Origin of the sequence: Falsihalocynthiibacter sp. BN13B15 (assembly GCF_041205415.1) — a bacterium.
Classification (GTDB): Bacteria; Pseudomonadota; Alphaproteobacteria; order Rhodobacterales; family Rhodobacteraceae; genus Falsihalocynthiibacter; species Falsihalocynthiibacter arcticus.
Genome location: NZ_JBGFCE010000015.1, coordinates 1 through 56,112 on the forward strand (window position 1 = coordinate 1; position 56,112 = coordinate 56,112).

Annotated in this window: 57 protein-coding genes and 4 pseudogenes (1 of these 61 only partly in view); 39 read left to right on the forward strand and 22 right to left on the reverse strand. The window is 52.4% G+C overall.

Annotated features, from left to right (window positions below; all coding sequences use genetic code 11):
- Nucleotides 1-12: 12 nt before the first annotated feature.
- Both AB9F26_RS18885 and AB9F26_RS18890 read left to right on the forward strand, forming a co-directional pair.
- A pseudogene (locus AB9F26_RS18885) lies at nt 13-210 on the forward strand (IS6 family transposase); the annotation flags it as partial.
- Nucleotides 211-291: 81 nt separating this feature from the next.
- A pseudogene (locus AB9F26_RS18890) lies at nt 292-999 on the forward strand (IS6 family transposase).
- 114 nt (nt 1,000-1,113) lie between these two features.
- On the opposite strand, the gene AB9F26_RS18895 reads toward AB9F26_RS18890, so the two are convergent.
- Genes AB9F26_RS18895 through AB9F26_RS18905 form a run of 3 tightly spaced genes read right to left on the reverse strand, consistent with a single transcriptional unit; the run spans nt 1,114 to nt 3,265 of the window.
- Entirely contained in the window at nt 1,114-1,722 is a 609-nt protein-coding gene (locus AB9F26_RS18895) for a pyridoxamine 5'-phosphate oxidase family protein (protein ID WP_369756721.1), read from the reverse strand.
- A 27-nt stretch (nt 1,723-1,749) separates the two neighbouring features.
- Nucleotides 1,750-2,217, reverse strand: coding sequence for a DUF1348 family protein (locus tag AB9F26_RS18900; RefSeq protein WP_369768733.1), 468 nt, complete (start codon nt 2,215-2,217; stop codon nt 1,750-1,752).
- A gap of 58 nt (nt 2,218-2,275) precedes the next feature.
- The gene (locus AB9F26_RS18905) at nt 2,276-3,265 is read right to left on the reverse strand and encodes an alpha/beta fold hydrolase (RefSeq protein WP_369768735.1); all 990 of its coding nucleotides are present in this window, start codon (nt 3,263-3,265) and stop codon (nt 2,276-2,278) included.
- A gap of 127 nt (nt 3,266-3,392) precedes the next feature.
- Here AB9F26_RS18905 and AB9F26_RS18910 point away from each other — a divergent pair, with 127 nt between their 5' ends.
- On the forward strand, nt 3,393-4,310 hold the full coding sequence (locus AB9F26_RS18910) for a LysR family transcriptional regulator (protein WP_369768737.1): 918 nt from the start codon (nt 3,393-3,395) through the stop codon (nt 4,308-4,310).
- Between the two features lie 391 nt (nt 4,311-4,701).
- On the opposite strand, the gene AB9F26_RS18915 is transcribed toward AB9F26_RS18910, so the two are convergent.
- On the reverse strand, nt 4,702-5,733 hold the full coding sequence (locus AB9F26_RS18915) for an IS110 family transposase (protein ID WP_369768738.1): 1,032 nt from the start codon (nt 5,731-5,733) through the stop codon (nt 4,702-4,704).
- Between the two features lie 252 nt (nt 5,734-5,985).
- On the opposite strand from AB9F26_RS18915, the gene AB9F26_RS18920 reads away from it, so the two are divergent.
- The 5 genes and pseudogenes from AB9F26_RS18920 (at nt 5,986) to AB9F26_RS18940 (ending at nt 10,495) form a co-directional block, all read left to right on the forward strand.
- A complete protein-coding gene (locus AB9F26_RS18920) occupies nt 5,986-6,693 on the forward strand; it encodes an IS6 family transposase (protein ID WP_369768740.1) in 708 nt (235 codons plus the stop codon).
- Nucleotides 6,694-6,781: 88 nt separating this feature from the next.
- A pseudogene (locus tag AB9F26_RS18925) lies at nt 6,782-7,117 on the forward strand (tripartite tricarboxylate transporter TctB family protein); the annotation flags it as partial.
- Nucleotides 7,118-7,119: 2 nt separating this feature from the next.
- On the forward strand, nt 7,120-8,613 hold the full coding sequence (locus tag AB9F26_RS18930) for a tripartite tricarboxylate transporter permease (protein ID WP_369768741.1): 1,494 nt from the start codon (nt 7,120-7,122) through the stop codon (nt 8,611-8,613).
- 110 nt (nt 8,614-8,723) lie between these two features.
- Nucleotides 8,724-9,431 (forward strand): IS6 family transposase, encoded by a 708-nt coding sequence (locus AB9F26_RS18935; RefSeq protein WP_369768742.1) that lies wholly within the window; start codon nt 8,724-8,726, stop codon nt 9,429-9,431.
- 356 nt (nt 9,432-9,787) lie between these two features.
- Nucleotides 9,788-10,495, forward strand: coding sequence for an IS6 family transposase (locus AB9F26_RS18940; RefSeq protein WP_369768744.1), 708 nt, complete (start codon nt 9,788-9,790; stop codon nt 10,493-10,495).
- Nucleotides 10,496-10,661: 166 nt separating this feature from the next.
- On the opposite strand, the gene AB9F26_RS18945 is transcribed toward AB9F26_RS18940, so the two are convergent.
- Nucleotides 10,662-11,351 (reverse strand): cyclic nucleotide-binding domain-containing protein, encoded by a 690-nt coding sequence (locus AB9F26_RS18945; RefSeq protein WP_369768745.1) that lies wholly within the window; start codon nt 11,349-11,351, stop codon nt 10,662-10,664.
- Between the two features lie 220 nt (nt 11,352-11,571).
- Here AB9F26_RS18945 and AB9F26_RS18950 point away from each other — a divergent pair, with 220 nt between their 5' ends.
- The gene (locus tag AB9F26_RS18950; protein WP_335586746.1) at nt 11,572-12,222 is read left to right on the forward strand and encodes a cyclic nucleotide-binding domain-containing protein; all 651 of its coding nucleotides are present in this window, start codon (nt 11,572-11,574) and stop codon (nt 12,220-12,222) included.
- A gap of 53 nt (nt 12,223-12,275) precedes the next feature.
- Entirely contained in the window at nt 12,276-12,923 is a 648-nt protein-coding gene (locus AB9F26_RS18955; protein WP_369757983.1) for a cyclic nucleotide-binding domain-containing protein, read from the forward strand.
- A 40-nt stretch (nt 12,924-12,963) separates the two neighbouring features.
- Here AB9F26_RS18955 and AB9F26_RS18960 read toward each other — a convergent pair whose 3' ends face one another.
- The 4 genes from AB9F26_RS18960 to AB9F26_RS18975 are packed head-to-tail and all read right to left on the reverse strand — an operon-like array spanning nt 12,964 to nt 19,168.
- Nucleotides 12,964-13,782 carry an adenylate/guanylate cyclase domain-containing protein gene (locus tag AB9F26_RS18960; RefSeq protein ID WP_335586748.1) on the reverse strand — a complete coding sequence of 273 codons (819 nt, stop codon included), beginning with the start codon at nt 13,780-13,782 and terminating at the stop codon, nt 12,964-12,966.
- On the reverse strand, nt 13,779-14,660 hold the full coding sequence (locus AB9F26_RS18965; protein WP_369768746.1) for a hypothetical protein: 882 nt from the start codon (nt 14,658-14,660) through the stop codon (nt 13,779-13,781). Before AB9F26_RS18965 ends, AB9F26_RS18960 begins: the two co-directional genes overlap by 4 nt.
- Nucleotides 14,661-14,698: 38 nt before the next feature.
- On the reverse strand, nt 14,699-17,038 hold the full coding sequence (locus AB9F26_RS18970) for an aspartate aminotransferase family protein (RefSeq protein WP_369768747.1): 2,340 nt from the start codon (nt 17,036-17,038) through the stop codon (nt 14,699-14,701).
- A gap of 57 nt (nt 17,039-17,095) precedes the next feature.
- A complete protein-coding gene (locus tag AB9F26_RS18975) occupies nt 17,096-19,168 on the reverse strand; it encodes a prolyl oligopeptidase family serine peptidase (RefSeq protein ID WP_369768748.1) in 2,073 nt (690 codons plus the stop codon).
- 143 nt (nt 19,169-19,311) lie between these two features.
- Between AB9F26_RS18975 and AB9F26_RS18980 the strand changes: the two are divergent.
- The 3 genes and pseudogenes from AB9F26_RS18980 to AB9F26_RS18990 form a co-directional block, all read left to right on the forward strand.
- A pseudogene (locus tag AB9F26_RS18980) lies at nt 19,312-19,407 on the forward strand (IS6 family transposase); the annotation flags it as partial.
- Nucleotides 19,408-19,500: 93 nt separating this feature from the next.
- Entirely contained in the window at nt 19,501-20,208 is a 708-nt protein-coding gene (locus AB9F26_RS18985) for an IS6 family transposase (RefSeq protein ID WP_335586752.1), read from the forward strand.
- 55 nt (nt 20,209-20,263) lie between these two features.
- Complete coding sequence (locus AB9F26_RS18990) at nt 20,264-20,587, forward strand: amidohydrolase family protein (RefSeq protein WP_369768786.1); 324 nt, start codon at nt 20,264-20,266, stop codon at nt 20,585-20,587.
- 79 nt (nt 20,588-20,666) lie between these two features.
- Here AB9F26_RS18990 and AB9F26_RS18995 read toward each other — a convergent pair whose 3' ends face one another.
- Nucleotides 20,667-21,374 carry a GntR family transcriptional regulator gene (locus tag AB9F26_RS18995; RefSeq protein ID WP_335586754.1) on the reverse strand — a complete coding sequence of 236 codons (708 nt, stop codon included), beginning with the start codon at nt 21,372-21,374 and terminating at the stop codon, nt 20,667-20,669.
- A 246-nt stretch (nt 21,375-21,620) separates the two neighbouring features.
- Between AB9F26_RS18995 and AB9F26_RS19000 the strand changes: the two genes are divergently transcribed.
- From AB9F26_RS19000 to AB9F26_RS19030, 7 genes are all read left to right on the forward strand, one after another.
- Nucleotides 21,621-22,607, forward strand: a complete 987-nt coding sequence (locus tag AB9F26_RS19000) for an ABC transporter ATP-binding protein (protein ID WP_369768750.1) — start codon at nt 21,621-21,623, stop codon at nt 22,605-22,607.
- A gap of 30 nt (nt 22,608-22,637) precedes the next feature.
- On the forward strand, nt 22,638-23,924 hold the full coding sequence (locus AB9F26_RS19005; RefSeq protein ID WP_335586756.1) for a PotD/PotF family extracellular solute-binding protein: 1,287 nt from the start codon (nt 22,638-22,640) through the stop codon (nt 23,922-23,924).
- Between the two features lie 60 nt (nt 23,925-23,984).
- On the forward strand, nt 23,985-24,848 hold the full coding sequence (locus AB9F26_RS19010) for an ABC transporter permease (RefSeq protein WP_335586757.1): 864 nt from the start codon (nt 23,985-23,987) through the stop codon (nt 24,846-24,848).
- Entirely contained in the window at nt 24,849-25,688 is an 840-nt protein-coding gene (locus tag AB9F26_RS19015) for an ABC transporter permease (protein ID WP_335586758.1), read from the forward strand. It abuts the gene before it with no gap.
- On the forward strand, nt 25,685-26,323 hold the full coding sequence (locus AB9F26_RS19020; RefSeq protein WP_335586759.1) for an aspartate/glutamate racemase family protein: 639 nt from the start codon (nt 25,685-25,687) through the stop codon (nt 26,321-26,323). The genes AB9F26_RS19015 and AB9F26_RS19020 overlap by 4 nt, the downstream gene beginning before the upstream one ends.
- Before the next feature lie 103 nt (nt 26,324-26,426).
- The gene (locus tag AB9F26_RS19025) at nt 26,427-26,852 is read left to right on the forward strand and encodes a nuclear transport factor 2 family protein (protein ID WP_335586760.1); all 426 of its coding nucleotides are present in this window, start codon (nt 26,427-26,429) and stop codon (nt 26,850-26,852) included.
- A gap of 3 nt (nt 26,853-26,855) precedes the next feature.
- Nucleotides 26,856-27,740 carry a polysaccharide deacetylase family protein gene (locus tag AB9F26_RS19030; protein WP_369768751.1) on the forward strand — a complete coding sequence of 295 codons (885 nt, stop codon included), beginning with the start codon at nt 26,856-26,858 and terminating at the stop codon, nt 27,738-27,740.
- A 226-nt stretch (nt 27,741-27,966) separates the two neighbouring features.
- On the opposite strand, the gene AB9F26_RS19035 is transcribed toward AB9F26_RS19030, so the two are convergent.
- On the reverse strand, nt 27,967-28,989 hold the full coding sequence (locus tag AB9F26_RS19035) for a LacI family DNA-binding transcriptional regulator (protein ID WP_369757980.1): 1,023 nt from the start codon (nt 28,987-28,989) through the stop codon (nt 27,967-27,969).
- A gap of 183 nt (nt 28,990-29,172) precedes the next feature.
- Between AB9F26_RS19035 and AB9F26_RS19040 the strand changes: the two genes are divergently transcribed.
- The 12 genes from AB9F26_RS19040 to AB9F26_RS19095 all read left to right on the forward strand — a co-directional run bounded on the left by AB9F26_RS19040 (nt 29,173) and on the right by AB9F26_RS19095 (nt 39,752).
- Complete coding sequence (locus tag AB9F26_RS19040) at nt 29,173-30,492, forward strand: ABC transporter substrate-binding protein (protein WP_369757979.1); 1,320 nt, start codon at nt 29,173-29,175, stop codon at nt 30,490-30,492.
- Between the two features lie 163 nt (nt 30,493-30,655).
- Nucleotides 30,656-31,603: a carbohydrate ABC transporter permease gene (locus AB9F26_RS19045; RefSeq protein ID WP_369757978.1), complete on the forward strand. Its 948-nt coding sequence runs from the start codon at nt 30,656-30,658 to the stop codon at nt 31,601-31,603.
- Nucleotides 31,600-32,538, forward strand: a complete 939-nt coding sequence (locus AB9F26_RS19050) for a carbohydrate ABC transporter permease (protein WP_369768753.1) — start codon at nt 31,600-31,602, stop codon at nt 32,536-32,538. The genes AB9F26_RS19045 and AB9F26_RS19050 overlap by 4 nt, the downstream gene beginning before the upstream one ends.
- Complete coding sequence (locus AB9F26_RS19055) at nt 32,535-32,723, forward strand: hypothetical protein (RefSeq protein WP_369756706.1); 189 nt, start codon at nt 32,535-32,537, stop codon at nt 32,721-32,723. The genes AB9F26_RS19050 and AB9F26_RS19055 overlap by 4 nt, the downstream gene beginning before the upstream one ends.
- A gap of 3 nt (nt 32,724-32,726) precedes the next feature.
- Nucleotides 32,727-33,824: an ABC transporter ATP-binding protein gene (locus AB9F26_RS19060; protein ID WP_369768755.1), complete on the forward strand. Its 1,098-nt coding sequence runs from the start codon at nt 32,727-32,729 to the stop codon at nt 33,822-33,824.
- Nucleotides 33,817-34,812 carry an ABC transporter ATP-binding protein gene (locus AB9F26_RS19065; RefSeq protein ID WP_369756704.1) on the forward strand — a complete coding sequence of 332 codons (996 nt, stop codon included), beginning with the start codon at nt 33,817-33,819 and terminating at the stop codon, nt 34,810-34,812. Before AB9F26_RS19060 ends, AB9F26_RS19065 begins: the two co-directional genes overlap by 8 nt.
- Nucleotides 34,813-34,823: 11 nt before the next feature.
- A complete protein-coding gene (locus AB9F26_RS19070; protein ID WP_369768756.1) occupies nt 34,824-36,446 on the forward strand; it encodes a dihydroxyacetone kinase subunit DhaK in 1,623 nt (540 codons plus the stop codon).
- Between the two features lie 59 nt (nt 36,447-36,505).
- Nucleotides 36,506-37,222 carry an IS6 family transposase gene (locus tag AB9F26_RS19075; protein WP_369757976.1) on the forward strand — a complete coding sequence of 239 codons (717 nt, stop codon included), beginning with the start codon at nt 36,506-36,508 and terminating at the stop codon, nt 37,220-37,222.
- Nucleotides 37,223-37,756: 534 nt separating this feature from the next.
- Complete coding sequence (locus AB9F26_RS19080) at nt 37,757-38,002, forward strand: DUF1127 domain-containing protein (RefSeq protein WP_369756701.1); 246 nt, start codon at nt 37,757-37,759, stop codon at nt 38,000-38,002.
- Nucleotides 38,003-38,061: 59 nt separating this feature from the next.
- Nucleotides 38,062-38,328: a DUF1127 domain-containing protein gene (locus tag AB9F26_RS19085; protein ID WP_369768758.1), complete on the forward strand. Its 267-nt coding sequence runs from the start codon at nt 38,062-38,064 to the stop codon at nt 38,326-38,328.
- A gap of 71 nt (nt 38,329-38,399) precedes the next feature.
- On the forward strand, nt 38,400-39,044 hold the full coding sequence (locus AB9F26_RS19090; RefSeq protein ID WP_369768759.1) for an IS6 family transposase: 645 nt from the start codon (nt 38,400-38,402) through the stop codon (nt 39,042-39,044).
- A 9-nt stretch (nt 39,045-39,053) separates the two neighbouring features.
- Nucleotides 39,054-39,752 carry an IS6 family transposase gene (locus AB9F26_RS19095; RefSeq protein ID WP_369768760.1) on the forward strand — a complete coding sequence of 233 codons (699 nt, stop codon included), beginning with the start codon at nt 39,054-39,056 and terminating at the stop codon, nt 39,750-39,752.
- A gap of 31 nt (nt 39,753-39,783) precedes the next feature.
- On the opposite strand, the gene AB9F26_RS19100 is transcribed toward AB9F26_RS19095, so the two are convergent.
- Together AB9F26_RS19100 and AB9F26_RS19105 are read right to left on the reverse strand one after the other, a co-directional pair.
- Nucleotides 39,784-39,942 carry a hypothetical protein gene (locus AB9F26_RS19100; protein ID WP_335586453.1) on the reverse strand — a complete coding sequence of 53 codons (159 nt, stop codon included), beginning with the start codon at nt 39,940-39,942 and terminating at the stop codon, nt 39,784-39,786.
- Between the two features lie 520 nt (nt 39,943-40,462).
- Nucleotides 40,463-41,137 (reverse strand): GntR family transcriptional regulator, encoded by a 675-nt coding sequence (locus tag AB9F26_RS19105; RefSeq protein ID WP_335586454.1) that lies wholly within the window; start codon nt 41,135-41,137, stop codon nt 40,463-40,465.
- 346 nt (nt 41,138-41,483) lie between these two features.
- On the opposite strand from AB9F26_RS19105, the gene AB9F26_RS19110 reads away from it, so the two are divergent.
- The 4 genes from AB9F26_RS19110 to AB9F26_RS19125 are packed head-to-tail and all read left to right on the forward strand — an operon-like array spanning nt 41,484 to nt 45,354.
- Complete coding sequence (locus tag AB9F26_RS19110) at nt 41,484-42,224, forward strand: aspartate/glutamate racemase family protein (protein ID WP_335586455.1); 741 nt, start codon at nt 41,484-41,486, stop codon at nt 42,222-42,224.
- Nucleotides 42,221-43,732, forward strand: coding sequence for an amidohydrolase family protein (locus AB9F26_RS19115; RefSeq protein ID WP_369768761.1), 1,512 nt, complete (start codon nt 42,221-42,223; stop codon nt 43,730-43,732). The genes AB9F26_RS19110 and AB9F26_RS19115 overlap by 4 nt, the downstream gene beginning before the upstream one ends.
- Complete coding sequence (locus tag AB9F26_RS19120) at nt 43,729-44,604, forward strand: polysaccharide deacetylase family protein (RefSeq protein ID WP_369768762.1); 876 nt, start codon at nt 43,729-43,731, stop codon at nt 44,602-44,604. Before AB9F26_RS19115 ends, AB9F26_RS19120 begins: the two co-directional genes overlap by 4 nt.
- 3 nt (nt 44,605-44,607) lie before the next feature.
- Nucleotides 44,608-45,354: an aspartate/glutamate racemase family protein gene (locus AB9F26_RS19125; RefSeq protein WP_369768763.1), complete on the forward strand. Its 747-nt coding sequence runs from the start codon at nt 44,608-44,610 to the stop codon at nt 45,352-45,354.
- An 87-nt stretch (nt 45,355-45,441) separates the two neighbouring features.
- On the opposite strand, the gene AB9F26_RS19130 is transcribed toward AB9F26_RS19125, so the two are convergent.
- The 4 genes from AB9F26_RS19130 to uraD are packed head-to-tail and all read right to left on the reverse strand — an operon-like array spanning nt 45,442 to nt 48,768.
- Nucleotides 45,442-46,722 (reverse strand): TRAP transporter large permease, encoded by a 1,281-nt coding sequence (locus AB9F26_RS19130; RefSeq protein WP_369768764.1) that lies wholly within the window; start codon nt 46,720-46,722, stop codon nt 45,442-45,444.
- Complete coding sequence (locus tag AB9F26_RS19135) at nt 46,719-47,201, reverse strand: TRAP transporter small permease (RefSeq protein WP_335586460.1); 483 nt, start codon at nt 47,199-47,201, stop codon at nt 46,719-46,721. The genes AB9F26_RS19130 and AB9F26_RS19135 overlap by 4 nt, the downstream gene beginning before the upstream one ends.
- Nucleotides 47,202-47,205: 4 nt before the next feature.
- Complete coding sequence (locus AB9F26_RS19140; protein WP_335586461.1) at nt 47,206-48,195, reverse strand: TRAP transporter substrate-binding protein; 990 nt, start codon at nt 48,193-48,195, stop codon at nt 47,206-47,208.
- A gap of 27 nt (nt 48,196-48,222) precedes the next feature.
- Nucleotides 48,223-48,768 carry a 2-oxo-4-hydroxy-4-carboxy-5-ureidoimidazoline decarboxylase gene (uraD, locus tag AB9F26_RS19145; protein WP_335586462.1) on the reverse strand — a complete coding sequence of 182 codons (546 nt, stop codon included), beginning with the start codon at nt 48,766-48,768 and terminating at the stop codon, nt 48,223-48,225.
- Between the two features lie 103 nt (nt 48,769-48,871).
- Here uraD and AB9F26_RS19150 point away from each other — a divergent pair, with 103 nt between their 5' ends.
- The 3 genes from AB9F26_RS19150 to AB9F26_RS19160 all read left to right on the forward strand — a co-directional run bounded on the left by AB9F26_RS19150 (nt 48,872) and on the right by AB9F26_RS19160 (nt 51,371).
- The gene (locus tag AB9F26_RS19150; protein ID WP_335586463.1) at nt 48,872-49,849 is read left to right on the forward strand and encodes a LysR family transcriptional regulator; all 978 of its coding nucleotides are present in this window, start codon (nt 48,872-48,874) and stop codon (nt 49,847-49,849) included.
- Between the two features lie 138 nt (nt 49,850-49,987).
- Complete coding sequence (locus AB9F26_RS19155) at nt 49,988-50,641, forward strand: aspartate/glutamate racemase family protein (RefSeq protein WP_369768765.1); 654 nt, start codon at nt 49,988-49,990, stop codon at nt 50,639-50,641.
- A 1-nt stretch (nt 50,642) separates the two neighbouring features.
- Nucleotides 50,643-51,371, forward strand: coding sequence for a hydratase (locus AB9F26_RS19160; RefSeq protein WP_335586465.1), 729 nt, complete (start codon nt 50,643-50,645; stop codon nt 51,369-51,371).
- Here AB9F26_RS19160 and AB9F26_RS19165 read toward each other — a convergent pair.
- The 5 genes in view from AB9F26_RS19165 to AB9F26_RS19185 are tightly spaced (at most 55 nt apart) and all read right to left on the reverse strand, a layout consistent with a single transcriptional unit that may run on beyond the window.
- Nucleotides 51,358-52,710: an amidase gene (locus AB9F26_RS19165; protein WP_369768767.1), complete on the reverse strand. Its 1,353-nt coding sequence runs from the start codon at nt 52,708-52,710 to the stop codon at nt 51,358-51,360. The genes AB9F26_RS19160 and AB9F26_RS19165 overlap by 14 nt on opposite strands.
- Nucleotides 52,707-54,008 (reverse strand): TRAP transporter large permease, encoded by a 1,302-nt coding sequence (locus AB9F26_RS19170; RefSeq protein ID WP_369768769.1) that lies wholly within the window; start codon nt 54,006-54,008, stop codon nt 52,707-52,709. The genes AB9F26_RS19165 and AB9F26_RS19170 overlap by 4 nt, the downstream gene beginning before the upstream one ends.
- Before the next feature lies 1 nt (nt 54,009).
- Nucleotides 54,010-54,573 carry a TRAP transporter small permease gene (locus AB9F26_RS19175; protein WP_335586468.1) on the reverse strand — a complete coding sequence of 188 codons (564 nt, stop codon included), beginning with the start codon at nt 54,571-54,573 and terminating at the stop codon, nt 54,010-54,012.
- Between the two features lie 55 nt (nt 54,574-54,628).
- A complete protein-coding gene (locus AB9F26_RS19180) occupies nt 54,629-55,657 on the reverse strand; it encodes a TRAP transporter substrate-binding protein (protein WP_369768770.1) in 1,029 nt (342 codons plus the stop codon).
- A 17-nt stretch (nt 55,658-55,674) separates the two neighbouring features.
- Nucleotides 55,675-56,112 carry the 3' portion of an aspartate/glutamate racemase family protein gene (locus AB9F26_RS19185; RefSeq protein WP_369768771.1) on the reverse strand. The gene runs 327 nt beyond the window's last position, so 438 of the gene's 765 nt are visible here — the last part of the coding sequence; its start codon lies off the right edge, out of view — the gene reads right to left on this strand; its stop codon occupies nt 55,675-55,677.

Genomic DNA, 56,112 nt, shown 5'->3' on the forward strand with positions numbered 1-56,112 from the left:
TAACGTTGTGTCATGAAAAAACGCGCTCCTTTTCGCTATTTCAAGACGTCTCCTGAAATCATCCGTCTTGCGGTGATGTTGTACGTCAGATTCCCACTCTCACTTCGAAACGTGGAAGATTAACACCAAGAACGAGGGATCGACGTGAGCCACGAAACGGTTCGGTTTTGGTGGAACCGATTTGGCCCAATGTTTGCAGCTGAGATCCGTAGACGGCGGGTCAGTCGGATGCAAGGTGTTGTCAGAGAGAATTGGCTTGAGACGGGCAGGGCGGTTTTGCAGCCTCTGCTCATGACCAAAAGTGATCCCTTTAAGTGCTTTCACAGCAGCCCGGAGATCATTCGCCTGGCGGTGATGATGTATGTTCGCTTTCCACTATCTCTCCGAAACGTCGGGGACCTGCTGCACGAGCGCGGCATCGACATCAGCCACGAAACGGTTCGGTACTGGTGGAATAGATTTGGCCCGATGTTCGCCGCTGAAATCCGCCGGAAACGTGTCCAACAGATGCGGTCGTATTCAAACTGGCGATGGCATTTGGACGAGGTTTTCGTAAAGATCAACGACGAGCAGCACTATCTTTGTAGGGCGGTTGATCACGAGGGTGAAGTGCCGGAATCCTTCGTCACAAAGCGCTGAGATCGCAAAGCGGCATTGAAATTTCTTAAGAAAACAATGAAGCGCCACGGACGTCCCCATGTCTTGGTGACAGACAAACTCCGATCCTACGGCGCTGCGATGAAAGATATCGGCAATGCCGACAAGCGGGAAACTGGCCGCTGGATGAACAATCAGGCGGAGAACTCGCACCTGCCATTTCGACGACGAGAACGAGCCATGCAGCGGTTCCGCAGCATGCGAAGTTTGTAGAAATTCGTCACCGTTCATGCCTCCGTCTACAACCATTTCAACCAGCAGCGGGCTTTCTACAGCAGAGATAATTTCAAGCTCAACTGTGCCGCCGCTCTTGCCGAGTGGCGCCAACTCTGTTCAGCATAAGTTCCGGCAATCAGGGTCATACTGAGACTGGTTCGAATTGGTCTGACACCACCACCTGAACGCTTGCAAAGTAGCATCTTTCTCTGAGAAATTAGAATTCAGTAGCCTTCAATCCTACGGGCTTTGAGCCGCAAGTTTACCCTCAAGTTCCGCAATTGTGGATTGAAGTGACATGATGTGTTTTTCCACCTCGGCCTGCGTAAAGCGGGGGGTTATATACTGAGGGCAGTTCCAATCAAATGCTTCGAGCGAAATCAAAAAACCACGTTCCGTTCTCGCCTGATGCCTATCGTCCAGCGATAGTTTTTGCAGGGTGCCCCGCTCAGAAGCCTCGAGTGTGCGAACTCTGCCCAACAGTTTGAGGCGGGTTTTGTTCGGGTAGTCCATAAAAAACAAAGACACGCGGTCGTTTTGCCGGAGGTTCCCGGCGCTCACATATTGCCGGTTGCCTCTAAAGTCAGCAAACCCCAGAGTCTTGCCGTCAATGATCTTCACGAAACCAGTTGGACCACCGCGGTGTTGCACATATGGCCAGCCCGTTTCGCTGACGGTTGCCATGTAAAAGCTGTCGCGGGTGGCAATAAACTGGGCCTCGTTTGGCCCAAGAACATCGTTGTAGTCGTCACCGACTTCCATTCGGGCGTACGACGGACGTGATCCTTGCTCGGACTGGAAGTTTTTCACAGTCTTCGTGAAAGCGAGTTCGGCGAATTTATGTCCCATTTTGTGGATCCTTTCAATTTGAGGCTTCTACAGGCCGAGGTCTGACAACCCGGGATGACCGATTGGGCGAGCGCCTTGCGGCCACAAGAATTTTCGCGCACTTTCTGCAATTGGCAGATCATTGATACTGGCGAAGCGAGTTTGCATTAACCCGTTGGCATCAAACTCCCAGTTTTCGTTTCCGAAAGACCGAAACCACGCGCCATCATTTCCTTGCCATTCATAAGCAAAACGAACGGAAATTCGGTTATCGGTAAAGGCCCAAAGCTCTTTGATCAGACGGTATTGATGTTCTCGCGACCATTTTTCGGTCAGAAAGCTTTGGATTTCGCGGCGACCTTTCGGAAAGGCTACGCGATTTTGCCATGTGCTATCGATTGTGTAAGCAAGTGATACTTTTTCAGGGTCTCCGGAATTCCATGCATCCTCGGCAAGACGAATTTTCTGGATCGCGGTTTCTTTTGTAAATGGGGGCAAAGGTGGGCGTTTGGACATGTTGACCTCCGGTGTGCAGGACAGGCGGCGCAGGCAACAGAACCTGCACCGCGATTGTTTAGTTGGACAGATTTTCGGACAGGAAGGTTCGGATCGCTGCGGCAACTTCTGGCCCATGGGATTCAAGAATGAAGTGGCCCGCGTCAATCAGATGAAGTTCTGCATCAGGCAAGTCGCGCAGGTAAGGTGTCGCGCCTTCGGTCGGAAAGATTTGGTCGTTTTCACCCCAAACAATCAACGTCGGCGGTTGGAATGTCCGGAAGAATTCCTGAAAGTCGGGATACAGGTCGACATTCGTGCGGTAATCGTAAAACAGGTCCAGCTGGATTTCCTGATTTCCCGGGCGATCAAGATACGCTTGATCAAGCATCCAAGCATCAGGGCTAACGCGATTGAGATGGGTTTCGGGCACACCGTGCGTGTATTGCCATTCTGTCGCGCCAACATTTAGGAACCCTCTCAAGGGTTCACGGTTTTCATCAGAGGCATCATTCCAGTAAGTTCGAAATACGTCCCAGAATCCAAGCAAACCTTCTTCGTAAGCGTTGCCATTTTGAATGATCATTGCTTCGATAGCGTTGGGCTCGCGCAACGCCAGACGATACCCGACAGGTGCACCATAATCCATTAAGTACATGCTGTAGGATGTGAGATCCAAAGCGTCTGTAAACCCGTCCATCAGGTCCGCATATTTGGCAAAACTGTACTCAAACTCACTCGGATCAGGCATAGAGCTGCGACCGAACCCAGGATAGTCGGGCGCGATCACGCGGTAGTTGTCTGCCAATTCGGGAATGAGATCACGATACTGTTGGGACGACGTCGGAAAACCATGCAACAAGAGCAAGACAGGCGCATCCGCATTCCCGGCTTCCCGATAAAAAATGTCCTGCCCGTCAATGGTCACAGTGTTGTGACGAACGGCAGTATTGCCAGCGTCATTGAACGCGGACGTTTCTTCTGCTGAGGTCGTGGTAACGAATGGCACTGACAGCGCCAAAGTGATGAGGCCGGACAGTAAGCTCGGCTTGATTGTATTTAGTTTCATATCTGTGTCCTCTGGTCTAGGCCGCCAACAGGAAGGGTTCCAGCGGCGTCTGAACAACAGATAGCGCTTCTTGATATCTGGAATAATTCTGATAATTGTAAATTCATTATTGCAAAAAGAGGAATAAATGGATCGTGTCCTTCAAATGGAAGTTTTTGCCGCAATCAACGATAGTGGTAGTTTCGTGCAAGCGGCCGACCGGCTTCGTATGTCGCCACCTGCCATCACGCGCACGATGAATGCGCTAGAAGAAAGGTTGGGTGTTCAGTTGCTGACACGGTCGACACGCCAATTGACGCTTACCGACGCGGGCACTCGCTTCCTCATTGCAACGCGTCAGCTCTTGTCCGAGATTGAGGCCGCAGAAAAAATGGCGGTTGGCGAAGCGGGTGTCGCGCAGGGTCATTTGACTGTATCTGCCTCGATGACATTCAGTCGGATGATCGCAGCCCCTGTCGTTCGTGCCTTTCTGGCCTCCCATCCGAGGCTTTCAGTGTCTTTGATCGCGGTCGACCGCGTGACTAACCTTGTCGAAGAGGGGATTGATGTCGCGATCAGAATTGGCGATTTGCCAGACTCCAGTCTCATGGCAAAGCGTTTGGGAATGGTTCGACGGTGTTTCGTTGCCAGCCCTGAATATCTGAATCGCAGAGGCACTCCCAGCGACCCATCTGATTTGAAACTGCATTCCATCATCGGGTTCACTGGGATCATGTCCAGCCATGACTGGCACTATAAACACGGCAAAACACGGGGGCATGTTCACCTAAGTCCCCGATTGGAAGTGAATGACGCTGCAACGGGTCTGGCAGCGGCAGAAGCCGGAGAGGGAATTATTATGGCGTTATCGTATATGGTTGCTGAACAGTTGCGCTCAGGCCAACTTGTGCCACTGCTCATAGAATTCATGCCTCCTGCAGAACCTATCCATCTTGTTTATCCCCAGAGCAAAATCGTCGCTCCAAAAGTGCGGGCCTTTTTGGACTTTGCAACCGATCAATTGAGCGAATCTATTGGGGAATCTGATCTAGCAGTGCGTACGTGAAACTTCACTTGGGACAACTGGTAGCGGATTTTGGAATTAAGCCAATACTTTTGAAAGTAGCGGTTTGAAACCCTAACCGCAGACGTCCGTTTTGTCCTGTGTGGATGTATATGGACCCCGCCTTTTTGCAACGCCTTAGTTAGAGCTGGATAGGTTTCACGGTTGCTGACGTATATCCGGCTTCTGAATGCGGCCCGAAGTATCGTCGCCGCGAGCCCCGATGGATTTCCGCTCGCTTCTTCCTCATTGGCTCCAAGGCATCGGCTTTCGCCTTGCCGGTCCACACATCAGGTTTAAGAAGATTCGGAACGTGTCGTCTCACCATCCCTTGCCAAGTTGCTGCAATTCTGTCGGGAGTGTCCTCCTTTATTCGTTTTGTTCTGAGCTTTTCTCAGGCGGCTTGTGGCGTTTCGGGTCCGCGGTAGTCCTCGTTCTTGGACAAGATAGACCACACAATTCGGGCATTTTTGTTGGCAAGGGCCACTGCAACTACATTTGGGTGTCGCCGCTCACGCATCCGGTTGATCCAGACGCTTCTCGCATCCTGTTTTCCGCCAGCTTTGCCAAGAACAGCTCGGGCTCCGTGGATCAAAAGTGTACGCAAGTACCGATCACCGCGCTTGCTGATCCCAAACAATCGAGACTTCCCCCCACTTGATCTTTGTTTGGGAACCAGCCCCAGCCATGCCGCAAACTGGCGCCCATTCTTAAAGCAGGACTGGTCTCCGACGGCCGCGACCAGCGCTGTGGCGGTGATCGGGCCAATACCCTCGATCTTCCCGATGCGCTGACACATCTCGTTTGTTCGGAAAAGGTTCCGGATCCTGCGGTCGTAGGAAGAGATGCGTTCGTCGAGAGCGGCTAATTCCTGATGAATGTCAGACGCCAATTCCTGGATCAAATCGCCAAGATCGCGATCCGCTCCCTCCACGATTTGCGTTAACGCTCGGCGAAGTCGCGAGATGTCTCGGCCAATGACAACGCCATGTTCCGCCAGCAGGCCGCGTATCTGGTTCACAAGCCGGGTGCGGCTAGACACCAAACGTTGGCGAATACGGTGGACCGCCTGTATCTCAAGTTGTTCAGAAGATTTCGGCGGCACAAAGCGCATTGATGGTCGACTAATTGCCTCACAGATTGCCTCAGCGTCGTTCCTATCATTCTTGTTCGACTTCACATACGGCGTCACAAACTGCGGGGCGATCAACCGAACCTGATGACCAAGCTCAGTGAGCACCTTCGCCCAATAATGCGAGCTACTGCAGGCTTCCATGCCGATTAGACAAGGCGGCAATTCCGCAAAAAACTGCGGAACCGCATCGCGCCGCAGGGTCTTTCTCAAAACAACGTGATCTCGCATATCAACGCCGCACACTTCAAAAACGCTCTTCGCTAAATCCAAACCAATTCGGACGATCTCCATGGTATTCCTCCTTCGCTTCAATTGACCTTCATAAGATCACCGTATGAGGGTAGCGGGGTCCATACCATTGGCTCCTGCTTTGCAAGCCCTTTTAGGTGATTGATACATTTTCAGATGCAGTCTTGTGTCCGGCCTGTTAGCGCGGCACATTTGACCGCTGGCCCTGATGGTTTCCACGAACCAAGCCCCATTCCGGGCACTGTCAGAGGAAAATCGCTTGGGGCGGGCAGGACCAGCGACTAGCGTTCGTCCATGACAAAACCCTCCCCTTTTCGCTACTTCAAAACGAGTCCTGAAATCATCCGTCTAGCAGTGATGCTCTACGTTCGATTTCCACTTTCGCTTCGAAATGTGGAAGATCTTTTGCATGAACGAGGCATCGATGTCAGCCACGAAACCATCCGTTTCTGGTGGAACCGATTTGGCCCAATGTTTGCAGCTGAGATCCGTAGAAAGGGGGTCAGCCGGATGCGATGTTACTCGAATTGGCAGTGGCACCTCGATGAGGTTTTTGTGAAGATAAACGGCGAACTGCACTATCTATGGCGGGCTGTTGACCATGAAGGAGAAGTGCTGGAAAGCTATGTCACCAAGCGTCGGGATCATAAGGCCGCGTTGAAATTCCTCAAGAAAACCATGAAACGTCATGGCAGAGCCGAGGTGCTAGTTACTGACAAACTTCGCTCATATGGCGCCGCGATGAAGGTAATTGGTAACGCGGCGAAACAGGAAACGGGTCGTTGGAAAAACAATCGCGCCGAGAACTCGCACTTGCCGTTTCGACGACGGGAGCGGGCAATGATCCGCTTCAGGCGCATGCGAACCTTGCAGAAATTCGTTGCTGTCCACGCTTCCATCCACAACCATTTTAACCAGGACCGATGCCTCTCCCAAAGAGATCATTTCAAGATGAACCGCACCGCTGCTCTGGCTGAGTGGCGCGGTCTTTGCGCAGCATAAAGGGCAGGGCTACTGGCTTAGCTGAGACGAGTTCGAATTCGTCTGACACCACCTATCTCGCGCATATGGTGACGGGACCGGACATGGCGGAAATCTGGTGCCGATAATCTCTGGCGGCCTTGTCGCAACCCTTTCGATATTAGCGTTGTTTAGGCCCCTGCCAAGCGAGCCTGCGGACCTTGAAGCGTCGCCAATGCGGCCATGGGCTGTACTGGCGTCAACGGTTGCGTTTTTGGCGCTAATGCCCGTCCTTGGGTATCCCATCGTTACACCCGTGTGGGTCGCAGGCATCATGGCCATCCTCGGCATGCGCAATTTGCCTGTCATGGCGGGCACGTCGATAGGGCTGTCGTTCATTGCCTATATACTTTTGGCCAAACTGGCCTTCGTTTCGCCCCCCATGGGCCCATTTGGAGGTTATTAGTTTTGGACTTACAAATTTTTGCGGGTTTCGCCGCCCTTTATGCCGACCCCAGTGTGCTGCTGTTTATATTTGCAGGTGTTGTCGCCGGTGTATTTGTTGGCGCTTTGCCGGGATTGACCGCAACGACGGGGTGCGCACTGTTGCTGCCCTTTACCTTTGGGCACGACCCGTTGCAGGGCATCTTGATGCTAGTGGGTGTTTTTTGCGGTGGCATTTACGGGGGTTCGCTCTCGGCAATATTGCTGCGCACGCCAGGCACACCTGCCGCAGCCGCGACCATGATCGATGGTTTCCCCATGGCCGAACGCGGCGAGGCGAGGCGTGCCATCGGGCTCGCGACTGTGGCGTCGTTTGTCGGGGGAACGGTCGGAGCCCTGATCATGACGGCTTTGGCACCGCTGCTAGCACGTGCCGGCCTTGCATTCGGGCCACCAGAATTCTTCGCACTTACACTTTTTGGCTTGACGATGATCGTTGCTGTTGCTGGCAAAAACCTCCTGCGTGGTGCTTTGGCCGCTGCCGCTGGGGTCTTGGTCACGACCATCGGGTTTGATCCAATTTCCGCGCAGGCGCGTTTTACGTTTGGATCGCGCGAGCTCTTGGGCGGGGTCGAGTTGATCCCCGTCCTGATTGGTCTGTTTGGCGTGGCACAAGTCCTCGCTCGTGCCGAACGTTTACTCGTATTCCCCGAAGATATCACAGCCGGGCATCTCTTTCCGCGCCTTGCAGACCTTATTGTGACACGATGGACCATGGTAAAATCCGCGGTTATCGGGGTTTTTGTGGGCGCAGTCCCTGGGGCGGGTTGTGATATTGCCGCCTTTGCCGCCTATGCTGAAGCGCGCCGCTCTGCACCAGATCCATCAACATTCGGCAAGGGTGATTTACAGGGCGTTGCGGCTCCGGAGGCCGCGAATAACGCGGCAACAGCGGGCGCATTGATCCCGATGTTGTCGTTAGGTGTGCCTGGTGACGCAGTGACGGCGGTGCTTTTGGGCGCCTTGACAATCCATGGATTTGAGCCAGGCCCCGTCTTTTTTGCGGACAATTTGGTGCTGGTTAATTCAATCTTTGCGGGGGTTATTGTGACACAAGCCATCCTGTTGATCGTTGGGTTGTCGTTGGCTGGCATGTTTGCCCGCTTGATCCGTATCGATCAAAGAATTATGGTTCCGGCTATCCTGTTCCTATGCATGTTTGGTGCATACTCAGTGCGCTATAGCCTCTTCGATATGTGGCTAACTTTGGCGATAGGCGTTATCGGCTACCTGCTTGAAAAAGTGCGCGTCCCCCTGTCGCCGATGCTCCTAGGGATCGTGCTTGGGACATTGGCCGAACAGAATTTGCGTCGGTCGCTTATTATTTCTCATGACGACCCGCTTATCTTTTTCCAGCGCCCCGTGTCCGGTTTACTGCTTTTGATGGCGACGCTCGCGTTGGTCGCCATGTGGCGTGCGAATAATAGGTCTGTTTCTGGAAGTGTGAACTCAAGTTAGGTTGCGATATTTTTTCTATACAGGTTTCGTACTTGTGTGGTTGCCGCCTGTGAGGCACTGTCAGAGGAAATTCTCTTGAGGCTGGCAGGGCAAGCAACTAGCGTTCGCCCATGACAAAACGCTCCCCTTTCCGCTACTTCAAAACGAGTCCTGAAATCATCCGTCTTGCAGTGATGCTCTACGTTCGGTTCCCATTGTCGCTTAGGAATGTTGAAGATCTTCTGCATGAACGAGGCATCGATGTCAGCCACGAAACCGTCCGTTTCTGGTGGAACCGATTTGGCCCAATGTTTGCAGCTGAGATCCGTAGAACGCGGGTTAGTCGGATACGATGTTACTCGAATTGGCAATGGCACCTTGACGAAGTTTTTGTGAAGATAAACGGCGAACTGCACTATCTATGGCGTGTCGTGGATCACGAGGGTGAAGTGTTGGAATCCTACGTTAAGAAGCGCCGGGATCGCAAGGCCGCATTGAAATTTCTTAAGAAAACAATGAAACGTCATGGTAAAGCCGAGGTATTAGTTACCGACAAACTTCGCTCATACGGCGCCGCGATGAAGGTAGTTGGTAACGTGGCGAAACAGGAAACGGGTCGTTGGAAAAACAATCGCGCTGAAAATTCGCACTTGCCGTTTCGACGACGAGAGAGTGCCATGATCCGCTTTAGGCGCATGCGAACCTTGCAGAAATTTGTTTCCGTCCATGCATCCGTTTTCAACCACTTCAATCAGGAGCGCAGCCTTTCCCAAAGAGGTCATTTCAAGATGAACCGCACTGCTGCTCTGGCTGAGTGGCGCGGTCTTTGCGCGGCATAAAGGGCAGTCTCACTGGCCTAGCTGAGACGAGTTCGAATTCGTCTGACACCACCCCAGAAAGCCATCTCGTTTGAAAGAATGGGCAACAAAGTTAGCCGAGCGTAAAGGGCATAAGAAAGCAGCCGTAGCCGCCTCTCGGAAAATTGCCGTCATCCTACATTGCCTCTGGCGAAACGAAACCACGTTTGAGCTTGGAATGGAGGGTGCCAGCTGAGAGATTGAGATTTTGAATACCTGCCCGAGAGACAAGGGGTAGGTTCGACGTCCTCCGGGACGGAGGCAGATCGAGCCAGCAAAGCGGCACTGTCAGAAGAAAACCGGTTGAGGCGGGCAGGGTGAACGCCTAGCGTCGCAGGATGACAAAACGCGACCCATTCAAGTACTTCAAGACGAGCCCGCAGATCATCCGCCTGGCAGTGATGCTTTACGTTCGGTACCCTCTGTCACTCCGGAATGTGGAGGATTTGTTGCATGAGCACGGCATCGCCATCAGCCACGAGTCAGTCCGTTTCTGGTGGAACCGCTTTGGCCCAGTGTTTGCTGCGGAAATCCGTAGGAGACGGGTGGACCGAATGCGTTCGGGGACACATTGGCAATGGCACATGGATGAAGTGTTCGTGAAAATAAATGGGGAGCAGCACTACCTTTGGCGCGCGGTCGATCACGAAGGGGAAGTTCTCGAAAGCTTCGTTACAAAGCGCCGCGATCGCAAAGCTGCATTGAAATTCCTCAGGAAAACGATGAAACGGCATGGGAACCCGCATATCTTCGTGACCGACAAACTGCGACCCTACGGTGCGGCGATGAAGGTCATCGGCAGCGCCGACAAACAGGAAACTGGCCGCTGGCTCAACAATCGTGCCGAGAATTCACATCAGCCATTCCGACGAAGAGAACGGGCAATGATCCGCTTCAGGCGCATGCGAACCTTGCAGAAATTCGTTGCTGTCCACGCTTCCATTCACAACCATTTCAATCAAGACCGAAGCCTCTCCCAACGCGATCACTTCAAGGCCAACCGCACTGCCGCACTCGCCGAGTGGCGCGGCCTTTGTGCGGCATAAAAGGGCAGGGGTACTGGCCTAGCTGAGACGAGTTCGATTAAGTCTGACACCACCGTTTTCAACCATTTCAATCAGGAGCGCAGCCTTTCCCAAAGAGATCATTTCAAGAACAACCGCACTGCTGCTCTGGCTGAGTGGCGCGGTCTTTGCGCGGCATAAAGGGCAGTCACACTGGCCTAGCTGAGACGAGTTCGAATTTGTCAGACAGCACCGATTGTGATACTTTTCTTGCAAGATCCAAAGAAATCAATGCATCTAGCGCAAGCCTGAAACGTGGATCACGCGCGGCATGGCGCTTCAGTACATTCACATTCCACTCCAGCACAGTGCTCTCTCGGGACAATACTGCAGTGCCCGAGGCCGAGTTTCCTGTCAAAAAAGAAACTTCCCCGATGAATGAGTTTTGCGGAATCGAAAAACTTCCGTTTCTTTTTTCGATATGAGCCTCACCATCAAGGATGTAGTAAAGCGTGGCGACCTTTGTGCCAGCAGTGGTTAGCTTGAATCCAGCCGGCCTAACGACCCGGCTTGTCGCACGCATCAGTTTTCTGAAATCTCCAGGGGGCAGATTGTTGAAGTGGAGATAAATGTCTCGGAATTCCTTGGGGATTGCCCTAGCAGAGCGTCTGTACATCAAACCCAGCAGCCCCAAAGTATTTGCAGTCCCTGTCGCGACACTTGCCCAGATTGCAGGCCAAAGCGGCGTGCTATCGACGATTGCATAATACCAAATGTAGAGGACAGTTCCGATAAGTAGCATCGTCCGCAAGACCACCTGATTGATGACCAAATATCCAAAGACGAACATTCCAGCCGCTGCAAAGACCAGATAGTCAGTTAAGAGCAAGTCTTCCATTATACATCCGCAACTGTTGATTTTTCATTACATCATTAGCCAGATGAAAGGCATATCTCAATGCAAACACTCAAAAAACCTCGCGGGATGAACTTTCTGAATACGAAATTTCAGTATAGTTGGCGCTTTTCCCTTTATCTTCAATCCCTTTAACCCTCATAGTTCAAGCCTGAAAAAAAAGCAGAGGACTGGTCTCGCCCAACTGTGCAGAAAGGAAACTATGGATCAATTCGCACATCTGAACTGGATAGAAGCAGTCGGTTGGTTGGCATCGTTTCTTACTGTGGCTAGTTACTCTGTCGGTACAATGTTGCCGCTACGCATACTGGCGATTTCCTCATCAATTTGCTTCGCGCTGTATTCATTTTCGCTTCAGCTATGGCCACTTTTGGCAATGGAGTTGATCTTGCTTCCGATCAATATTTATCGGTTCTGGCAGGTTCTTTCGTTACGTGTGAAGGTGAACTACAAAAGCGAAAAGAGCCAGTTCGATTTCTCTGTTATTAAGGCATATGGAAAGCAGCTGCACTTTACCAAAGGGGAGACTGTGTTCAGGAAAGGTGATGGAACCGATTACCTCTACTTCATTGAAACGGGGAGGATTTCCATTGTGGAGTTAGGAGTAGAAATGGTGGCAGGTGATATTTTCGGAGAGATAGCATTCTTCACGGATGCAGCCACACGAACCGCAACTGCAAGCTGTATCGAACAAGCTGAGGTTTACGCTTTAACTGAAAAGCAGCTTATGCGGTTGCAGTTCGAAGACCCGCGCTTTGGCATGGCGGTCATGCGGACCATTACGCAGCGTTTACTAAATTCCGCCCGCAAATTGCCCATTAAATCGGAATATTCCGACCAAGCAGTTTCTTAGTTGCATAACTGCCACTGAAAAGAGTTCCCCAATCCTAATGTGAGTATCGAACGATGTCATTTCAAACTGTCGAACTCATCGGTTTTGCGGCCTCGGCGCTAGTATTCTTGACATTCTGTATGCAGACCCTCCTATCACTTCGGTTGATTGCCGCAGCTTCAAACGTCCTTTTTATAATCTATGCTGGAGTCGCAGGGTTGACCCCCATTCTTGTTTTGCACGGATTACTATTTCCGATAAACATTTGGCGCCTACAGCAGCAGTTAATGCTACGGCGCAGGATAGCCAGTACGTTCAGCCATCCCCCCGAAATAAACATACTGATGCCGTTCATGACGTTTGAGAAATTTGAGGCCGGGTCCCAAATATTCAGCAAAGGCGATCTAGCGGACCGACTTTATGTCATAATCGACGGCGAAGTCAGAGTTGAAGGCGTTGAGCAAACGATCAAAACAGGCGAGATATTCGGCGAAATCGGCCTATTTTCGGGCGAAGGACTTCGCACTGGAACTGTGAGCGCAGTCGGGCAAGTTGAAACATCATGGATCAACCGGACGACAGTCATGAAGGTTTTTGAAGACCACCCAGACTTTGCGTTGGCGCTCACCATGCTTATTACGTCGCGCCTAATTGAAAATCAGACAACTCTACACAACCAGCTAAAATTGAATGACAACATAAAAATTCCATCTGTCTCATGAGGGCGCGGGCAAGACATCTGTAATACCTGTCCCCTCAAATTTATTGCTTTATCAGGTGACCTGCCTGAACCGTCATTTCAACGCCCTTGAGATCGAAACTTTGCAGGTCAACGGCTTCGTTCTGTCGGCCAGCCGCATTGAGCGCCGCTTCGCTGATCAAAACCTCGCCAGCCTGTGCGGCATCGGAAAGTCGTGCGGCAACGTTCACATCATAGCCGAACGCGCTAATTTCTTGCAGGTCATTGCCAACCGATGCAACAGTGCCCAGATAGGCGCGTCCTGAGTGCAAGGCGATCCCCACGGGCACGCTCTCGCCCTTAAAGGTCGCATTCTTCAATGTCTCGGTCATTTTAAAAGCGCCTTCGACTGCCTTCTTCACATAATCCTCACCGCTAAAACCAGGAGGCCAAACGCCAATTATTGAATCGCCTTGAAACTGCAGTACAAATCCCTCTGAACGCCAAAGAACCGGAATGATTGTTTCGCGCATAAAAACGATCAATTCTTTAAATTCTTTGGGGGACATGCGAGAGGAAATCTCGACCGAGCCGCGCAAATCACAGAACATGATCGCCAGATCAACCTCTGCACCGCCCGGGAACGCCTTCAAAAATCCATCGCATGCGTTACAGAATAGCGGATTTCGCGACGATGCCTCTAGGCCCATTCGTTTGGTAATCCAGCCACCAAAACCGTTCAATGGCGCGTAACACATCTTGCATCGCGTTCGGCCCGGCAACATGGAATAGCGCCTTTGCTTTTTCGCTAGGACCGGATGTCCGATTTGAAAAACTTGATGCCAAAGCTCTTCGTTTCCTTCTTCACGGGCGAATTCGTCCAACTGTGGAATTGTGCTCATTTTTTAGGATCCTTTGGTGATGCACTCATAATGAGCGACGGTTCTTCAAGCACTCCTGGGCTGTTACAGACTGCGGTCGCAGCCAAGAATGTAGGTCCGGCTTTGACTTTTCGAACTGGCCCCATGCCGCGGTAAAGTACCGAGATTGCCTCCCCTTCCTTAAAGGGCACGTCTTTAGGAATTGTTCGATTTCCGGTTTTTGGATCGCAAAGACGTAGATCAGGGGCCGACACCACAATACCCGCCTCAAGAAGCGGCTTGTCCAACCATAGCGGCGCTTCTGCCAAGCTCATAATGTGATCATAGTCTGGGCCAAACATTGGCACCTCAAACTTGCCAGAGCTCAACGATGCGGTTTGCAAGTTGGTCATATGTGCTTCATCCCCTTCTCCCCAGAGTAGGTAGGTCGCATAGTCGGGTTGCTTAAGATGATGGGAAAACGGGCGATAAGTCACAATGCGCTCAACACGCACATCAATGTCCGCGATAATTGGTTTTAAGCGTTTTTTGTCCCATGGGAAAAAGTGCGGGTCTGCTTCTTCTTCGTCTGTGAAGGCTGGAAGCCCCTGAAAGATGTTCGCCTTGAATGTCGGGCGGCGGCCGGATGGAATCTCCGGGATCATAAACTGGGCAGAATCCGCGTCATCGTTGCAAAGGACAAATGTATCAAGCGGATACATCTCGCGCGCCTCATCGTATGTTGATTTGGCCTCGGGCGGCAGTTCGAGTTTGATAACGAGCTGATACTTGTGCTCTTCGTGATGATATTGGGTCATATGAACCCCAAAAACGTCCTTATCGCCAACCAAAATCAAAGCATGTTGATGAGGGTGGTTTGTGACGAAATTTGATGGCCTCTTTGTAGTCATATTATCCATGTGCGGCATCCTTTCAGAGCATATTTGGGGTGAAAGCGCTAGACTGGGTCCGACAGGCCGTACTTGCGCCGTAAATCTGCTGCTAATTTTTTGGCTTTGTCCTTCAGGGTCTTGGCAAGCATAGGAGTGAGATCACCGTCAGCGGTTGATGTCATGAAGGGGTTTTGCTGGGTCGACGTCAGAAATTTGACATCCATTCCGGGAACCGGATCAACGCCACAACGCGTCGCAAAGTGATCTACGAAATCTTGCCCGTAGGTGCTTGGTCCAAACTGGGAGGATGTCACAAACAGCGGTGCTTTGGGAACGTTATCCCCCCCGAACTCTTGCACCGACAACTCGTTGAAAAGCGCAGCATTTAGCTCGTTCATCAAACCAAGGTCGCGGTTGATACCCTCGCCGGTTTTGAAATTGATAGTATACGCGCAAATTGTCTGATCCGAACCGAGGCGGGTGAACAATTCCATCATCTCCGAGTCGTGGAAAAGCTTCTCAATTAGGGCATCATTTTTCAATGGGACAATTTGCCGAGCAATATAGTCGCATTGTTGCGCAATCTCGTAACTGTTGCCGCCATCGCGCTCTGCTGGAAGCCTTTGAAATGGCGTCAGCGTAACATCGTCATCCGAGGCGAATTCAGCCAAAAGCGCACAATAGAAACGCTTTGAATTGAACATACATTTTGCCAGTAATCGTCCATAGCCTGATCTATCAGCTGGAATGACAGCATGTGAAAGATAGACAGCGGCGGCGACTGCACCTGGTTTTGAACCTTCAATTCCATAGACGCCGACGCTTGGAACTGTGCCGCCGTGAAATACAACGGGGGCGGTAAAGGCGACAACGTCGCGCATCGCGCCATTTCGATAAACGAGTGACCCCACAGCATAGGGGATGAAACCGGCCTTATGCGGATCGACTGTGATCGTATCGCATCGCGCGAAGGCTTCATATTGTTTGGTTACATAGCCTCCCATCATCATCCCGGGCGACATCCCAAGGTCGTGGGCAAAAAATGTATCGTCTAATTCAGGTCGCTCCTGCGCACCGCGATGCCCTTCCTGAACGCCTAGGTGCCGCGACATAAGTCGCGCCTCCTCATCGCTGCCTTCGAGGTCTCGAGACGCGATATCAATCTCAAGTTTGGAAGGGCGCAACATGGATGCAAAGTAGCCACCCCAAGCCGCATCTGCATGAAGCGAGAACTCAAGTCCCAATTGCCGGTATTCGTCACGAATATCAGCAATATCAGCGAGTGGATCCACCGCGCTTTCTTCAGTTGTTCCCATGACTGCAACAACTTGAAGAACGGGCCGTTTCTCAGCAAGGCAACGGTCAAGGTGGCGCCGCAAATCGACCGTGTCCATCCGACCATCAAGATCCACACGAACAGGCAGCACGCTGGCCCGACCAAGCCCAACAAGCGATGCGCCCTTAGGCCACGAATAATGCGCCGTTGCTGGCGCAAAAATAACCGGAGCAGGTACGTCGGGTAAATAGCGGCGCGAAAAATCAATCATACCGAGATCAGCGATTGTCCGCCCCACCAAGCTGTCTGCAAGCGCATCGGCATCTATACCGGTCGAAACTGTCACACGCACCAACAAGCCAATTGCTTCATCAATCGGCAGGTTCAGAAGCTCCCAACTCGTCAAATCAATCAAAGTTTTGCGTTTGCCGTCGAGCGTCAGAACCGTGACGTTACGCCCGTCCGAAAGCGCAGGATCGTGTCGGATAGCATCAACCAACGCCAGAGGCAAATATTTGAGGTTGCGCACGGCCCAGATTGATTCCGAATTAGCGACCGAACCGTCGCAGGTCAGATGCCCCCAAGGTCGCGGCAAATCGCTCTCGGTTTCAGGGTCTCGGTAGCCCAACATGCGGCAAATATCGTCACAGACGGCCATCTCAAGCAGCGTTGTGACCGGAGAGGCCTCCGTCGCGACGTTGTTCTGATTATAGAGCAATCCTGCCATATATCCAACGAGCGACGGAAGCGTGGTGTCCCAGTACATGTGGGACTGATTGCGATAGCTGGAAAGCGGAATGGAGGATCGCAGATGTGCCAAAACTTCGGAAAGTCTCTCCTCCATTAAGTCTGTCGATCGCCGGTAAGCAGGGTTTTCATCACTGAAAACGGCAAGGGGCGCCATATGTGGGTCTTCGGGTTGATACGTTCGGCGCGCCTCGAGATTAGCTTTGATTGCCTGGTCTAACAATTTGCGAAATACCGCTTCGTTTTCGCCTTTCGGGCCCAAGAACCAAGCTGCCGGGGTGCCGACTGATACTGGCTTGTTTAGGCTGAGCTTGTCGGGATGACGCCGACGAAAGGCATCTATTGACTGGTGCAAGTTTTTGCTACGATGTTGGTTCGTCAAATGTGCATCTCCTTGGGCATGTGTTATTTTGTCAAATATTGCTCTGGGTAAATACGATCACCTTGTTGCGTCGGAGTCATAATTATGAATCCGCGGCTCGCGTAAGGGTTCAGCAGGCACAAACCCAAGAAATGTTCCGTAGAAAGACAGCTCCTTTTCAACCGAGTCGACAATCGAAGATGCCCGACCGAACCCGTGCCCCTCACCATCATAAAACTCAAATGCGTGCGGCAACTTTCGTGCGTTCAACTCGTCAATCAGAACATGTGCCTGTTGCGGTGGAACAACCGGATCTTCGGTGCCTTGGAAAAGAATAATGGGGCAATCGATCTGTCCCACGTGGAATAGCGGCGAGCGCGCGCGGAAAAGCTTTGAGGCCATAGGGTAGGGGCCCAGTAATAATTCTGCGTAGCGCGCCTCAAGTTTGTCTGTGACCTTTGCGATCATCTCAAGATTTGAAATACCATAATAGCTGGCTGCCGCTCCCAGTTGATCCGTAAATGTCGCGAGTGCCAGAGTGGTAAAACCGCCAGATGATCCTCCGCGCGACACAACCCTGTAAGGATCAACATGGCCGCCCTGAACAAGGGCTTTCACCGCGCCTACACAGTCCTCGACGTCGACCTTCCCCCAAGCGCCATACATAGCCCGTCTAAAGGCTCTGCCAAATCCTGTGCTTCCCCGATAATTAACATCCACTACTGCGAACCCGCGCGAAGTGAAGAATGGGATTGTCATGTCAAGCCCAGCACTTGCAGGCGCTGTGGGCCCTCCGTGAATAAGGATCATCAGCGGAGGCTTTTCTCCTTCGGGGGCTTTGAAATTGGGGTTCTTGGGCGCATAGTAAAAGGCATGGGCCTGCGCTTCGCCATCTGGACCGCTGGGAAATGTGATCGTCTGCGGTTCTGCGATACAGGCGCGCACTTCGTCTTTTATCGGCGGCGCTGTGGGTCGGATTAGCTCGATTGCGTTGGTCTCGAGATCCATCCGATAGATCGCGGAGGGCTTGGTAAATGACCCTGCAAGAAATACGGCATATCCATTGGACACATACAAATGCTGGATCGAAGAAAACTCAGTTTCGATCGCGTTTACAGCGCCGGATGCCACGTCCACGCTGACAAGCGACCAAGTACCGTTTCGTGTGACACATGCGATAATTCTGTCCGGTGACGCGAACCCAAACGAGGTCCCTCCCAACCTCCATGCAGGCGCCGCAAATTCTCCTGTTTCGCGGGTTACAGGTTTAAGGGTATCCCCTTCGACTTTACAAATGTTTGCCCAATAATCCCCGTCAATTTTCACACGGTCTGATATGACATATAGATGTCCATCGAGCGACCAAACCGGATTTACGATCGCTTCGTCAGAAAAACGCATAAGATCGGCAAGGACGGGGTTTGACAGTTGGTCGATATGTTCTGCTGGCGCACCAGCAATCATGCGGGGATCGCGGGGGGCTCCAGATGGATCAATTTGAGTGACCCAAAGTTGCGTTCCCTCCCATGGCATGGAAGGGTAATTCCAAGTGATCCAGCAAAGCTGCGTACCATCAGGTGAAAGTCTGGGGCTGGAATAAAAGTCGCCCCCTTGCGCGATAATCCTCGGCGGCCGCTCCCCTGCTAGATCCAATGCAACGAGTGATTGCGTGGGCTGCCCGTTTGTAATTACGCTTGTCTCTTCCATTACAGCGTAGACTACGCCATGCGCAGGATCGAGTTCGAAGTCCGCGTATGTTGCTGCGACAGGGGGTGTAATAGGTTTGGGAAGCTTGCCCCCAACGCACAGATGAACCCGTTGATCACGTGTTTTGGGAAAAGCATCGGCCTGATATTGAGTGAAGGCCAACACCCCGTCCTTTACACCAAGCGCCCCACCTCCATATGAGTTGACAGTCGTACGGGCGCTAAACCAACGCGAGGTTGCGTCCTCAACACCTGTGGTGGGCGTCCAGCGCATTATGGCACTACGGCCCGCTTCGTCTGGCCTGCTCTCGACCCAAAAGATCGCATCACCGTCTAGGCAAATCTTTTCAACTTTCCGGGTGCCCTCAGCAAGTGATGCAGGGGCGAGCGGCGACAACCACTCTCCATATCCGCGTATCTCAACTTGTTCTATAAAATCCGCCATTTAGCCCCCTGATGACAACATACTAGAGTGGAAGATGAACCCACGGCAACTTTTTTGTCGGCTCTTAGGGAAAGAAGCAGCAATGAGGCACTGTCAGAAGAAACTGACTTGAACATGGTAGGACGGTTTCGTAGCGTTTGCGGATGACAAAATCTTCGCCATTTCGCTACTTCAAGACGTCTCCTGAAATCATCCGCCTGGCAGTTATGATGTATGCTCGGGTCCCGCTGTCGCTCCGCAATGTGGAGGATTGGCGGTGTCAGAGGAAACAAGGGGGTAGTGTCAGATTAAATTCGCTTGAGACGGGCAGGGCGCTGATCTAGCATCTACGGATGGCAAAACGCTCCCCATTTCGCTATTTCAAGACCAGCCCAGAAATCATTCGCCTGGCGGTGATGATGTACGTCCGGTTTCCTCTTTCACTGCGCAATGTAGAGGATCTTTTGCACGAGAGAGGCGTCGATGTTAGCTACGAAACTGTCCGGTTTTGGTGGAACCGCTTTGGCCCAATCTTCGCTTCGGAAATCCGTCGTAAACGGATTCAACAACTGCGGGCGTATTCGAACTGGCAATGGCATCTGGATGAAATGTTCGTAAAAATCAACGGTGAACGTCACTATTTATGGCGCGCGGTTGATCACGAAGGTGAGGTGCTTGAAAGCTATGTCACTAAGCGCCGTGATCGCAAAGCGGCATTGAAATTCCTCAGAAAAGTGATGAAGCGCTTTGGTCCACCACATGTCATCGTGACCGATCGCCTTCGGTCTTACGGCGCGGCGATGAAAGAAATTGGCAATGCGCAGAGACAGGATTTCGGGCGCTGGAAAAACAATCGAGCGGAGAATTCTCATCTACCGTTTCGACGACGAGAACGCGCCATGCACCGCTTTCGCCGAATGGGAAGTTTACAGAAATTTGTCTCCGTCCACGCATCTGTTTTCAACCACTTGAATCAGGATCGCAGCCTTTCCCAAAGAGTTCATTTTAAGCGCTCACGAACCGCCGCTCTTGCCGAGTGGCGCGGCCTTTGCGCGGCATAAAGGACAGCACTACTGGCCTAGTAGAGACGAGTTCGAATTAGTCTGACACCACCCGCTGGAGCGCTTTGTTGCGCTGACCTCAACGAACCCTGCCAAACTCTGTGGTCTCTATCCTCAGAAAGGCGCACTTGTCATCGGTGCAGACGCCGACATCACTCTTTGGGATCCGACCAAAACAGCTGTTATTTCGCAGGACAATCTGCATCACGGTTGCGACTACGCACCTTATGAGGGGATGCGTATTACGGGATGGCCCACACGCACAATTCTGCGGGGAGAGACCATCGTACTGAACGGCGGTATCGTCGCGAAGATGGGGGTTGGCACCTATCAAACCCGTGGCACAAGCGCAGCATTGGATATACTTGGCGGCGACTGATTTGAGGCGGGTTCGCGCAATTAAGGGCGGTGATAATGGCCTAGCAGAGATGCGTTCGGCCTTCGCCTGACTGAACATCTCATGGTGTTAGAACATCCCGCAATTTTTTCATTTGTTTGGGGCTTTCGCGCAGGTCGAGCGCAGAATGAAGATCAACTAAATGGCTTCGCATTAGCTCTTCGGCCCGCGTGGCTTCATGATCTTGGATCGATTGAACCAAGGCATTGTGAGCGTGGCTCTCGCACAACGCACTTTGTCGCCGCCAATAAAGCGCAATGATGAGCGACGATCTTGCAATCAGAGTTTCAACGAAATCGGCAATGGTCGCCTGACCAGCAATCCGTGCAATTTCAATATGGAATTGGCCAGATAGGTAAAGTGCGCGGCCAATGTCTCCGGCATCCAGGGCTGCATGCTCCTCTGTGATGTGCTTTTTTAATTTTGCGACATCTGCTCGAGTTGCGTTCAGGGCGGCAGAACTCGCGGTCCGAGGCTCTAACAATTCCCGCGCTTCAAATATTTCGCGGGCTTCTCGCAAGCTCGGCTTTGCAACATGTGCACCACGGTTACGTTGAATTTCAACAAGCTGGATATGCGCTAAATATTGTAATGCTGAGCGCACCACAGTCCGAGAAACGTTGTAAATCTCCCCAATCTCATCTTCCCCAAGTTTTGTTCCTGGAGCGAGACGGTGCTCATGAATTGCGAGGGCAAGCGCCTTTGCAACGCGATCACTAGAACTTCTTTTTTCTGGAGCCGCTGAGGTTGTCTTTGAGGTCGGTAGCATAGTTTGTTTCCTTCAATTCAACTCATGGCAGACCTCCAGGCTGTAGACAAGAGAATCACACATTGAATGCGAAGTGGATTGTTATTGTATACAAAATTAATTCAAGTTGTGTTCATAAAATGGGCGCATATCAGATAAACTGACCAAATATCGGGCAAAGTGGACCGCCTCGGTCTTTTGGCGTGCGGGTACGTTTGATTTCACCTGCGACTCAGTCTTCAAATAAGTCAACGCAACGGGGGAATTATGAATAAGCCTGTCCTAGATCTCGAGTTGATATCGGTTACCAAACGTTACGGTCCAACTGTGGCTGTTGATGCGATCAGCCATCATTTTAAACCTTCCAGTTACACATGCCTTCTTGGTCCGTCCGGTTGTGGGAAATCCTCGACTCTTCGTATGATCGCTGGACATGAGAGTATAAGTGAAGGCTCAATTTTGCTTGCAGGGCGCGATATTTCGCGCTTGCCGCCAGCCAAACGCGGCACAGCTATGATGTTCCAGAGCTACGCTCTTTTTCCTCATTTGAGTGTCGTGGATAATGTCGCTTTTAGTCTAAAAATGAAGGGCGTCGACCTTAAGGAACGTCGCACAAAAGCCGGTGAGATGCTTGAGTTAGTTGATCTCAGTGTGCTTAGTGATCGACTTCCTGATCAGCTTTCTGGTGGCCAGCAACAGCGCGTCGCCCTAGCGCGGGCTTTGATCACTCGGCCTCAGGCTTTGCTCCTAGACGAGCCATTGTCGGCACTAGACCCCTTCCTGCGAGTTCGAATGCGCACTGAGTTAAAAAGGCTCCAAAAAGAACTTGGTATTAGCTTTGTTCATGTCACCCACGGCCAAGATGAAGCACTGGCGTTGGCGGATGAAATCGTCGTGATGAATAACGCCGTTATCGAGCAGGCCGGACCCGCGCGTGAAGTATTTAAAGCCCCAAAAACCAGTTTTGTTGCGCAGTTTATCGGCGGACACAACGTTATCGCACTTCCCGAAGGCCGCTATTCAATTCGCACAGATGAAGTTGCGGTAACAACGGCCGAAAAGGGGACTCTATCTGCCAATGTGATGGCGGTTGAGTATCAAGGTACCCACGTGTCTATCATGGCAAAAATTGCTGGAGATCAAGAAGTTACAGCTCTTGTGGCCGAGGGTGATTTCTTTGAGCACCCGCAAAACCCCGGTGATCAAATTGGTCTGACTTGGGACAAAAACAACCTACATAAATTGACAGCTTAACACAGTATTTTTATTGACTAGGAGAGCAAGATGACAAACTTCACGAAACGATCCGGCCTTAGCCGCCGTACCCTTCTAAAGGGCGCCGCCTCAACAGCAATTGCCGCAGGTGCCGCAACAATGGGCGCACCTATGGTTTGGGCTCAAAACATCAAAGACGTCACAATACGTCAGTTTGGTACAGGGGTTTCCAACCTCAATGAAGTGGCCACAAAGGTCAAAGAAGACCTCGGCTTCACTCTTGAAATGACAGCTCTTGATACGGACAGCGTAACTCAACGCGCCGCGACGCAGCCCAACAGCTTTGACATTGCAGATATCGAGTATTTCATCTGTAAAAAGGTCTGGGCTGCCGGCAATTTGCAGGCCATGGACACGTCAAAACTTGCGAATTACGACAAGATCGTTGGCACGTTCCGCTCGGGTAAGTTGACACCCGAAAGCGTGATCGCCCAAGGAACCGCGCCGCATACCGTTGGCTTTACCTCCGGCCAAAACGGTACCGATTTTGTGCAAGAAGAATCCGGTTGGATGACTTTGATCCCTACTATTTACAATGCCGACACACTTGGCATCCGCCCAGATTTGATCAATCGTCCAATCAATAATTGGTCTGAGTTGCTCAACCCTGAATTCAAGGGCAAGGCGTCCATCCTCGACATCTCCTCCATCGGTATTATGGATATGGCGATGGTTGTGGAATCCATGGGTGAATATACATACCCCGACAAAGGCAACATGACCAAAGAAGAGATCGACCTTACTTTCGCTATCTTCACGGAAGCCAAGAAAAACGGCCAGTTCCGCGCCTTTTGGAAATCGTTTGACGAGAGTGTAAATCTAATGGCGTCTGGCGAGGTCGTTATTCAATCCATGTGGTCTCCGGCGATCACAGCCGTAAAATCCAAGGGCATTGATTGCGTTTATCAACCGCTCGAAGAAGGCTACCGCAGCTGGGGCGGTGGTTTGGGGATTTCTGCAGCACTTTCTGGCTTGGAGTTGGAAGCAGCTTACGAATACATCAACTGGTACCTCTCTGGTTGGGTTGGCGGCTTCTTGATGCGCCAAGGTTACTACTCCGCTGTTCCTGAAACCTCCAAGCAATTTATGTCTGAAAATGAGTGGGGCTATTGGTTCGAAGGTAAAAAATCTACCGACATCATTACATCGCCATTCGGAGACACATTGGCTGATGCAGGCGCCACACGTGATGGCGGATCGTTCACAGAACGGATGGGTGCCGTGGCTTGTTGGAACTCCGTAATGGACGAAAACCAATACATGGTGCGCAAATGGAATGAGTTCATCGCGGCCTAGAATAACTGGGTTGCGCGGTAATTTCGTTGCGCAACCCATCTCTGCGAAATTTGGAAAATTATGTTAAAATTACGCGAAAGCAAGGCCTTAACGGGATGGCTCATGGTGTCTCCCTTGGTGCTCATCTTGCTGGTATTTCTTGTGGCTCCGATTATCATGATCGCCATCGTTAGCTTTTGGCGCGCAACCGAATTCTCAATTATTCCAGCTTTTGACTTCGAAAATTATGAGTTCCTATTTGGATCGTCCGTCACATATCGCGTATTCTTCAACACCTTTAAATACGCGCTGATTACCTGGATTTTCACATTCAGTATTGGATTTACAGTCGCCTACTATCTGGCTTTCCACATTCGAACGCTTACGTGGCAAATCGCCTTGTTTTTAATATGCACAATTCCATTCTGGACCAGCAATATTATTCGGATGATAAGTTGGATTCCATTTCTCGGGCGAAATGGAATCGCAAACTCGGCACTCATGTCTTGGGGTGTGATTGATGAGCCAGTCGATTGGTTATTGTTTAGCGACTTTGCCGTGATCCTCGCCTTTATCCACCTCTATACCCTGTTCATGGTCGTGCCAATTTTCAATACGATGATGCGCATAGATAAGTCTTTGATCGAGGCGGCGAGGGACGGAGGCGCAAATGGTGCGCAGATCCTTTGGAACGTCATCCTCCCTCTGACCAAGCCTGGTATTATGATCGGCACGATCTTCGTTGTGACCCTAGTCATGGGAGATTTCATCACAGTCCGGTTTATGTCCGGTAGCCAGTCGGCCAACGTCGGCCGTCTGATTTCAAACGATATTTCGCTTCTGCAATATCCATCCGCATCGGCAACCGCAATTGTTCTGCTGCTCACCGTTCTCATAGTGATTGGCATAATGTTGCGCTTTGTCGACATCAGAAAGGAGCTCTAAATGGAACCGCGTTCCCGCTCTTTCTACGTGTTGACCGCGTTTTTTATACTGTTTCTCGCGTTCCTTTACGGCCCAACAATGACCATAGGAATTTTGTCCTTTCAGGGTAAAGGCGGTGGTCTCACTTTTCCAATGCGCGGGGTTTCACTTTATTGGTTTCGAGATCTTTTTGAGCAACAATCCGTCGGTGATATCTGGGGTAGTTTTCGCCGCAGTATAGCCCTTGGGATGATGGTTATGGTGACAACTGTGGTTGTTTCGGTGATGGGAGGACTGGCGTTTCGCAAGCGCTTCCCCGGGTCGTCTATTCTCTTCTACCTCATCATTACATCCCTCGTGATCCCGTCTATCCTTATTTCGCTTGGGGTCGGGTTGCTGTTTTCTCAATCCGGCTTAACGGTGCATTGGGCGACGTCTGGATTTGGATCGCAGCTCACGTGGACCTTGCCGTTTGGACTGCTGATCATGTTCGCAGTCTTCAATCGCTTTGATAAGAGTTATGAGGAAGCCGCGCGCGATCTGGGCGCAACCCCGTGGCAAACGATCCAACACGTGGTGCTACCGATTATCGCGCCGTCTTTGATCGGCGTGGCTCTCTTTGGCTTCACGCTAAGTTATGATGAGTTCGCGCGGACTTTGCTTACCGCAGGGAGCTACAACACTTTGCCGTTGGAAATTTACGGGATGACAACGAATGTCACCTCCCCAGTTCTCTATGCGCTTGGCACGTTAACAACCGTGTTTTCGCTCGCCATCATTGGAGTGTTCCTTGGTCTTGCGCTCCTTGGTAAGCGGAGGCGCGCAAAAGTAGGAACCGACGCGGGTAAGGGAATGGTATGATCGTTATTATCAACCCAAACAGCACTGAAACCATGACCGACGCGATGGTGGATATAGCGCGTTCCGCAACTCCAGACGTGGCAATTGAAGGCTGGACGTCGCATGACGGACCTCCCGCTATTCAAGGCCCGAAAGACGGGGAAGACAGCATTCCTCCCTTGTTAAAACTCGTGCGTTTGGCAGCGGCAAAGGGCGCGCAAGCAATTATCATCGGTTGTTTTGATGATACCGGCCTCTCTCAAGCGCGCAAAATTGCTGCCTGTCCGGTCATTGGCATTGGTCAAGCCGCGTATCACCTTGCCGCCCTTGCGGGGGAGCGGTTTTCTGTTGTCACAACTCTAGATGTGTCGGTGCCGGTGCTTGAAAGCAATATACAAAGTTATGGCCTCACGGGGCACCTTGCAAAAGTGCGCGCCAGTGGTGTTCCTGTGCTCGATTTGGAAACCGACCCTGAGACGGCCAACCCAAAGGTTATTGCCGAAATTAACCGCGCCGTGAGCGAAGACCGTGTTCAAAGCGTGGTTCTTGGATGTGCGGGAATGGTGGGAATCCCTGCGATTTTTGGTGAAGATAGCCCAGTCCGATTGGTGGATGGAGTCGTCGCTGCAACAAAAATAGCGCGTATACTCATTTAGTCGAGAAGACGATTTACCCGAATAGAGGCATATTCAAATTTATCCGGCAGCACCGTTGCGGGGGTAAAGCCCTTGGTGCCCTAAATTTCAAAAGGAGGACGACATGGATATTAAAGTTGATGTAATAGCTGCTGCCAAAACCATCGTGGAAAACTACCTTGAGCGCTCGATGATACCCGATCCCAAGGGGGCGGCGGCCTATGTCAGCGATGACTTTCATTTGGTTTTCACGGGAGGGCGTAATTTTTCTGGGCCAGTTGAAAGCACTGCTTTTAATGCCAAACGGTACGCATGGGTTAAAAAGCGGTTCTTGCGTACTGATGCAGCGTTAGATGCGGAGACGGGAGACGTCCACGTCTACAACACGGGGTATCTTTTTGGTGAATGGAAAGACGGAATATCGTTTGAGAACAATCGGTACATGGACAAGTTTGTTGTTCGCGACGGAAAAATTGTGAGCACGAATGTTTGGAATGACAGCGCCGAAATATTGCTGCACAAAGCTGGCCTCGCGGAAGCGGAACTTTAAATAATGTTGAAAGATCACGGGCGCTACTCTTACTCCCCAATTCCCAAACGCGCGGACTATAGCTGGCGAGATGGTAAACGGCTTGCTGTTTATATTGGGCTTAACCTTGAACATTTTGCTTTCGGAGAGGGTCTTGGTGCCGAACTGGCGCCCGGTGGTCCTCAGCCTGCCGTCCTGAATTACGCGTGGCGTGATTACGGAAACCGCGTCGGTGCTTGGCGGATACTTGACATGTTCAATGCGTTGGACTTGCCTGCCACCGTGATTGCGAACAGCGCTATGTATGGGTACGCGCCTGATCTCATGACGGCGTTTCGCGAGCGTGGAGATGAGGTCGTCGGGCATGGGCGCACGAATTCTGAACGTCAAAATACTCTTGGTCACAAGGGTGAGGCCGCGCTAATTTCAGAGGCCACTGCGATACTGAAAAAGGGCGAAGGTACATGTCCTAAAGGTTGGCTGTCACCTTGGATCTCCGAAAGTCACGATACGCCGGAGCTGTTGGTGGAGGCGGGGTATAGATACACGCTCAACTGGTCCATGGATGATCAGCCGGTCTGGATGCAAACCTCGAACGGACGCCTTTTGTCGATTCCATACCCGCAAGAAATCAACGACATCCCGTCCATTGTGGCGCGTAAAGATAGTGCGTCCGATTTCGCCGATATGATCATTGATAACTTTGATGAGATGTTAGAACAGTCAACACATCAGCCCCTTGTCATGGGTATTGCTCTACATCCATACCTCGTAGGCCAGCCGTTTCGGTTGCGACATTTGCGACGGGCACTTCTCCATGTTGCGTCCCAACGAGATCAAATTTGGCTGACTAAAAGCGGAGAGATCCATGACTATTGTCGCCAGCAGATACCAACGCTCATCGCTTGATCCAGTCGTTGGCAGGCTCTTTAGGGGAACCACACAACTTTTAGCGGCAGTTATCACAGCCCAATCTATAACCACTTCAACCACCAAAGGCATCTCGAAAGCAGGCAATCCATCAACCAAAACGCGCAACTGCTCTCACGGAGTGGTTCAATTTCTGTGCCGCATGATGATTGACTTGATGTGCCTTTTGGGGCGTGCTCAAGTTTGTCTGACAACACCGCTTCACCTAAAGATTGTCGGCCAAGAGAATTTCAATTCTGATTTTCTCTTGTGATGCGAGGGTTGTTCGGTTTTCGCAGTTCGCACGCAGGATGCGTACCGCGCTCCGTACCAGATGTCCCGGATCCTGCGTAACCACAGCATCCAATGTACCGTTCATTAAGGCGTTTACTGTCGACGGGGTCCGTTCGTGTGCAATCTGAAGATGCCCTTTTCCCCGTCCATATATCTGAGCAGCTTCGAGCACTTCTCTGGCTTCTGAGCCCATGATGTATAGGCCGACGAGATCGGAATGCGCGGTGAAAATTGTTTCGATAACATTATGAATGCGGGCTGGATCACTGTGCGTTTCTAATGAAGGAAGAACTTTGAACGACGCGTAATCTCGGTTGATCACAGCATCAAAGCCCAGGCGACGCTCTAGGCTATCACGCGACTGCATGGTGTCAGTGACAACAGCGATTGCTCCGCTTTTTCCCGATAAAAAGCGCCCCATTAGACGACCAGCCGTCGCACCGGCTGCTCGGTTATCAATGCCAACAAAGTCCCCTTTTTCTTCGTTATTCTGGTTCGATATGAATGGAATCGTTTGAATTTTACGCTCTCGCATGCGTCGTATAGCATCGCGAATTTGGGGGAATTCAGGGGCCATAACTGCAACACCGTCGTAGTCTTCAGGTTTTAACCGAGACAGGGACCTAGCCGTTTTATGCGGATCTTTTTCATCCACCCGAAGCACCTTAACCTCGATCATTTCCGCTCGGAAGGCTTCGTTGATTTCTGTTATTCGGTCCACAATTTCTTTGAGGAATTCATCACCGTCTTTTGGTAATACGAAACCAAACCTGTATCCGCGTTTTCTGGCAAGTGTCGCGGCCAACTGGTTTCGCTCAAACCCTATACGCTTGATCGCTTCGTTGACGGCGTCGATGGTCTTTTTTCTAACACCCGACCTCGCATTCAATACTCGATCAACCGTTGCAAGGCTGACACCCGCTTCAGCGGCAAGATCTTTGGTTGTTGGTCGCATGAAGAACTTGCTCCGTATTTCAGTATTCTTTGCAGATATACGCGTGGTGTTACCCTATAATCAAGCTTTTTGAGGTGCGGACCTCAAAAATGTCTTTACTTGAGGTGCGCACCTCATTATGGATTGTGGACGTTGAGTCGTGACGAGGGGGTTGCGACCACACTAATGGGAGGAAATTCAAAAATGAGAAAGCAATTCACCACTACGGCTGTATCCGCAATCATCGCTGGTACAATGTCGTCAGCAGCGTTTGCCGAGGATCTGACCCTTTGTTGGGCTGCATGGGATCCAGCAAACTCTTTGATCGAGCTTAGTAAAGATTTTGAGAAGGCTTCCGGCCACGAAATGAATTTTGAATTTGTGCCTTGGCCAAATTTCGCTGACCGCATGCTCAATGAGCTGAACTCTGGCGGAAAGCTTTGCGATCTCATGATCGGAGACAGCCAATGGATCGGCGGCGGTGCCGAGAACGGGCACTACATCAAGCTGAACGACTTTTTTGATGCAAACGGCATCACGATGGATGATTTTATTCCCGCAACCGTGACGGGCTACTCTGAGTGGCCAAAAGGCACGCCAAACTATTACGCTCTGCCAGCATTTGGTGACGTTGTTGGGTGGTCCTACCGCAAAGATTGGTTTGAACGTCCAGAGCTTCAGGCCGAATTTATGGAGAAATATGGCTACAAGCTTGACGCTCCAGCCACTCTTGAGCAGTTAAAAGATATTGCTGAATTTTTTCAGGGGCGCGATATTGACGGCACCACAGTTTATGGAGCCGCGCTTTACACAGAACGTGGGTCTGAAGGCATCACAATGGGTGCGACTAACGCGCTTTACAATTATGGTTTCCAATACGAGAATCCAGAGTCCCCTTATGAGCTTGAAGGTTTTGTGAACTCTGCAGGTGCCGTTGAAGGGCTGGAATTCTACAAAGAGCTATACGACGTGGGAACACCTCCAGGCGCCTCAAACTGGTATATGGGTGAAAACATTGATGCTTATCGTTCGGGTCAGGTTGCAATGTCTATGGGTTTTGCCTTCGTTTGGCCCGGTGTAGAAGCTGATCCCAATGTTGGTGGCGGCCGGTCCGGTTATTTCCCGAATCCAGCTGGTCCCGCAGGTCAATTCGCTCAGCTGGGCGGCCAAGGGATTTCGGTTGTAGCGTATTCTGATAGGCAAGACGCAGCCCTTGAGTACATTCAATGGTTCGCCCAGCCTGAAGTTCAGGCGAAATGGTGGGAGCTCGGTGGCTACTCTGCTTTGAAGGCAGTTGTTGAAGATCCAGGTTTTGCGGATAGTCAGCCCTACGCGCAGACGTTCCTAGACTCGATGGCTATCGTGAAGGACTTCTGGGCTGAACCAGCATATGCTGAATTGTTGCTGGCTATGCAGGCGCGCTTGCACAACTACGTCATCGCTGGCGAAGGTTCAGCACAAGAAGCACTTGATGGTCTTGTCAAAGACTGGACCGAAACCTTCGAAGACGAAGGTAAGCTCTAGGTTAACTCCCTGTCGGGCCTTCTGGCCTGACGCTTCCCTAGCCATAGATCCGTCTTTGGGCCATTGACAGGTCCTTGGCTAGGGAAACATTACTTAAAACCACACATCGGCGGTAGAACTGAATGAAACGGCTCTGAAAGCCGCGATGAAGGATGATATTCAAATGACACACTCACCGATCGAAAGAGCGGCACAGGTCACGCCTGATACGGTTGCGAGAAAGATAAGAGGCTTATCTGATCGCACTATTGCCTGGATTTTTGTCGCTCCCACAATCTTCCTCCTTCTAGCGGTCAATATTTTCCCGCTCATTTGGACGATCCGTCTCAGCTTCACAAACTTTCGCGTGAACCGTCCTAACAATGACGTTGAATGGGTCGGGTTGCGCAATTACCAGCGCATTCTCAGTGACAGCGACATCTGGAACACGATGCAAGCTACGGCCCACTTCTTGCTTTGGACAATCGCTCTACAGGTCCTGATTGGCTTCTTCTTAGCCTTCTTGATCAACAAAAAGTTCAGGGGCAACGATATGTGGACGACGATCATTGTTTTTCCCATGATGTTGTCACCCGCTGTCGTCGGTAACTTCTGGACGTTTTTATACCAACCTCAAATTGGACTGTTCAACTATGTTGTCACTTTCTTCACTGGTGGTGACCCCGCGAGTTTCTCAATGATCGGAGACGTGCATCTTGCCCCTTGGTCTATCATCATAGCGGATACTTGGATGTGGACGCCTTTTGTTATGCTGATTTGTTTGGCCGGACTGCGATCCATCCCAGATAGCATCTATGAGGCGGCTGAATGTGATCGCGCCAGCAAATGGCGCCAGTTCTGGACGATCACCATTCCAATGGTGCTGCCGTTCCTCATGTTGGCCGTCTTGTTCCGAGGGATCGAAAACTTCAAAATGTTCGACCTTGTGGTGCAGCTCACAGGCGGTGGTCCAGGTAATGTCACGACGCTGACGTCCATCGACCTCAAACGAGAGGCCTTTGAAAAATGGCGCACCGGCTATTCCTCGGCTTATGCCGTCATCCTGTTTGTCACCGTGTTCGGCCTCGCTTCGATCTACGTGAAAGCGCTCAATAAGGTAAAAGACAGATGAGTTTTTCTGTAACAGAACCGTCCTCGAGGACGAAATGGTTCGCGGGCGCATTGGTCGTTGGCTATGCCATTATCACTCTCATGCCGCTGCTTTGGATCATTGCAACAGGCTTTAAGTCACCGGCGGATTCAATTTCTTATCCACCAAAGGTTTTCTTTGAACCAACGCTGGAAGGGTATGTGAATTTATTCACCGAACGTACGCGTGCTACGGCAGGTATGTTGGAAGAGGCCGGTGAACCGAAAAACTGGTACGAGCAAATTGCGCGTGATCGGGGGGCAGTAATCTCTGGACCGTCGCGTTATGGACAGCGGTTTATGAATTCGGTCATTATTGGGTTTGGGTCTACCGCCCTATGTATGATCCTCGGAACGGCTGCAGCCTATGCATTCAGCCGCTTTAGGGTCCCGTTCAAGGATGATTTGCTGTTCTTCATCCTATCAACACGGATGATGCCGCCAATCGCCGTCGCTATTCCGATCTTTCTGATGTTCCGTAATCTTGGCTTAAATGACACGCACCTTGGAATGATCCTGCTCTATACGGCAGTGAACCTGTCGCTCTCTGTTTGGCTTCTCAAGGGGTTTATCGATGAGATTCCGATCGAATATGAGGAAGCTGCGCTGATTGACGGATACACTCGGTTTCAAGCTTTTTACAAAGTGGTTCTTCCACAAGCGGCAACGGGCATTGCATCGACAGCGATCTTTTGCCTGATCTTCGCATGGAACGAATACGCTTTTGCGGTCTTGTTAACGTCCGGTACCGCCCAAACGGCACCGCCCTTTATCCCAACTATTATCGGGGTGAGTGGTAAAGACTGGCCTGCTGTCGCCGCTGGCGCCACCGTGTTCCTGATCCCCGTGATGATTTTCACAATCCTTCTGCGTAAGCACTTGTTGCGTGGCATTACATTCGGAGCAGTTCGCAAATGAGCAACTTCATCAAAGGACTTATGGGGTTCCGTCGGGGACCTTGGGAGATGCTCGCATCTATCTTAATCGCGGTAGGGGTCGTGATGTTGATGCAGCCGGTTTACCTCTGGCTCTTCACGTACTCCTTCATTGTCACGCTTATCGGCACGGTGATGTTCATCGTCGTCAGTCATTTTCCGGAGTAACCCATGGCACAAATACGTATTGAACACGTGCGCAAAGACTTCGGGTCGTTTAACGCCGTGAAATCCTCAACCTTCACCATCGAAGACGGTGAGTTCTTCATGCTGCTTGGCCCGTCTGGTTGCGGCAAGACGACAACGCTCCGTATGATGGCTGGTCTTGAACTTCCTACATCTGGCGAGATCTATATCGACGGTGAAGAGGTGGGCATGAAACCCGCCAGCCAACGAGATATCGCCTTTGTGTTCCAGATGTTTGCTTTGTATCCGCACATGAATGTCGGCAAGAACATAAGCTACCCGCTGTTATCGCAAGGCATGCCAAAAGCGGCCGTTAAAAAGAAAGTTGGAGAGGTCGCAGAAATCCTCGGCATTACCGACATCCTAAAGCGTCCGGTGGGCGGCTTGTCTGGCGGAGACCGTCAGCGGGTTGCTCTTGGACGGGCGATTGTTCGCGATCCAAAAGCATTCTTCATGGACGAGCCTCTGGGCGCTCTGGACGCTGAGTTTCGGGAACATATGTCAGAGGAGTTGCGCGCGCTGCATGATCGCATGAATGCGACGACTGTGTATGTGACCCACGACCAATTGGAAGCCATGCAAATGGGTGATAAAATCGTTGTTATGAATCACGGAGTCGTGGAACAATTTGGCGTGCCCCAGCAAATCTACGATTGGCCCGCTACCAAATTTGTCGCGCAATTCCTCGGATCACCGTCAATGAATTTTCTCGATTTTAGCGGTATGGTTGGCTCAAATGCCAATCAAGTCTCTCTGGGCGACACACTATTTCAAATACCCAAGCAAATTGATGGTGCCGTGGGGAACCTGACACTGGGCGTGCGTCCAGAGCATGTAAAATTGAATGACAACGCTGAGTACAGAGGCCGCGTTGTGGCCACCGAATATTTGGGGACCACACAAATTGTGAGTCTCGCTACAGCCAATGGTATGGTGAAAGCGCGTGTTGCCAGCACTGAAAAAATCTCAGTTGGTCAAACCACCGGCCTGAATTTTGATGCGCGCACAATCACAATTTTTGATGCTGAAACAGGCCGTGCCCTCAAATCACAGGCAAATGAAAAGGTGCTGAATCATGGCTGAAGTTCAACTCACGAATGTATCAAAGAGTTTCGGGGATGATGTCGCATTAGACAACGTCGATATGACGGTTCCAGATGGATCGTTCGTCGTTTTACTGGGGCCAACGGGTGCAGGAAAAACGACGACACTTCGTATGGTTTCAGGGCTTGATGCGCCAGACAGTGGATTCATCAGTATTGGAGGCCATTCGATGACTGGCTTGACGCCCGCGCAACGCGATGTGGCAATGGTCTTTCAACAATACTCGTTGTATCCTCATCTTACCGTCAAACAGAACTTGGCGTTTCCTCTGAAGTCGCCTCTCATGAACCTCACGGCCGAGGAGATTGACCGCAAGGTCGGAGAAGTGGCGGAAGTTTTGCAGATTTCTCACAAGCTAGACAACAAAGCAACGGCCTTGTCCGGCGGAGAGATGCAGCGGGTTTCGATTGGCCGCGCTCTTGTCCGAAATCCTTCGGTCTACTTGATGGATGAACCACTCAGTTCGTTGGATGCAAAGTTAAGGTCAGATTTACGTATTGAGTTGAAGAGCATTCAGGCAAATTCTGGAGCGACTTTTTTATATGTGACACATGACCAAATCGAAGCGATGACCATGGCCACCCATGTTGGCGTATTGGATGCGGGAAAGTTGGTGCAGTTCGGATCACCAAGAGAAATTTACGAGAACCCAGTGAGCGTATATGCGGCCAGTCGTTTGGGCCAGCCTCGGATCAATGTGTTGCCAGCCGATGTCTTCGGTGGCGCTCCGGAAAATGCAGTGACGATTGGCTTGCGCCCAGAGCAGATCACGCAAGGCGATGGCGAAGAAAGCTTCGTTCAGCGGGTTGAACACTTAGGTGATCAGACGCGATTGCATCTGGCATTCAAGAACCACGCGCTGATCACGGTAACCGATGCTCACACAGACTTAAAGAATGGCGATATTGTAAAAATTAGCCCTAACAAACCATTTTACTTCGACGCCAATGGCGCTCGGGTTGCTTGAGGGAGAAAACCATGGCTCAATTTATCAACCAAAGGGAAAACGCGGTCACGGATGCGATCGACGGTGTGATCCGGAGTTCTGGCGGTGCTTTAGCACGGTTGGATGGGTATCCACATATTCGGGTTGTTATTCGGAACGACTGGGGAAAATCAAAGGTCGCATTGGTTTCGGGGGGCGGCTCAGGGCATGAACCAGCGCATGCAGGATTTGTAGGACGGGGGATGCTTACGGCGGCGGTCTGTGGCGACGTTTTTGCATCACCCTCAGTTGATGCTGTGCTCGCAGGAATACTCGCCGTGACGGGCCCCGCGGGCTGTCTACTTATTGTCAAAAACTACACTGGTGATCGCTTAAACTTCGGATTAGCAGCAGAAAGAGCCCGCGCATTTGGCCTCAAAGTGAATATGGTCATCGTCGATGATGATATTGCACTACCGGATTTGGCGCAGCCCCGTGGTGTGGCAGGGACGCTGTTTGTCCACAAAATTGCTGGTGCGTTGGCCGAATCAGGTCAGCCTTTGGAGATTATAACTAAAGCGGCCGAACGCGTGGTTGCAGGCACTAAATCGCTCGGAATGTCGTTAGACACATGCACTGTTCCAGGCTCCCCAAAAGAAGATCGAATTCCATTGGGTAAGGTTGAATTGGGTCTGGGTATCCACGGAGAAGCGGGTGTTGAACAAATTTCATACGTTGATGCTAAGCAATCCGTTGCCGCAATTATCGAAAAGTTAGCACCCCTTTTGGAGAACAAACCCCATGTGGTTTTGCTTAACAATCTAGGTGGTTCTTCTGTTCTTGAGATGTCGGTTCTGGCAAATGAATTAGCGAATTGCTCAATTTCCAAAAAACTGAAGTTTATCGTGGGCCCGGCGTCAATGATGACTTCTCTAGACATGCGCGGGTTCTCGGTTTCCGTCTATCCGGTTAGTCCTGAGGAGGAAGAATTGTTGAAGGCTCCTTGCACCCCTGCCGCGTGGCCCGGATGTATGGAATTGAAGCAAATTCCTTTGATCGAATTGCCGGATGGTCTAACGCCGATCCAACCGGTTCCCTCCAAGCACGATGAAACAGCCGAATTTTTAACAAAGTGTTGTGAGACACTGATTTCAGCCGAGGCCGATCTGAACGCACTGGATGCAAAATCTGGAGATGGCGACACAGGGTCCACACTTTCGGGAGCCGCTCGCGCACTCATTGGAGCTCTAGATCGTCTGCCACTTGCCGATCACACACAGCTTTATCGGGCAATCGGACAAGAACTCAGTCAAACGATGGGCGGCTCGTCGGGAGTGCTACTCGCAATTTTCTTTACAGCGGCGGGCGATGCCGTTTCGAGCGGATTGCCCATGGTTGAGGCTTTGAAAGAGGGACTTAAACGGATGCAGCATATCGGGGGGGCACAAGTGGGTGACCGGACAATGGTCGATGCGCTTAAGCCAGCTTTGGACGCGCTTTCAGTCGGTATTGCACCAGCGGCTGAAGCCGCCCGCAAAGGGGCAATTCACACATCGACGATTGTGAAAGCAAAGGCAGGACGCGCGGCTTACATTAATGCCGAACAGCTACAAGGTCATATAGATCCCGGCGCAGAAGCTGTGGCGCGACTGTTTGAGCATTTGAACGCCCCCTAGTCTCTAACAGGCGGTGTCAGAGGAAACTGGCTTGAGAAGGGCAGGGCTACCAATTAGCGTTGTGTCATGAAAAAAAACGCTCTCCTTTTCGCTATTTCAAAACGAGCCCTGAGATTATCCGTCTTGCGGTGATGTTGTACGTCAGATTTCCACTCTCACTTCGAAACGTGGAAGATTTACTCCACGAACGAGGGATCGATGTGAGCCACGAAACAGTTCGGTTTTGGTGGAACCGTTTCGGTCCCATGTTCGCTACAGAAATCCGCTGTCGGCGGGTCCAACAACTACGCTCTTATTCAAACTGGCAATGGCACTTGGACGAAGTTTTGGTCAAGATTAACGGTGAGCGACATTATCTTTGGCGGGCTGTCGACCACGAAGGTGAGGTGTTGGAAAGTTATGTGAGCAAACGTCGAGATAGGGCTGCGGTCCTTAAATTCATGAAGAAAGTGATGAAACGGTACGGCCAACCGAAAGTCATCGTCATTGACAAGTTACGTTCCTATGGTGCCGCGATGAAGGTCATCGGAAATGCCAGTAGACAGGAAACGGGGCGTTGGAAGAATAACCGAGCCAAGAATTCACACCTACCTTTTCGACGACGAGAACGTGCCATGCACCGCTTTCGTCGTATGCGAAGTTTGCAGAAATTCGTAGCCGTACATGCTTCCGTTTGTAACAACTTCAATCAGGGTCGCAGCCTTTCCCAAAGAGACCATTTCAAGCTTGCGCGCGCCGCCGCTCTCGCCGAGTGGCGGGGACTTTGTGCGGCATAAAAGGGCAGCAGTACTGGCCCCGCTGAGACGTGTTCGAATTTGTCTTTAACCATCGTCCCCAGTTGGGGGGAGGATTTTAGCCGTAGGAAGCGAGGGCGACCTGCCGGTGGGGTATTTGGAGTTCTGCGTTTTCACGAGCAACAGTACGATTTCAGTAAAGGCCTCACTCTATGGCTTACTCAAGGGCCCTCTCAGATCGTGACCCGTGTGATCGAACTACCTCCGTTGCCAAAACAAATCTCCGTAAGGGTTGACGAATTTTGGATCTTTATCGATCTGATATACATTACACGCCCAGATTTTCGGCAACCGCTGTCAATTTTCGAGCAACGGCGTCGGCCCAAGGTTTCGACTGCCTGCCTCACTAGCAAACCGCCTAAGTTTGCGCCGCACGCACCTATGCTATTGCTGCATAGCAGCATGTTGTAATGAGTTATTGTGCATGCGCAGCATTTCACTACCTTCCAATTGAACGGTGACGATAGCGCTACCAACAGCGCACCAAACGCACCACTGAGTACAGGAGCATGAGAGATGACCCATACAGCAGACCTTTTTCATTCCGGAATTCGGCTTCGCGACTGGCTTGAAGCCAGCAGAAAAGCAGCAGCAGTGCGCCGTGCGCAGCACAGTGTGTACGTTCGGACACTGCGCGAACTTCAATGCTCGTCCGACCGCGAGCTTGCCGACATCGGCATCTCTCGGCTGTCGATCAAGGAAATTGCATACGAGGCCGCATACGGCCATACGCGTTCGCGGGCGGTAAACCGGCAGTCATAGGCGTGTCTCACTTGGGTAATTCCAAGCTGGCACTCTAAAACCGAAAAAGGACTAACCCAATGAAAAACAACGTGAGCACCGCAGGCATTCCGAACTTCTGGCCGCAACTGCGACACGCTGCAGGCGGTTTCGCTTCGTTCTTCGCAGGTTGCGCATCCACAGTATACTATGGCCTGGCGAGGTTCGTGGCCAATCTACAGATTGGAAGAATGGAATCCGTCCTCCGCGCAATGTCAGACGAAGAACTGGCGCAAATTGGGATCACACGAAGCGATATTAAGCGTCATGCGAAATTCCTGGCCACATACGAATACGACGGACTTTAAACAATGGATTGCGCGGCACTGTCAGAAGAAAACCGGTTGAGGCGGGCAGGGTGAACGCCTAGCGTCGCAGGATGACAAAACGCGACCCATTCAAGTACTTCAAGACGAGCCCGCAGATCATCCGCCTGGCAGTGATGCTTTACGTTCGGTACCCTCTGTCACTCCGGAATGTGGAGGATTTGTTGCATGAGCGCGGGATCGAAATTAGCCATGAGACTGTGCGGTTTTGGTGGAACCGGTTCGGCCCGTTGTTCGCGGCTGAGATCCGAAGAAAACGGGTTCAGCACCTTCGAGCTCATTCGAATTGGCAATGGCATTTGGACGAAGTGTTCGTAAAAATCAACGGTGAAACCCACTATCTCTGGAGGGCCGTGGATCACGAGGGCGAGGTGCTTGAAAGTTATGTCACCAAGCGCCGGGATCGCAAAGCGGCGTTGAAATTCCTCAGAAAAACAATGAAGCGCTTTGGTCCACCACATGTCATCGTGACTGATCTACTGCGGTCTTACGGCGCCGCGATGAAGGTCATCGGCAACGCTCATCGACAAGAAACTGACCGCTGGCTGAACAATCGGGCCGAGAATTCACACCAACCTTTTCGACGACGAGAACGGGCAATGTTGCGCTTCCGACGAACGCGAACCTTGCAGAAATTCGTCGCCATTCATTCGTCGGTGTTGCCAGACAAACTTGACGCCCCAACTGTTGATCCTTAATTTTGGTGAATGACAACACAAAACCCATTCAAGTATTTCAAAACGAGTCCTGAAATCATCCGTCTCGCTGTGATGTATTATATCCGCTACCCGCTCAGTTTTCGCCAGGTTGAAGATATCCTGCATGAGAGCGGGATTGATATTTGCAACGAAACAGTGCGGTTTTGGGTCAACAGATTTGGTGCAAAATTTGCTAAGGAGATCCGGCAGAAGAGGGTGGGGCACCACTCAAATTGGCAATGGCACTTGGACGAGGTTTTTGTGAAAATAGATGGTGAGATATTTTACCTTTGGCGTGCCGTTGATCATGAAGGTGAGGTTCTTGAATGCTTAGTTACAAAGCGGCGCAACAAGGCTGCGGCGAAGAAATTTATCATAAAGACGATGAAAAAGCATGGTGTGCCTAAGATTATCACAACGGATAAAATACCGTCCTATGGAGCAGCCTTTCGTGAGATTGGCGTTGCCGATAAACAATTATGCGGCGGCCGATCCAACAACAGATGCGAGAATTCGCACTTACCATTTCGACGTAGAGAACGAGCGATGCAGCGTTTCAAGACGGTTGCGACACTTCAGAAATTTGTCAGTTATCACAGCGAAATCTATAACCACTTCAACCACCAAAGGCATCTAGAAAGCAGGCAATCCTTCAAACGAAAACGTGCAACTGCTCTCACCGAGTGGTTCAATTTCTGTGCCGCATGATGATTGACTTGATGTGCCTTTTGCGGCGTGCTCAAGTTTGTTTGACAACACCCGAAAACGCACCAAAGACGGCAAAAGCAAAAGTGAGATCATCCGCTGCTTGAAACGCTACATCGTCCGAGAAATCTTCACGCATCTTTGCAGGCCAAAAATATTGGAACACCCGTGTTGACAAATATAGGAGCTTCATAACCACGCTCCGTCAACAGGAAAATTCCATCAAAAGATTATGTGGGGCTAGATGTGGGGCTGAATGGCGCGCGGATACATTTTTTGCAGCATTTTTAAATACTTATCGCCAGATTTTGGCGGAGAGACAGTCCGTCGAAAAGTTTTTCAGTTTTGTTAAATCTATATTTATTTCAATGCATTACATGTTTGCGGTGCAGGCTGCAATCTGCGATATGTGCACTAAATTGTGTACCAAATTGTGCACCATTATTTTGTACAGACTCTACGAAAAGGTGAAGTGCTACGCTGTAGGGGCCATTAGGCCGAGGCACTCCCGTCAGCCATGCCACAAAAGGTAAAGGGCTGCCTTACTGGCCCAGCTGAGACGAGTTCGAATTTGTCTGACTGCACCCGCGGGCTTTATACTTATAAGTAAAATTTACGTAAAATTTCGAAAAACTTGGGGGACCAATGGTCTGGACTTACTGAATGACCTTAATTTTCGGCGCACGAAGCGGGGTTTTTGCGTGCGATTTTCGTTAGGAGAAAACGTCATACAAGCTTGGCCGCGATGCGTCGAGTTGGAGCAGATCGAGGCTGGCGGCTATGCCGTCTATATGGTCCGAGATCAATTTATCCAGTAGGTCCAAATCGGAGGAGATCAGGGCGTCGAGAATCTCGGAATGCTCTTCGTGCGAGCAGCATTTCACTCCGGGTTTCTCGAAAAGTTGGATGATCAACGACTCCCGCGCGATGAGGTCGATCAAGTAGCGTTTCAGAACAGAATTCTCCGCGACGCCAGCAAGTAGAACATGGAACTCGCCCGAAAGGGCAATGAGGCGATCTTTGTCGCCCTTCTCTAGCGCCACTTTTTCGCGTTCTATATGAGTCCGAAGACGGGTGATGTCCTCGGGTTTTAGTCGCAAGGCAGCTTCGCGGGCGATTGTCGTCTCGATACAACGGCGCGCGATAAACATGTCGGTGGCTTCTTTGGTCGAGGGTTTTGCGACCGACGCGCCGCGATTGGGTTGATGATCAACAAGCCCGTCAAAGGCCAGTCGCGCGAAGATTTTGCGAACTGTGCCCCGCGTTGTCCCAAAAATGCGACAGAGTTCAACCTCCCGCAGCCTCTGACCGGGCAGAAGTTGGCGTGCGCTGATTGCGGCGCGAATCCGATCGTAAACTTCGCTTTCGTGATCGTTAAGCCGTGCCATACCTCGCCTGACGTTAATTCAAAGTGTTCAAATATTATGCAGCATTCAAGGTATTTGCAATGCTACTCGCTAAATAAAGAACCTAGGGGGAGTGTGCGTTACCTTTTTGATATATATGTTAAAAAATATGGATTGCTTCCGATTTTACCACTGGTGTGTAAATATTGTGCGCAAAAATAATTTGAATTGTTAACAAAAGTGTGGCTCAAGAAGGGCTTAAACGTGTTGCTGGACATTGATCTTTGCTGTGCGAATGCGTTTCACGTTGTTGTGCTCAACCAGACATGAAAAGGGTGAAAATGCAGTCCAATCCGCCCAATTCAACCGTTTTTGCGGGGCTGCGTTGATGCGCCTGTTGGTCGTAAATCCCAATACATCCGAAGAAGTGACGCAAGCCTATGTCGCCAAGGCGCGGCGTATTGCGCCGGCGGGCGTTGAAATCCAAGGCGTGACAGGCCGCTTCGGAGCGCGGATCGTAACAACCGAGGCCGAAAATCTAATCGCGGCGCATTCGGCTTTGGCGCTTATTGCCGAACATGCGCGGGGGTTTGACGGTGTGATCCTTGCCATTTCCTTTGATACCGCGAAGCTCGCTGCGTCCGAACTCTTGCCAATGCCTGTGGTTGGCATCACCGAGGCTGCACTGACCGAGGCTTCAGCGGACGGGCGCGCCTTCGGCGCCATTATCTTTGGCGCATCGAGTCGCCCTCTCTACTCACGCCTGATCGCTGGATATGGCATTTCACCCTTGGCTTGGGACTGTGTGGAATTCGACTCGGCTGCGGATTACTTTAACGCAAGCCGTCGGGATGACGTCATATTTGCTGCTGTTGATCGCCTTGCCCGTGCAGGCGCGGAGGCTGTGGTCATACTTGGCGCGGCGGTGGTCGGCGTGGCGGATCGCCTTGCGCCGCGTGCCACAATTCCACTTTTTGACGGTGCAGTGGCGGTGGCACTCTGTGTGTCACGTGTTGACGGGGGCGAGGCTGGCCCGCCGCGTCCTGTGCCCGTTGGCGAAACACTCGGCCTGAGCGCGCCACTCACAAATCTGATTGCTGGAAATTGGCAAAGAGAAGGAACCTCATGAGCGCGACTATTTTTCGAAACGTTCATCTGCTCGATTTGGATCGGGCGGATGGTATGACATCCATCACCGACGTTCTTATTCTCAACGGTTGTATTGCCAATGTGGGCGATGCATTGACGCCGCCTCAAGGCGCGACAATCATCGACGGTAAGGGCGATCTCCTTATGCCTGGTCTCATCAATGCGCATTTCCATTCGTCGGTAAATCATATGAAAGGGCGGCTTGCCAGCTTACCCCTTGAACTGTTCATGCTCTATGAAAGTCCGGCACTTGAAGCCCTGCGACCGACCCCGCGCGAGGCATACTTGCGCACAATGTTGGGTTGCATCGAGATGCTGCGCACAGGCACCACCGCCGTGCAGGATGACTGTTTTTTCGTTCCCGAACCCACGCCAGAAATTATCGATGCCATCTGCCAAGCCTACGCAGACAGCGGCATTCGCGCCAATATCGCGCTGGACGAACCGGAAATGTCCGAGGTTGAGAAACTGCCTTTTCTTGGCGACCTTGCCCCTCCTGAATGGCGGGAAATTTTGACGCGTCGTCCCAAAAACAGCGGGGGGGAACTGCTGTCGCTGTACCACCATCTCATAGACAATTGGCACGGTGCTGGAATGGGGCGGATCGGCGCGGCGGTGTCCTGCTCTGCGCCACAACGGGTGACGCCAGAATATTTCGCCGCACTAGATGATCTGAGCCGCAAGCATGACTTGCCCGTCTTTGCTCACATGCTTGAGACAAAGCTTCAGCGTGTGCTAGGCCATGAGAAGTTTGGCGGTCGCTCGCTGGTGCGCTACACTCACGATTTGGGGCTTCTGTCTGATCGGATGCAGGTCATCCATGCAATCTGGGTGGATGGCGAGGATCTCGATCTGATTGCGGCCGCTGGCGCCAATGTGGCCCATAATCCGAACAGCAACCTTAGGCTTGGATCGGGTTTAATGCCCCTGCGCGAGATACTTGATCGTGGCATTAGCGTTTCGTTGGGCGTGGATGAGGCGATCGCCGATGACGCGGTTAATATGTGGTCCGTGATGAAAACGGCTGGCATGATCCATACGCTGTCCGGTCATGATCCCGACCGATGGCCCAGCGCCCGTGATGTGCTGCAGGCTGCGACTGCGGGCGGGGGGCGCGCCATGCGGCGGCACGGGCTTGGGACGCTAGAAATCGGTGCGCCGGCGGACGTGATACTGGTTGACCTGTCTACCCTTGCTTTTCTTCCACTCAATGATCTGGTCCGGCAATTGGTGCATGTCGAACTGGGCAACTCGGTACGGCTGACGATGGTGGCTGGCGTTGTGGTTGCAGAGTCGGGACATGTGACCAGCGTAGACGAGAAAAGTCTTTTGGCCGAAGCGCGCGAAATGTTTCGCGGCAAAGCGGCAATACTGGAGCGTGCGGCAGTAGAGGTCGCGCCCTTGGTGCCACTTTACCGCGCCATGCACGACAAGGCGGTCGCCCGCGACGTCGGGATGACGCGTAATCTTTCTGGAGGTTTGGTATGACGCTACCGTGGCATTATTCCGCTTTGCCCACACGCAGGAGCGCGTCTTGGCCCAACGGTAAAAAACTTGCGCTTTGGGTCGCCGTGGGGGTTGAAAGCTATCGCCCCGACGACGGCCTGACCGAAGATATCCTGCCGCGCGGCGCACCACCTGACCTCGTAAATGCCGCTTGGCGCGACTACGGAAACCGCGCAGGGGCCTTTCGGCTTTTTGACCGGCTTGCGCGCTTTGGCATTCGGCCCACAGTTTTACTGAATTCGGACCTGTACGACGAAGCCCCCGCGGTTCTGGCCGCGGCCCGTTTGGTTGAGGCCGAGATCGTGGCGCACGGCCATTCTAATTCGGACAGTCTGGCTGGAATGACACCCGCCGAAGAAACCACCTATGTCACCGACGTGCGGGCGCGCATCGCGGCGGAGGAGGGCTCCCCACCTGGGGGGTGGTCAAGCCCTTGGCTCGCCCATTCGCCGACAACCCTCGACAGCCTTGCTGGGGCGGGTTACCAATATCTGCTCGACCTGAAGCTCGACGACCAACCCGTCTGGCTGAACACAGGGCAGGGGCGGTTGCTCTCTATTCCCTATGCCGCCGAACTCAACGACAGTACGACAATGATTGGCCGCCAGACCGACGCGCGAACCTTTGCGCGGATGATCCTTGATGAGGCCGAGGAGCTTCTGGATGGAGGGGGACAGCAGCCGGTGGTCATGAGCATCGTGTTACACAGTTTTGTTTCGGGCCAACCTTGGCGTCTGCGTGCGCTCTCTGAGGCTTTCGAGAAGTTACAGTCCCGCGCCGACGAAATCTGGTATACCACGCCCTCCGAGATACATGCGGCGGTGTTGGCCGATCCCAACTTAGCTGCGGAGTAAAGCATGCGTATCCTCTTTGCCAATCCAAACACCTCCACAGCGATGGCCACAATCATGGTGGACGAAGCCCGCCGCGTCGCCGCCCCGGGTACCGTTATTGATGTCTGCTCTGCGCCCTTTGGCTCGGCGTATATCTCGACGCGGGGCGAGGCTGCGGTGGCAGGGCACGCGTTGCTTTCGGCACTGGCCACGCATTACGATGGCCATGACGCGGTGATCGTCGGGGCCTTTATTGTGCCCGCCGTAACCGCCGCTGCAAAAGAAATGATGCCTGTTCCACTAATTGCGACGGGCGAGGCGGGGCTGGCGGCGGCCTCCCTGTTGGGACAGTCGCTATCCATATTGTCGATCGGTGCGCCGTCGCGACGGATGACCGAGGAACTGGTCGCCTCAACGGGACTTGGGCCTCGAGTCGTGTCGATCCGCGACCTCGGACTGTCGGGGACAGACCTCACGAATGATCAATCCGGCGCCGATTCCACCGCGTTGGCTTTGGCACGCGCAGCAGTTGAGGAAGACTTGGCCGACGTCATCCTGCTGGGCGCAGGGTCGTTGGAAGGGATGGCGCGGCGCATTCAGCCAAAACTGCCAGTGCCAGTGGTTTCTCCCGTTGGGGCGGCGGTCTGCATGGCCGAGATGGTCGTGCGTCTCGGCCTGCCGAAACCACGCGCGGGAACTTATGCCGCGCCGGATAGTATTGCCATGTCAGGTCTTGATCCCGCCCTTACGCGGCTTTTCCGAGGCGATTGATCCTTGCCCGCGACCTAGCACAACCAATCGGATGAAAACAAAGCCACGTGCGAAAACGGTGCAGTTGCCGTTTTCGCATTCTGCGCCTTAATACCCCATGGCTCGCGGCAACGACGTAACAATCGCTGGAAAAAACATACACAAGAAAAGGACTGCATACATTGCCGCGATGAAAGGCCAGCTTTCGCGCACCAACTCGGTCATTTTTACGCCAGTGACACCGCAGACAACAAAGAGAACCACCCCAACAGGCGGGGTCAACATGCCGATCACGAGGTTCATCACAAAAAGCAGTCCGAAATGCAGCGGGTCAATACCGAACTGTAACGCGATAGGATGAAAGAGCGGCACCAGCATAATGTTGGCGGCGTTTGATTCCAGAAACATACCCACAACCAGCATCATAGCCGTAACCAGCAGAAGGAACACGATAGGGCTGTCAGTCACTTCTTTCAGCAGTGCTGCAAGCTTGATCGGCAGAAGATCAATGGTGAAAAGGAAGGTAACAGTCGACGCGAAGGCGATCATCGCCCCCACCATTGCCGTGGTTTTGGCCGCAGAAAGCAACACGTCCGGTAGGTCGGATATTTTAAGTTGACGTGTGACAAAAAATCCAATGAACAGCGCGTAACAGACGCCGATGGCCGCACCTTCGGTCGGGGTGAATGCTCCCGCGACGATGCCACCGATCACCACAACCGGCATCATGAAAACCACGATTGAGCGGCGCAGTTCCCGCAGAGCCGCCACCAAGGTGAAGGGTTTTCCAGCGAGAGGATAGTCACGCTTCCACGAGATATACCAGCACAACGCCATGAGCGTAACGAACAGGATAAGGCCCGGCACGACACCCGCCATGAACATACCGCCGACAGAAACCGACGATCCGGCCATAAACGCATACACAATCATGGCACCAGAGGGCGGGATGATTGGCCCAAGGTTCGCGGCGGCTGCGACCACGCCAGACGAAAAGCCCAACCCGTATTGTTGCTTGAGCGATGGCACGAGCGTCGTCGCCAACGCCGATGCATCCGCCACTGCGGCACCCGAGACCGACGCCAAACCAGCTCCCGCGATGATCGACACCTGCGCCAAGCCACCGCGCATCCGCCCAATAAAGGCATTGGCGAAATCGACCAGCCGATCCATGATCCCGCCCTTGAGCATGAGTTCGCCCGCAATCATGAACAGTGGGATCGACATCAGAGGAAAGGAGTTCACCGCATTTAACATGCGGATGGGCATGATGCTCGGGTCAAACCCCGCCATCCAGAGGCCAAAAATCGCGGCGCAGCCCAGTGAGAACGCCAGTGGCATGCCCAAAAAACCCAAAACAAAAAAACAGGCAATGACGGATAGGCTCATGGGATTGGGGTCTCCGGATCTGCTGCCATTTGCAACAGGTGTAAGGCGGAATGCAGGGCACCCACGATGATGGGGAAAAAGAAGACGGCGGATGTGATGTTGATTGCGCCCATCCGTTCGTTCCATGTGACGCCTGCAACGTTGATCGCGGTCCATGCTACCAGTAACAGCATCAATCCCGCGATCAAATAGGTCGCTCGCTGCACAATCCCGCCAAGGGGGGCAGGAAACTTAGCCACGAAAATGTCGATACTTACGTGCGTTCCGTCACGGATACCGAGTGGGATTGCAATAAAGATGGTGGTGACAAAGGCTAGGCGGGAAATCTCGTCCGCCCAATCAAAGGAACCGTTGAAAACATAGCGCATCACAACTTGTGCCGAAACCACCGCAGCCATAATGGCGGCGGTGGCGATAACGACCTTGCGCGCACCGGAATCGGCGTGCGCAAGGAAAGTGACGAGAAAGTTTTTAATCACTGGATCAGTTCGATGGAGAAGCTATTTCAGCGTCGAGTAGTGCGACCAACTCTGGATCAAGGCGCGCCTTGGTTTCGGCTGCGACGCCTGCTGTTCCCGTGCGCAGGGCGGCGGCGAGTTCTGGTGAAACTTCAGTGTAGGTCATGCCCATTTCGATGATCTTGGCAAGTGCGGCATCGTCCTGTTCTGCTGCAAGGGTGCGTTGGAGGGTAACGGCGGTATCCATTGCCTCTGTTACCCAGCCTTGGGCTTCGGGAGCAAGGCCGTCGAACCATTTCTTGTTTGCCACGACGGAGATGAAGTCAAAGAAATGGCCTGTGTTGGAAACGTAGGGCTGCACTTCTGGGTATCCTGCAACTTGAATGATGGAGAATGGGTTTTCTTGCCCGTCGACGACCTTTTGCTCAAGCGCCGAATAAAGCTCGTTCACGTCCATGGCGAGGGGGTTGGCGCCAAGCGCGCGGAACGTGGCAAGGTGGGTTTCATTCGGCTGAAGACGGATTTTCAGACCCGCGATATCGTCTACAGTTTCAATCGGATGCACCGAGTTGGTGAGTTGGCGGAAGCCAAGTTCCATATAGCCCAGTGAAGTTATGTCGTGTGTGGCTAGCTTTATGTCGAGCGCGTCACCGACGGGGCCGTCGATAACCTTGAACGCCTGTTCCCGACTTTCAAACTCAAAAGGAAGGCCGACAATTTCCAATTCAGGCACGGTACGCGTCAGGTAGGCGCTGCCAACCCAGATAATTTCAACCGTGCCGATTTTGACGTTTTGAACGTTTTCGGACGCGCCACCCAATTGGCGGGCGGGGAAAATGTTGACTTCGATTTCGCCACCGGAAAGTTCTTCGAGCTGGCTTTTAAAAGTTTCCATAGCAACCGAGGACGAATGTTCCGTCGCAAAGTTTCCGGCAACCCGGATCACATCAGTTGCGTTTGCTGCTGTGGCGAGTGCGAAGAAAGATGTGGCGAGAGCGAATATCTGACGTTTCATGGGTAGTCTCCTGAGGTTCGGTTGGTTTTATAAAAGTTGTTCTAGAGAGGTTTTGGCACTGGCACCGAATGTCCGGCGACAACGCGCCCGAATGACTGATGCGATTTCGGCCAATGTGCTTGTGTGTTCTTCGAGCGGCGTCTCGTTCAGGCGGCGCTCGAAGATTTCGAATAGAGTCTTGCGGTCGGGAACCCGATGCAGTGCGAGAATGAACGGATGATCGAAGCGCGCGCGGTATATTTGATTAAGCTCAGCCAATCTCAGGGCCTCTGCCCGCGATAGGCTGTTCAGTCCAAGGCGCGCTTGCTCGAATGTTGATTCTATTGTCATCCGGCCTTCAGCGGCTTCGGCACCCGAGAGTTCCGGATGGGAATTGTACAAAGCTAACCGTGTTTCATGGCGTGCCTCGATTATAACTTCGACCAGAGCCTTAGCGAGGGTTTCGTCCGACGAAAAGGGCCGCTGGTCGACCACAATTTCGGTGACCCATGGCGAATTCTCGACCAAGGGTGCGAGTACGACAAGAGCCTCGTCGCGTTGGAGCATGTTGAGTGTGTTTAGAGAGGAATTCATGATGCCGTCCGCTTGCTGATAATGCAAACCTACGTATTAAATGCATTGCAATCCATAACATAAAGATCGATGCTTCGTTCGAATTATTCGAATGGTCTTAACAATGCCCTTAAACTTGGTTCCCCGCGTCCTACTGTATGTCGAGGCTGTTGCCGAACACGGCTCAATTCAGGCTGCTTCGCGTGCGATTGGTATTTCAGCTTCGGCAATTGATCGTCAAATCGTATTGCTTGAAGACAAACTGGATCTCCAGCTTTTTGACCGGCGAAGTACGGGCATGGATCTGAGTGCTGCTGGCGAAATGTTCGTGGTGCTGTCCCGCAGGTGGCGCGACGACGAAAACCGTGTTCTTTCGGATGTGAAACAGATGCACGGTGTCGAAGTCGGTCTTGTGCGACTGGCAACGATGGACAGTCTTACCAATGGACCTTTGCCCCAGATATTGGCACGGATCGGGCGGGAATATCCTCGGGTGGAGATCGAAGTAGAGATCATGACGCCCGACGAAGCCCTTGTCGCAATTGACGAAGGTTTGGCGGATATCGTGTTGGGGTTCAATCTCAAGGCGTCGCGCGATTTGCACGTGCTCTGGAGCGACGAACTGCCGCTTGTGTGCGTCGCGTCTCCAGATCATCCAGTATCGGAACGCGAGACGATCTCGATCAAAGATGTTCGGGCCTATCCTTTGGTTGTTCAAAGCGCAAAACTTGCCATTCGACGGATACTTGAAGCGCGGCACACGTGGCTTTTCTCCGATACGAGGCCGCCAGTTGTGACCAATTCTTTGCAGCTCCTTAAGCAAATGGCGGTGTCAGGCTCTCACATTGCGTTGACGTCGGAACTCGATGCCTCTTCGGAACTTCTGGACGGTAGCCTGATCGCCATTCCTATCTCGGAGCAAAAAATCTCTAGTCAATCCATCGGACTTGTTGTGAGTGTGCGCAGGACATTGCCCCGCATTTGTACGACTGTTTCTGAAATTGTTGCAGAAGAGATCGCAAGCTGTATCGCCGAAGTTCGGGGCGTAGCCGCGGCGCGGCAGGTGGCAAGGCCGACGGTGAGGGATGGCGATTTGTTTTGAAAAAGATAAAGAATTTAGATCAAAGTGGGGGGTGGTTTGCAGATTTGTGGCACCCTCACATTCAAAGTAGTAACCCTATCAATTGAAACAGACCACGAATCCCTTTTGAGGCATCGCGGCGAACGGGATGAAACTCGAGTGAACCAGATCGCGCTTATCAATCCGAATTCCAATGCGGAAACAACCGAAAAGATGGTCGCGATTGCTCGCAAGGTTGATCTCGATCTAGTAATAGACGGCTTTACCGCGCAACGTGCACCGAAGCTGATTATCGACAAGGCGTCGTTGGATGCCAGTGCTGCCGAGGTGGTGGAAATTGCAAGAGCAATGCACGGATACTCTTGCGTTATTGTGGCGGCCTTCGGCGATCCAGGCGCGGATATTCTGCGAAGAAATTTGCCGATGCCGGTCATTGGTATTGGAGCGGCTGCGGCGCGCAGAGCGATGCGGGAGGGCATGCCATTTGCCGTTGCGACCACAACACCCGCGCTTGTGCCGAGTATCGATACCTTAATGCGCGCCAATGGGGGTGCAGCCCCATATATTGGATCGTTCGTTCCGGAAGGCGACGCGGTTTCCCTTATGGCGCAGGCCGAGGCGTTGGATCGCGCGTTGTTGCACCAAATTGAACGTGCCGTTCATGCAGGTGCGAGGCAGGTTATTATTGGCGGCGGACCCTTGGGCGAAGCGGCTGAAAGGCTGTGCGGTCAGGCCACGGTGCCCCTGATCCATCCAATCAAGGAAGCGGTCAAAGAATGTATTGCCCTCATGGCGACCAAAAATGGAGAATGAAATGAGTGATGACTGGACTGCAAAGCTTGTGGCTGCGCATCGGGCGAACAGTCGGTTTGTGCCAGAGGGCGCGGGGCCTCAAAACTTTGACGACGCGTACCGGATTCAATCAGGTGTGTGCCGCGAAATGGGTGCAGTTGGCGGCTTCAAAACGGCCCGTAAGCTAGGGGAGGAGCCCATCATGGCGCCTATTTTTGCGGCGAGTGTGGTGCCAAGTGGCGCGCAGCTGAACGTGGCCGATATGATGGGTATTGAGTTGGAAGTGGGATTACGGATCCTGTCGGATTTGCCTGATGATTTCGCAATGGTTCCTGAGGGCGACTTGGCGGCGTACCTACAGCCCGTTGCGGTGATCGAATTGGTCGACACGCGCTTTGACGGGCCATTGTCCCAAAATCCTTTGGTCAAACTTGCCGATAATCAGATTAATTTTGGTCTTGTCGTCGGGGGAGAAGTTCAGGCGTGGGACGGTCGCGATATTGGCGTTGTTGAAGCGCAATTGCGGGCTGGGGACGATCAGGTTTTATCTGGGACGACCACGGTTCCCGGTGGGTCCGCCTTGGAGACTTTTGCAGCGCTTGCAAGGCGGATTGGCAATCATTGTGGCGGGCTGCGCAAAGGTCAAATCGTCATTACTGGGTCCCTCCATCCGCTGGTTTATTATCCAAAAGGGTGCGAGGTGGAGGGCGAGATTGCAGGTATTGGCACGGTAAAGGTTACGTTGGCGTAGCAGCCAATGCGGGCCATCTAAACGGGGCGACGCAGGTTGAAGCAAGGTCCGTCAAAAGCGCTTCTGACCCGTGTTGCCCAATAAGCTGCATTCCAATCGGAAGCCCCTCTGATGCAGCGGGAAATGCGACAGCAGGAAGTCCTGCCGCGTTGACCCAGCCTGTGAAAACCGCATGACCGCGCGGTCCAACAGTGTGCCCGTCAATCTCGGTTGGAAAAGGCTCGGAGGCTGGCCACGGATTGGCTGCGGCAGTGGGCGTGAGGACTATGTCGTAGGCCGCGAACAACGCCGCTAACTCATTTCGCAACGCGAAGACGATCTCCATAATTTGATATAGGTCTGTTGCTGTTTTGGATGCTCCAGCTTGTGCCATCTCCAAGTATTTGGGGTTCGCACTGGCGCGCACCTCCGGTGCCTGAGTGAAATAATTTGCAAGGCCAATCGCGCCGATCTGGCTCCAGACGGCATTCAGCGCCCTTAGATCAATGGGCAGTTGCGCCCGCGTTACGGGATGGCCCAAGGCTGCGAGCCTCTCGCATGTATCATCGAAAGCCTCGCGGATCGTCGGATCGCAAGGGGACTCTCCCAAAGCCTCGACGGCCAGAATACGCATACTTTTCAAAGGCGTAGGCGGGCAGGGGGTGTCGGCGAGGACCATGTCCAGCAAAGCAAGGTCCCGCGCGCTTCGGGCAATAGGCCCAACCACCTCAAAATCAAGAAGAACCTGCGCAAGCCCGCCGCGGCGACCGACATGCCCGATTCCGGGTTTCAGCCCCAAAAGGCCGGTGTAGCCCGCAGGTCTGCGGATTGAGCCGCCTCCATCTGTTCCGATTCCAGCCGCTGCCATACCCGCAGCGACGGCCGCAACGACGCCGCCGGAGGATCCACCCGGTGTTAGCGCAGGATCAAAAGGGTTGCGCGTCACGCCGAAAGTCAGATTGTCAGTGTACCCTTCAACCGCAAACTCAGGCGTGTTGCCTTTGCCCAAAAATATTGCACCTGCCGCGCGCAATTTAGCGATAGGCGCTTCATCGTGAGTACAGGCAAGTTTGGACAAATAGGCATTTCCCCAAGATGCGGGCATGCCCGCTGTCACAAGGTTGTCTTTGATAATAAGCGGCACGCCATCCAAAAGACCAAGCGGCGTGCCATTTTGCCACCGTTGTGTGGACGCGGCTGCTTGGATCAGCGCGTCTGGATTTATCGCGGTGTAGGCATTTAGCGTCTGGTTGAGGGCCGCGATGCGCTCTTGCAGACAGGCCACCGCCTGTGTTGGCGTGATACTGCCGTCGGCATAGCCCGCGAGCAGATCGGTTATATCCAGTTTCCAGATACTCATCCCATGATGCTTTCGGGCAACCACATCACGATACTCGGCCACAAAATCAGCGCTGTCGCAAACAAAATCATAATCGCCGCATAAGGGATGGCACCGATAACCACGTCCAAAAACGGACCGTTGTCATCGCGCACGCCCTGCACAACATAGAGGTTCATTCCAACCGGTGGGGTGATCATGCCAAGTTCGCTCATCAAAACGACAAAGATGCCAAACCAGATTGGGTCGATACCCGCCGCAACGATGATCGGAACGGCAATCGGGATTGTCAGCACCTGCATCGACAAAACATCCATAAACATGCCCAAAATCAGATAGAATAACATGAGTGCAAAGAGCAGCGCTATCGAGGTTAAGCCAAGCCCCTCGACCCAACCACTCATGGCGCCAGTGATCCCACCGAGGGCCAGCGTGACGTTCAGCGTAAAGGCTGCCGCGATTATCAAAAGGATCATGCCCGTTGTTTTAGCGGTTTGGCGAAAGCAGATATCCAGAAACGCAAAGTTAAGCTTGCCTTCACGCCAAACAAAAAGAAGTGCCACGATCACGGCAAGAGCAGCACTTTCCGTGGGGGTCGCAATCCCCAGATAAATCGAGCCCATCACAATCGAGAAGACCACCGCGGGTGGGATTAAATGTCGTAGGGCACTGATCCGTTCGCTGCGGGAAACCTCAGGAGGGGCGGCAACGTCGTCGGGGCGCCAATAGTGTTGAAGGGCAATCAAAACCATGAAGGACAGTGTCAGCAAAATGCCAGGCACAATGCCCGCAATGAATAACTGCCCCACAGAAACATTCGCCAGCGATCCATACACCAAAAGGTTCACGGAGGGCGGGATGAGAATGCCCAAAGTGCCGCCCGCCGCGAGGGAGCCAAGCGAGCGTGAGGGGGTGTAGCCACGTTCGGTCAACGAGGGGAGGGCCACAGTGCCGACGGTCGCCGCCGTTGCCACCGAAGATCCGGATGTAGCGGCAAACAGGGCGCAACAGCCAATGTTGGTGTGTAGTAATCCCCCCGGAAGACGCCCGAGCCAAAGGGCCAATGCGCCATACATCCGATCCGCAATACCGGACCTGAGGAGCAACTCGCCCAGCAAGATAAACAGCGGGATCGCCGTCAGAACATTTTCGTTCTGAACCCCCCACAGGACGGGCCCCATACTTTGTAGCAAAACCGGCCCATAGAGGATCATGCCACCGACAACCCCCATAGCCACCATGACCACGGCAACCGGAAAACCAATGAGCAACAAGCCCATCATGACCGAGAAGCCAATTGCGATATCAAGAATTGTCATGCTATTTTCCTGCCCGTTGTTTGAGCCCTTGCAGCTCTTCGGCGAGTTCATCTGCCGCGCCTTTTGGGTTGAATTCGGCGGTTAAGGTCGTGTGGCGGCCCGTGAAAAACAGCCATGTGGCGCGGAGGGATAAAACAATGGCGCAGATCGAGAACACAGCGAGCGCCCCGTACCATGCGGATTGCGGCCAGATCAAAGGTGTCGCCCAAGGGGTCGGGGCGGTTGAGCCGTAATCAATCGTATCAATGATCACAAACCAGCCAACATAGAGAAAAAAGCACCCCAAAAGCGCCATGGCAACGGCCGCAAGCCAGTCGATCAAGGACTGAATGAAAACCGGGAATTTCTGGTGTAGGATGTCGATGCGGATATGGGCGCGCTCTGCGAGTGTGACCACAAAAGCCAGCGAAGACCCAAAGGCGAGAATATAGCCCCCCAGCTCGTCCGCGCCTTGTAGGGACGTATTGAAAAGCTTGCGCATCACGGTTTCCAGGGAGACGAAGGCCGCGAGAAAAAGAAGCGACCAGCCAAAGAGGCGGCTGATCCATGTGGCGATATAATCCATTGATATCCCTTATTCATGAGGTCTAAGGGCGGCTTGCACCGCCCCCAGATAAAATTTAAAAGTCGATATCAACGCCGACAGTATCCATCCAATCGCTTGAGCAAGCGTCATTTGTGGCATCGCAAATTTCTTTCCAAGCAGGGAAAGACACATCCGTTACCGCAGTGGAAATGAGCGCTTTGTCTGTCTCGGTCACTTCGACCAGTTTCAGGTCATAAAGCGTGCCTGTCTCGCAGGGTTGTTGCCCCACGTTGCATTTAACCGCATCCACGAACAATTCTTCGGAATAGGCCCAAATCTCGTCGCTCAGAGTGTCAAAAGCGGCCTGCATCTTGCCTTGATCTTCGGCGGACAGGGCGTTCCATTTGTCGAGGTTCATGCCGTAACCATTCATGGCGAGCTGGAAAGCGATTGGCAGCATATAGGACGTAACTTCTGGCCAGCCAGCGGAGTTCGCGGAGGAGGGCCCCGTGATCGCGCAATCAACTACGCCACGAGCCAAGGACTGTTGCACATCCCCAAAGGACAGCGGAACCGGTGTGCCACCCACAAGGGAAACAAAATTTGCAAGGTTCTGGTCATAGACCCGCACTTTGAGGCCCTTCATATCCGCCAGAGAGGAAATTTCTGGCTTACAGAACAGCACTTGAGGTCCGAAGGGCCAAACGCCCAGAAGTTTTGTGTTGAACTTTTCCTGAAGGCGCGCGTCGACCACGGGCAGGTATGCAGCGGCCGTTTTCTTGCCCGTTTCATAGTCGGGGTTTAGCCCAACAAGGTCGAGGCCCAGAATGGTTGGCTCGTCCCGCGACACCTGACTTAGGCGCAAGGAAATGATGTCGAACAAGCCGCTTTTTAGCACGCGAAGTTGCTCGGTATCTTTAATCCCAGTGACATCGGCAGGCTGAAAATCTGCATCAATATCGAGTCCGGTACGGGCCGCGAAATCTGCAAAGAATGGACCTTCAACGTTTTTTTGAATGAGGCCTGTTCCGGCGGGCTGGCCCATGACGCGCATCGTTTCGGAGGCGGCGGGTAGAGCCATCGCGCAGAGCGCCAAGCTGGTAACAAGGGTTTTCATCTTCATGTCGGTCTCACTTTCATTTAGGTTGGGGTTTGAATTTCTGAAAAACGCTGGAACACTGAGCCCCAGCCGGTGACGCGCGCAGGGTCGAGCCCAACTTCGCGCATGCAATGGGCTGCTGTGACCGACACGGAGTCGAATACAGGTACGCCCGTTTCTGCTTCGATTTCAGCGGCTTGAGGGGCACCTCTAAAGTTCGTGCAGACAATTGAGACTGCAGCAGGTTTTGCCTTGGCAACCGACCGTATCAGGGCGGCAACATGGTCCGCCGAATAGGTGCCAAACGCGTGGTTGATTTTTTCGTGCAGACGTTCATCCGCGGTGACCATAATGCCTTGGCCTGCGTAATTTTCGATAATGAGGTCCTGAATTTCGCTTATATACGGCGTCACAAGACCAAGGGTTTCAATCCCGAGGCCTCGATAGAGCTGGTCATAAGCAAGGGCTGTGGACGTCGC

Coding starts and splice junctions, on each gene's coding strand:
- AB9F26_RS18895 (WP_369756721.1), bottom strand. CDS start 1,722: ATGGGACATAAATTCGCCGAACTCGCTTTCACGAAGACTGTGAAAAAC.
- AB9F26_RS18900 (WP_369768733.1), bottom strand. CDS start 2,217: ATGTCCAAACGCCCACCTTTGCCCCCATTTACAAAAGAAACCGCGATC.
- AB9F26_RS18905 (WP_369768735.1), bottom strand. CDS start 3,265: ATGAAACTAAATACAATCAAGCCGAGCTTACTGTCCGGCCTCATCACT.
- AB9F26_RS18910 (WP_369768737.1), top strand. CDS start 3,393: ATGGATCGTGTCCTTCAAATGGAAGTTTTTGCCGCAATCAACGATAGT.
- AB9F26_RS18915 (WP_369768738.1), bottom strand. CDS start 5,733: ATGGAGATCGTCCGAATTGGTTTGGATTTAGCGAAGAGCGTTTTTGAA.
- AB9F26_RS18920 (WP_369768740.1), top strand. CDS start 5,986: ATGACAAAACCCTCCCCTTTTCGCTACTTCAAAACGAGTCCTGAAATC.
- AB9F26_RS18935 (WP_369768742.1), top strand. CDS start 8,724: ATGACAAAACGCTCCCCTTTCCGCTACTTCAAAACGAGTCCTGAAATC.
- AB9F26_RS18940 (WP_369768744.1), top strand. CDS start 9,788: ATGACAAAACGCGACCCATTCAAGTACTTCAAGACGAGCCCGCAGATC.
- AB9F26_RS18945 (WP_369768745.1), bottom strand. CDS start 11,351: ATGGAAGACTTGCTCTTAACTGACTATCTGGTCTTTGCAGCGGCTGGA.
- AB9F26_RS18950 (WP_335586746.1), top strand. CDS start 11,572: ATGGATCAATTCGCACATCTGAACTGGATAGAAGCAGTCGGTTGGTTG.
- AB9F26_RS18955 (WP_369757983.1), top strand. CDS start 12,276: ATGTCATTTCAAACTGTCGAACTCATCGGTTTTGCGGCCTCGGCGCTA.
- AB9F26_RS18960 (WP_335586748.1), bottom strand. CDS start 13,782: ATGAGCACAATTCCACAGTTGGACGAATTCGCCCGTGAAGAAGGAAAC.
- AB9F26_RS18965 (WP_369768746.1), bottom strand. CDS start 14,660: ATGGATAATATGACTACAAAGAGGCCATCAAATTTCGTCACAAACCAC.
- AB9F26_RS18975 (WP_369768748.1), bottom strand. CDS start 19,168: ATGGCGGATTTTATAGAACAAGTTGAGATACGCGGATATGGAGAGTGG.
- AB9F26_RS18985 (WP_335586752.1), top strand. CDS start 19,501: ATGGCAAAACGCTCCCCATTTCGCTATTTCAAGACCAGCCCAGAAATC.
- AB9F26_RS18995 (WP_335586754.1), bottom strand. CDS start 21,374: ATGCTACCGACCTCAAAGACAACCTCAGCGGCTCCAGAAAAAAGAAGT.
- AB9F26_RS19000 (WP_369768750.1), top strand. CDS start 21,621: ATGAATAAGCCTGTCCTAGATCTCGAGTTGATATCGGTTACCAAACGT.
- AB9F26_RS19005 (WP_335586756.1), top strand. CDS start 22,638: ATGACAAACTTCACGAAACGATCCGGCCTTAGCCGCCGTACCCTTCTA.
- AB9F26_RS19010 (WP_335586757.1), top strand. CDS start 23,985: ATGTTAAAATTACGCGAAAGCAAGGCCTTAACGGGATGGCTCATGGTG.
- AB9F26_RS19015 (WP_335586758.1), top strand. CDS start 24,849: ATGGAACCGCGTTCCCGCTCTTTCTACGTGTTGACCGCGTTTTTTATA.
- AB9F26_RS19020 (WP_335586759.1), top strand. CDS start 25,685: ATGATCGTTATTATCAACCCAAACAGCACTGAAACCATGACCGACGCG.
- AB9F26_RS19025 (WP_335586760.1), top strand. CDS start 26,427: ATGGATATTAAAGTTGATGTAATAGCTGCTGCCAAAACCATCGTGGAA.
- AB9F26_RS19030 (WP_369768751.1), top strand. CDS start 26,856: ATGTTGAAAGATCACGGGCGCTACTCTTACTCCCCAATTCCCAAACGC.
- AB9F26_RS19035 (WP_369757980.1), bottom strand. CDS start 28,989: ATGCGACCAACAACCAAAGATCTTGCCGCTGAAGCGGGTGTCAGCCTT.
- AB9F26_RS19040 (WP_369757979.1), top strand. CDS start 29,173: ATGAGAAAGCAATTCACCACTACGGCTGTATCCGCAATCATCGCTGGT.
- AB9F26_RS19045 (WP_369757978.1), top strand. CDS start 30,656: ATGACACACTCACCGATCGAAAGAGCGGCACAGGTCACGCCTGATACG.
- AB9F26_RS19050 (WP_369768753.1), top strand. CDS start 31,600: ATGAGTTTTTCTGTAACAGAACCGTCCTCGAGGACGAAATGGTTCGCG.
- AB9F26_RS19055 (WP_369756706.1), top strand. CDS start 32,535: ATGAGCAACTTCATCAAAGGACTTATGGGGTTCCGTCGGGGACCTTGG.
- AB9F26_RS19060 (WP_369768755.1), top strand. CDS start 32,727: ATGGCACAAATACGTATTGAACACGTGCGCAAAGACTTCGGGTCGTTT.
- AB9F26_RS19065 (WP_369756704.1), top strand. CDS start 33,817: ATGGCTGAAGTTCAACTCACGAATGTATCAAAGAGTTTCGGGGATGAT.
- AB9F26_RS19070 (WP_369768756.1), top strand. CDS start 34,824: ATGGCTCAATTTATCAACCAAAGGGAAAACGCGGTCACGGATGCGATC.
- AB9F26_RS19080 (WP_369756701.1), top strand. CDS start 37,757: ATGACCCATACAGCAGACCTTTTTCATTCCGGAATTCGGCTTCGCGAC.
- AB9F26_RS19085 (WP_369768758.1), top strand. CDS start 38,062: ATGAAAAACAACGTGAGCACCGCAGGCATTCCGAACTTCTGGCCGCAA.
- AB9F26_RS19090 (WP_369768759.1), top strand. CDS start 38,400: ATGACAAAACGCGACCCATTCAAGTACTTCAAGACGAGCCCGCAGATC.
- AB9F26_RS19095 (WP_369768760.1), top strand. CDS start 39,054: ATGACAACACAAAACCCATTCAAGTATTTCAAAACGAGTCCTGAAATC.
- AB9F26_RS19100 (WP_335586453.1), bottom strand. CDS start 39,942: ATGAAGCTCCTATATTTGTCAACACGGGTGTTCCAATATTTTTGGCCT.
- AB9F26_RS19105 (WP_335586454.1), bottom strand. CDS start 41,137: ATGGCACGGCTTAACGATCACGAAAGCGAAGTTTACGATCGGATTCGC.
- AB9F26_RS19110 (WP_335586455.1), top strand. CDS start 41,484: ATGCGCCTGTTGGTCGTAAATCCCAATACATCCGAAGAAGTGACGCAA.
- AB9F26_RS19115 (WP_369768761.1), top strand. CDS start 42,221: ATGAGCGCGACTATTTTTCGAAACGTTCATCTGCTCGATTTGGATCGG.
- AB9F26_RS19120 (WP_369768762.1), top strand. CDS start 43,729: ATGACGCTACCGTGGCATTATTCCGCTTTGCCCACACGCAGGAGCGCG.
- AB9F26_RS19125 (WP_369768763.1), top strand. CDS start 44,608: ATGCGTATCCTCTTTGCCAATCCAAACACCTCCACAGCGATGGCCACA.
- AB9F26_RS19130 (WP_369768764.1), bottom strand. CDS start 46,722: ATGAGCCTATCCGTCATTGCCTGTTTTTTTGTTTTGGGTTTTTTGGGC.
- AB9F26_RS19140 (WP_335586461.1), bottom strand. CDS start 48,195: ATGAAACGTCAGATATTCGCTCTCGCCACATCTTTCTTCGCACTCGCC.
- uraD (WP_335586462.1), bottom strand. CDS start 48,768: ATGAATTCCTCTCTAAACACACTCAACATGCTCCAACGCGACGAGGCT.
- AB9F26_RS19150 (WP_335586463.1), top strand. CDS start 48,872: ATGCCCTTAAACTTGGTTCCCCGCGTCCTACTGTATGTCGAGGCTGTT.
- AB9F26_RS19160 (WP_335586465.1), top strand. CDS start 50,643: ATGAGTGATGACTGGACTGCAAAGCTTGTGGCTGCGCATCGGGCGAAC.
- AB9F26_RS19165 (WP_369768767.1), bottom strand. CDS start 52,710: ATGAGTATCTGGAAACTGGATATAACCGATCTGCTCGCGGGCTATGCC.
- AB9F26_RS19170 (WP_369768769.1), bottom strand. CDS start 54,008: ATGACAATTCTTGATATCGCAATTGGCTTCTCGGTCATGATGGGCTTG.
- AB9F26_RS19175 (WP_335586468.1), bottom strand. CDS start 54,573: ATGGATTATATCGCCACATGGATCAGCCGCCTCTTTGGCTGGTCGCTT.
- AB9F26_RS19180 (WP_369768770.1), bottom strand. CDS start 55,657: ATGAAGATGAAAACCCTTGTTACCAGCTTGGCGCTCTGCGCGATGGCT.